Consider the following 57,671-nt stretch of genomic DNA (forward strand, 5'->3'; position numbering starts at 1 on the left):
GTCGATGCGGCTTAACGTGGTGGCCAGCAATATTGCCAACGCGGAAAGTGCCACCAGTTCTACCGGTCAGCCTTACAAGGGCCGTCATGTAGTGTTTACGGCCTTGCCGGTCAGCGCATCCCAACCGCAGGTGGCAGGTGTGCGGGTGACGTCGATTGTGGAAGACCAGACGCCACCGCGTCTGAAGTATGACCCCAGTAATCCTCTGGCGGACGAAAAGGGCTATGTGAACATGCCCAATGTCAATCCGGTCGAGGAAATGTCCGACATGATTTCCGCTTCGCGTTCGTATCAGACCAATGTGGAAATGATGAATACCGCCAAGACCTTGCTGCAGAAAACCCTGCAGCTGGGTCAGTGATGAAAGGCCCATGCCATGACCAGCTCGGTTAATTCCTCGTCCAATCCGTATGCAATGCTGAACGGCAGTTCCAGCACCTCTGGCAGTACCGGTACCAGTTCGACCAATGCTAATACCGATACCAGCGCCAAGGGCATTCAGGACCGTTTCCTGAAATTGCTGGTCACGCAGTTGCAGGCGCAGGACCCGATGAATCCGATGGATAACAGCCAGATCACCAGCCAGATGGCGCAGATCAGCCAGGTGTCCGGCATGCAAACCCTGAATACCGCCATGCAAAGCCTGGTGCAGTCGCAAGCGGCCAACCAGTCGCTGATGGCAGCCACCATGATTGGCAAGCAGGCGCTGGTGCCGGGTAGTGCGCTCGACCTTACCAGTGGCAGCTCGGTGCAGGGTGCGGTCAACCTGAGTGGCGCGGCAACCGACTACACTGTCAGCATCAAGGATGCCAATGGCACCGTGGTGGATACCCTCACGGTGAAGAGCCCCAGCACTGGCCTGAACTCTTTCAATTGGGATGGCAAGGATGCCAATGGCAATCAGCTGCCTAGCGGTAAATATACCTTCTCGGCCCAGGCGACCAGTGCTGGCAGCGCGGCAGTCACAGCTACGCCATATGCCAATCAGGCGGTGACTGCAGTGAGCTGGGCCAGTGGCTCGCCTCAGTTGATCATGAAGGATGGCACCAGTGTTGGCCTCGCCAACGTCGCCCAGCTGTCTTAAATCCATTCATTAGCGTAATCAGGTTTCGGGGAGTAGTACCATGGGTTTTCAACAAGGTCTGAGTGGTCTGAATTCGGCATCCTCGCAGCTGGATACCATTGGCAATAACGTGTCCAATGCCAGCACGGTGGGCTTTAAAAGCTCGCGTACCGAGTTCAGCGATCTGTTTTCCACCAGTTTTTACGGTGTGGCCAGTACCAGTGCCGGTATCGGTTCGCAGGTCAGTGCAGTAACCCAGTCCTTCAGCGCCGGCAACATTACCCCGACCGGACGTAGTTTGGACTTGGCCATCAACAACAATGGTTTTTTCATTGTGCGGCAGAACCCGACCTCGTCCACCGGCTCGCTGGCTTACACCCGTAACGGCCAGTTTCAGGTGGACAAGGATGGTTACATTGTCAATGGCAACGACCGCCTGCAAGGCTGGATGGCCAATAACGGCGTGGTAACCCAAGGTCCGGTAACCGACCTGAAACTGCAAACCAACCTGATTTCGCCAGCAGCCACCACCAAGGTCACCATGGGTGTCAACGTGGATTCCCGTCTGACCACGCCTACCGTGACTCCGCTGGACCCCACCAACACCAAGACATTCAACTGGTCCAATGCTGCACAGGTGTACGACAGCCTGGGTAATCAGCACAACCTGACCCTTTACTACGTCAAGGGCACGGCTACCACCAGTGGCACGCCATGGACGGTAACGGCCTATGTGGACGGCAACCCGGCCACTACGCCCAACACCTACACCATGAACTACGACACCTCGGGTAATCTGACCAATACCACGCCGTTCAGCGTTACCTTCAGCCCCACGCCGGTGAATGGCTCGTCCTCGCCAGTTACCCTGAGTATCGATTACACCGGTTCCACCCAGGTGGCACAGGCTTCCGGTACTCCGACCGAAACAGTTGATGGCTATGCTCCGGGTACCCTGAGCAGCATGAATATTGATACCCATGGCAATATCATGGCCAGCTTTTCCAACGGCCAGAATAAAGTGATTGGTCAGGTTGCGCTGGCTACCTTCACCAATTCGCAAGGCCTGCAAAATGAAGGTGGCAATCGCTGGCAACAAACCCTTGCCTCAGGCGTGCCAGCCTACAATGCGCCGGGCTCCGGCAATGCCGGCACCGTGCAGTCGCAGGCACTGGAAGACTCCAACGTTGACCTGACGGCAGAACTGGTCAACATGATCACGGCGCAGCGTTTTTACCAGGCCAATGCCCAGACCATCAAGACCGAAGACACCTTGATGCAGACCATCATCAACCTGTAATTGATCACAGTCACAACAGCCTGAAGAAGCGGGGACTCAATGGATAAGATGTTGTACCTGGCCATGAATGGTGCCAAACATGTTGATTTGCAGCAGGCAACCACGGCCAATAATCTGTCCAATGCCCATACCAATGCCTTCAAGGCCGATCTGGCATCATTCCGTGCCTTGCCGGTAGTGGGTCCCGGTGCACCCACCCGTACCTATGTGGTGGATAACACCATCGGTCACGACATGAGCCAGGGCAGCCTGATGCATACCGGCAGTCCCAGTGATTTCGCCCTGGGCTCGCCCGGTTTCTTTGCCGTACAGGCCGCCGATGGCAGTGAGGCCTATACCCGCGACGGCGGCTATGTACTGGACGCCAACGGCATGATGCGCACCCGCAGCGGCCTGCCCATCAGCGGTGATGGTGGCCCCATCACTGTTCCTACCGGCTATCAAGTGCAATTGGGACAGGATGGTTCGGTGGTAGGCGTGCCGCAAAACGGCAAGGACCGTACCCCGCAGCTGCTGGGGCAGATCAAGCTGGTCAACCCTGGTGCCAAAGAAGTGTACAAGGGCCCGGATGGGCTGTTCCGCATGAATAATGGCGACACCGCCACCGCCGACACCAATGTCAAACTGGTGCCGGAAACGCTGGAAGCCAGCAATGTCAATGCGGTGGAAAGCCTGGTGCAGATGATCTCCCACGGTCGCCAGTACGACATGAATATCAAGCTGATGCAGAACGCTGACCAGAACGATCAGAAAGCCACCCAGTTGCTGGCCATGGGCTGATCTGCATTACACCAAACCGAATACCAACAAGAATACTGAGGAAACACCGCCATGATGCGTGCGCTTTATGTTGCCAAAACCGGGATGGACTCCAGCCAGTTCAATCTGGATGTGATCTCCAACAACCTGGCCAACGTCAATACCGTCGGTTTCAAGCGCGGGCGTGCTGTGTTCGAAGACCTCTACTACCAGACCCTGCGTCAGCCTGGTGCCCAGCTGGCGGATGGCAGTACCACTCCTACCGGTTTGCAAGTGGGTACCGGTGCCACTGCCGTGGCCACCGCCAAGAACTTTACCCAGGGCAATATGACCCAAAGCAGCCAGCCGCTGGATTGGGCCATTACTGGCGATGGCTTCTTCCGCATCCTGCGCCCGGATGGCACCACGGCGTATACCCGTGATGGCGAATTCAAGCGCAACTCCAGCGGCGACATCGTCACCTCTGACGGTTATCAATTGAATCCCAATATCAATATCCCCAGCACGGCCACGCAGATCACCGTGTCCAATGCCGGGGTGGTGCAGTATTTCCTGCCGAACAATCCGTCTCCGCAAACGGCCGGCACCATTCAGCTCACCACCTTCATCAACCCGCAAGGTCTGGAGAGTGTGGGCAATAACCTGTATCTGCAAAGTGCCTCGTCCGGCGACCCGCAGGATGGCGATCCGGGTACCGACAGCCGCGGGGTGGTAATGCAGGGCTTTCTGGAAGGCTCCAACGTGAATGTGACTGAAGAACTGGTCAACATGATTACCGCGCAGCGCTCTTTCGAAATGAATTCCAAGGCCATTACCACGGCCGACCAGATGCTGCAGAAACTGACGCAGATGTAAGTTGAAGGAGGACACTGAGCGTCGTGCACGAAATGCACTATCAACAGTGTCCTGATGCAGGTGCTTGTGTAATCAAAGGGTAGGCATGGCGTAATGAAACAGGCGTCATGCAAGAGGAGGGCGATATGAATATGCTGAAGTGGATGATGCTGGGTCTGGTGGCCGTACTGGCCGGGTGTGCCGCCCAGGAGCCGCCGCTGGTGACCCTGCCCATGACTGCGCGCCCACAACCACAAGCTGCCACCTTGCCTGCCAATGGTTCCATCTTCCAGTCGGGCAGCTATCGCGCCATGTTCGAGGACAAGATGCCAGCACTGGTAGGCGATACGCTTACCATCAATATCCAGGAAAAATCGTCCACCTCGCAGTCGGAACAGACCACTGCCACCCGTTCTTCTGCCTTGTCGGATACCATTTCCAGCGGCATGCAGCTGCCCTTCATTCCGGGCAGCCTTACCAAGGGCCTGGGTGCATCGCTGAATGGCAGCGGTTCGGCCAGTAATACCGGTAAGGGTACCAATCAGGTCGCCACTACCTTTGTCAGCTCGATCACCGTGACAGTGATTGAAGTGCTGTCCAATGGCAATCTCATCATCAGCGGCGAAAAAGTGGTGCGCATCAATGGCGATACCGAATCCATCCGCCTGTCCGGGGTGGTCAACCCGCGGGATATCGCCGCCGATCGCTCGGTTTCTTCGCTCAAGGTGGCAGATGCCCGGATCGAGCAGGAAACCAAGGGAAATAACCGCCTGTATAATGAACCGGGTTGGCTGGCCAAGTTTTTCCTCAGCATCATTCCCATTTGATGGCCAGGACTGGATGACATCATGAAAAAATTCCTGCTTGCCCTGACTTGCCTGTTGCTGGGGGCGCAAGTGCTGGCGGCCGAGCGGCTGAAAGACATCACCAATATCGCTGGTGTGCGTTCCAACCAATTGCTGGGTTATGGCCTGGTAGTGGGCCTGGATGGCAGTGGTGACAAGGTGACTTCTTCACCATTTACCGGCCAATCGCTGTCCAATATGCTGACCCAGCTGGGCGTGCAAATTCCGCCGGGAACCAAGGTTGACCCTAAAAACGTGGCGGCAGTCAGCCTGACTGCCATCTTGCCGCCATTTGCCCGCAAAGGCCAGGCGCTGGATGTAACGGTGTCGTCCATCGGTGATGCCAAGAGCCTGCGTGGCGGCACCTTGCTGCTGTCCCCGCTCAAAGGTGCTGATGGCCAGATTTACGGCATGGCACAAGGTAATGTGCTGGTGGGTGGTGCGGGTGCCGCCGCCGGGGGCAGCAAGGCGCAGATCAATCAGCTGAGTGTGGGGCGGATTGCCGGCGGTGCCACGGTGGAACGCGAAGTACCTACTGCGCTGGGCAACGGCGAATTCATCAACCTCGAATTGCAAGAAGCCAATTTCACCATGGCCAATCGCGTGGTGCAGGCCATTAACAAGGCGTTTGGCAATGGTACTGCCCGTGCGGTGGATGGTGGTCTGGTGGAAGTGCGTGCGCCGTTTGATTCCAACCAGCGCGTGCAGTTTCTGTCGCGGATGGAAAATCTTGCCGTAGACCCGGCAGAAGTTTCCCCTCTGGTCATCATCAATGCCCGTACCGGCTCCATCGTGATGAACCAGGCGGTGCAGCTGGAACCCTGTGCCATTGCCCACGGCAACCTTACCGTCACCATCAGCAACAACCCGCAGGTCAGCCAGCCGCCAGCGCTGTCCGGCGGTCAGACCGTGGCCACCAATCAGGCCAATGTCAGCGTCACCAGTGATGGCGGCAAGGTGCTGAAAGTGGCCAAGAGCGCCAATCTCAACCAGGTGGTGTCGGCATTGAATGCCCTGGGAGCCACCCCGCAAGACCTCATTTCCATCCTGCAGGCGATGAAGGCGGCAGGCTCGCTGAAAGCGGATTTGCAGATCATCTGATCTCTGGTTTTCTTGCTGACAAAAGGCCCCGCGTGCGGGGCTTTTTGCATTGGCCCGCTTCTTGCTAATAACGCGACAAGGAGCGAGTAATGACGACGCAGTTTTCCCCTAGCTATACGGCAGCCGATGCCCAGAACCAGCAACTGGCGGTAGACCCGACCCAGATGTCCGGTCTGCGTGCGCGTATGGCCAAGGACCCGCAAGGTGCTGCCAAGGAGGCTGCGTCGCAGTTTGAAGCCCTGTTGATGGGGACCATGCTCAAGACCATGCGTCAGACCAAGTTCGATGACGAACAGGATTCCGACATGGACACCTACCGCGGCATGCTGGACCAGCAACTGGTGCAGTCGCTCAGCAAAGCCGGGGGGATGGGCATTGCCAACCTGGTTTATCAGCAGATTGCAAAGCAGCAAGGACTTGACCCGGGCGCGGATGCCACGCAGTTACGGCCTGCTTCATCCGGTCCGGTACTGGCCAGCCGCTTCAGCCAGTCCTCGGCGCTGAAGGCCTATCAGGCAGCACAGGCGGAAGCGGCCACTGCCAGCAGTAGTACGGCGACACCGACGGCAACGGTTACGGCAGGCGGTGACAGCAAGAGCTTTGTACAGGGCTTGTTGCCGCATGCGCGGCAAGCTGCAGCGCAACTGGGTGTGGCACCGGAGTTTGTGGTGGCCCATGCCGCGCTGGAAAGCGGCTGGGGCAAGCGTGCCATTCGCAATGCAGATGGCAGTAACTCGCACAACCTGTTTGGCATCAAGGCGAGCGGTGATTGGCAAGGCAAGTCCACCAGCATTACCACCACCGAGTATGTCAATGGTGTGCCGCAGAAACGGGTGGACAGCTTCCGCTCTTATGACTCCTACGCCGATGCGTTCAGCGACTATGCACGCATGCTCAAAGAGTCACCACGTTATCAGGCTGTACTCAACCAGGGTCGTAATGTCGCGGGCTTTGCACAAGGCTTGCAGAACGGTGGTTATGCCACCGATCCGCGCTATGCACGCAAACTGGTTGATGTGGCGGCGACGCTGGCACAGCAGTCGGCCAGATCCTGATTAAAGTTTAAGCAGTTGCAGTCGATATAACAGCAGAGAGGAAAAAATGGGCTCAAATATATTTTCCATTGGCGTCAGTGGCCTGAATGCGGCACAAACCGCCCTGTCTGTTGTCGGCCAGAATATTGCCAATGGTAATACTCCCGGATATAACCGCCAGGTGTTGAGTCAGGCTGCGCGCATGCCGCAGCAAGAAGGCTTCGGCTACCTGGGTCAGGGCGTGGATATCACCGGCATCAGCCGTATTTATGACAAATATCTTGATATGCAGGTGCTCACTGCCCAGTCCGGCAGTAATTACTATTCCAGCCAGCTGTCCCAGCTCAACCAGATCAACAACCTGTTGTCCGACCCTACAGTTGGTCTGAGCAATTCTTTCCAAAGCTTCTACAGCAGTTTACAAACCCTGTCGCAAGACCCGTCCTCGGTGCCCAGCCGGCAGACCGTGGTCAATATGTCCCAGGCACTGGTATCCAATTTCACCGCCATTGGCAATAACCTGACGCAGATGCAAGCCGGGGTGAATTCGCAAATTACCAGCACGGTAAGCAGCATCAATGCCTTGGCACAGAATATTGCCGATCTGAACAATCAGATTGCTGCCGCAGCAGCAAGCAATACCCAGCAACAGCCAAACGACCTGATGGATCAGCGCGACCAGGCCATGGAGCAGCTGAACAAGCTGGTCAGTGCCAAAGCCGTGCCACAGTCCGACGGTACTTACAGCGTGTTCATCGGTAATGGCCAGGCGCTGGTGATGGGCAATAACGTGACCAAGCTGGGTACGCAAAACGATCCCACCAATCCTGCAAACGTGCAGGTAACCTATCCCAACGCCAATGGCACCAATACCGTGGTGCCAAGTACCGCGCTGGCAGGTGGCCAACTGGCGGGTTATCTCGATTTCCGTGACGGTACTTTGCTGTCTACCCAGAAAAAGCTGGGCACGCTAGCCATTGATTTCACCACGGCCATGAATTATCAGAACCAGCTTGGGCGCGATTTGTCCGGCAATCAGGGTGGGCTGATCTTTGCCGACATGACCAGTTACGCCTCCCATCCGCAGGATGCCGTGGCCAATATGCAATTGTTGCTGGCCGACCCCTCCAAGCTGGCTGCCTCGTCTTCCTTGCAACTGGGCAGTGCCGGCATCACCCCTTCCGGTAGTGGGGTCACGCTGTCTGGCGTGTGGGCCAGCATGCCCGGTACTTATGGCTGGACCAGTACTTCGTCGCCGCCTTCGGTATCGACCCATCCGGTTACTGGCCTGACCGGCATGACCATCAATGCCACCACGGCAACCAGCATCACTGCCACCCTCACCGGTGGTCCGGACAATGGTCAGACTTTCAATGTCGTACCCGACCCCACGGTATCCAATGGCTACAAGCTGGTGGACAATGCGACCCCTGCCAATGATCTGGGTATCAAGTTCCAGCTGTCCGGCCAGATGAAGGCCGGCATGACCATCAATGTCGCACCGGTGCCCACTGGCACGGCGGTAAGCGGCAACGGTAACAATCTGGGCGAGATGATGGGCTTGCAGACGCGCAAGATCGTCGATGAAAACAAGGATGGTACCAATACCGGCTTGCAGTCCTTCCAGACTTTCTACTCGACGACGGTAAGTTATGTGGGCAATGCCACCAATACCGTGAAGCTGGCGTCATCGTCGCAAACCACATTGCTGCAGCAAGCCACGACTTCGCGCTCCAATGTCAGCGGCGTGAACATGGATCAGGAAGCCGCCGACCTGATCAAGTACCAACAGGCATACCAGGCATCTGGCAAGGTTCTCCAGATTGCACAGACACTATTCCAGCAAATCCTGCAAATGGGTGGCTGAGGCGAGGGTTGAATCATGAGAATCAGTACCGCTACTTCCTATATGACCGGCACCTACGACATGCAATCGCTGCAGTCGCAGTTGCAGTCCTTGCAGTCCCAGCTCGATACGCAAAAGCGCGTGGTTACGCCTGCTGATGATCCGGTTGCCGCTGCGCGCATCTTGCAGCTGAACCAGTCTGACGGGATGAATACCCAGTACATCACCAATACCAAGGCGGTGGAGTCCACTTTGTCGCTGGCAGAGTCGCAGCTGACCAATGCGTCAAACTTGCTGACCAGCCTGAAAGCTTCCGCCATCCAGGCAGGGAATACCGTGCTGTCGTCCGACCAGTTGCTGATGATTCAGAAACAGGTGCAAGAAGGTATTTCGGAAATGACGGGTTACGCCAACGCTACCGATGGCAAGGGCAACTACCTGTTCAGTGGCAACAAGGTGGATACCCCTCCTTTTGTGCTGGATGCGACTTATGCTGCGACTTATCAGGGGGATACCGGTCAGCGTAACGTCCCCATCAGTGCCTCGCGCAGCATGCAGATTTCCGACCCCGGCAGTAATGTATTTGGCAATGCGACCAGCACCACTGCGGTGTTTGATACCTTGAAGTCGCTGAATGATCTGCTGGCGCAAAATCCAAAACCGTCGACCTATACCACGGATATGGGAAATATCATTTCAGCACTCGATTCCGCGCAGAAAAACCTGTCCACCAGTATTGCCTCGATTGGTGCGCGACGTCAGGAAAATCAAAGCGTGCAGGACATGGGCACCCAACTGGGCTTGCAGTACAAGAGTGGCATCAGTGACTTGCAGGATCTGGACATGCCCAGTGCCATCACCAGCTTCACCCAGACCCAGACCTCGCTCAAATACAGTCAGCTGGTGTACAACAAGGTCACCAACCTGTCCTTGTTCAACTATATGTCTTGAGTCCGGCCCCGGGCAGCACAAAAGCAAAACGGCTACCACAAGGTAGCCGTTTTTCATGGGCAGGAGCGCTCTTACAGCGTGGCGGGTTCCACCACGATGCCAGCCCGCAGGCCGGGCTTGACGCCTGGGTTGGGGAACAGGATGCGTTCCGCTCCGCCACTGGCGACATAGCGCTGCGCACCATCCTCGGCAATGACAAAGCCATCGGGCAGGGCGGTGAAGTTTTCCACCTGCGCATCCAGATGCAAACGGAAGGCCTCGCTGTGTTTGATCAGGTCGTATTTGGCCCGGAACAGCGGATAGTCGTCCGCCTGATAGTCAGCCAGCGGCGGCGTGGTGTCACTCAGCAATTGGCGCAAAGCCTGGTCGATACCGGCAAAGCGTGTCAGATCGTTTTGGCCAAACGGACGTGCCTTACCCAGTTCCAGCGTGAAGGCATGTGCCTGATATACGTGGCTGGTGTAGTAGCTGAAGGTATTGGCCGGTTTGCTGTGCAGCAGCACGGCTTCGATACCGCAGTGTTTCAGCCAGGCCAACTGGGCCGTATCATGCGCGCGCTGCTGCAGGAAAGGGTAGATGGCAAATTTTTCGTATACCGATCCACGGATGGCGGTGTGCAGGTCGTAATGCAGGCGTGCTGCATGTGCCGGGGCCTGGTCAAAGAAACGCCCGGCCGCTTGTTCCAGCAAAGCGGCACAAGCGGCCTCCTGCGCGTTGGCATGCTGCTGGTGGGCAGCATTGAACAAGCGATTGAGATCGTAATCCAGATAGCGCTCGCCTTGCTGCATGGCTTTGGGGTTGCCAAAAGCCACCAGCAGCCGGTGGTGCAAGGGCAGGGTGCCGCTGGCAATATCGGCCAGCATGGCGTCGATCACTTCAATAGGTGCCGTTTCATTGCCGTGGATGCCGCAGGACAGCAGTATGAATGCAGGCTTGCTGTGCTGGTTGGCTGGGAACAGTTCCACGACATTGCCAGCATGCCAGCGGGCAAGGACGCCATCCGCCAGTTGCCAGTCTTGCTGGGTAGGGTCTTTTGCTTGCAGTACGTGTTGCAGAAAACGGGAGGGCTGGGTGGTCATCGGCAGTCCAGGCAAGAAACGATGTTTGATTGTAACCATTTCTGTCCGGTGTGCAGCCGGCATGCCGCGCTGATGAACGGGCATGCCGTTTCTGGGCAAACTTCAGTCTATCCAGCCGGGTTTACGCATTTCCAGGAAAGCCTTGACGCCTTCCTGGCCTTCCTCGCTGCGCCGTAAGGCCACCATGCGGTCTATGGTCAGGTCGATGACGGCGGGGGCAATGTCGCGGTGTTCGATGTCGCGAATCAATTGCTTGGCCGCCACCATGGCATGTGGGCCGTTCAGCAGCAACTGGCGGCACATGTGTTCCACTGCATCATCCAGTTCATCGTTTTCCACGGTCTGGTGAATCAGTCCCAGGCGACGTGCCTTGCCGGCATTGATGCGCTCTGCCGTGACAAAATAGCGGCGTGCGGCACGCGGACCGATGGCACGCATGATGTAGGGTGCGGCCAGTGCCGGAATGATGCCCAGCTTGACGTCGGAGAAGCAGAACAAGGCTTCGAACACGCTGATGGAAACGTCGCAGCAGGCAATCAATGCAGCGCCAATGCCGAAGGCCGAGCCTTGTACCCGTGCAATGGTGGGTTTGGGCAGGTGGTCCAGCGTTTCCAGCAAACGGGACAAGCGCTGGGCATCCCGTCTTTGTTGGCTTTCATCAAATTCGGTCAGGCGTCGCAGCCAGGCGCTGTCATGGCCCGCCGAAAAGCTGATGCCCTCGCCAGTCAGTACCACGACACGAACGCTGTCGTCTTCGGCCAGTGTTTCCAGGGTGGCGGTCAGCAAGTCCACCATCTTGTCATCCAGCGCATTGTGCAATTCGCCACGATTCAGGCTGATGGTGGCAATGCCTTGCGGGCTTACCTTGAGCAGTACGGCCTCTTCCATGGGGGTTCTCCTTTGTTGTTGTTTGACTGTTGGCCCCGTCAGGGCTGGCAGAAGCGGATGATGCTGCGGCTGAAGGCTTCTGCCGCTTCGATATGCAGGACATGCGCAGCGTGCGGAATTTGTTCCAGCGTGGCATGCGGAATGCGTTGCTGCAAGATTTCCGCCTGATACAGCGGAGTGAGACGGTCTTCCTCGCCTAACAGGATGTGGCAGGGGAGCTGAAGCTGTGGCAGCCAGTTGCGGGCATCATGTTCCTTCACGCCGTTGATCAGGCGGATGACTGCGTCCCAGTCCACCATGCCGGCCAGTGTTTTCATGTCTTCCAGCATGGCCGCGTTGGCCGTGAGAAAGCGACTGGAAAACAGCCAGGGTATGCTGGCGTTGTAACGCAAATCCAGTCCGCCTGCCTGATTGCATTCAATCCAGCTCTGGCTGATGCGGTTATTCGCCTCGTCCGACCAGGCCAGGGTAGAGGCCAGCAGCAACTTGCGCACCCGCTGCCCGTGTCTGTGGGCAAAGTGCTGGGCCACCATGCCGCCATAAGACAGCCCTACCAGAAAGACTTGGGATAGCTGCAAGGCATCCAGCAAGGCAGCTGCCAGGTCGGCTTGCTCCGTCAGCGTGTATTTCTCGGCAACTGGCTTATCCGTTTGTCCCTGGCCCAGAAAGTCGAAGCGGATGACGCGATACTGGCTTTCCAGTGCGGGCATCATCAGGCCCCAGGCCGGTGTGGACATGGTGATGCCATTGAACAGCAGCAAGTCCTGCTGGCCATGACCGCTGATTTCATAAAAAACCGAGTGGCTACCGAGTGCGAGATGGGGCATGGAAGACTCCTGCGGTTGATGGCTTGCGCGGATGGTCGTTTCTGTCATTCTAGGCCGCATTGCCGATGGAGAGCCAGCAAGCGGTCTCTTTGTTGAGATTTACCCGTGGCTGGGTAAAGAGATTGTCATTTGTACGGTTTAAAGTACCAGTTTGTACATTGGCCGGATAATCAAACCATCGCTATGGACTGTACGCCGCATAAGGACGTGACCGAGCTGGCTCAGCTGGCTTCGCGCTGTCACGAACTGGAAGAAATCATCAGCGAGCGACGCCTGCAGCCGGTATTCCAGCCGATTGTCGATCTCACTACCGGTGGCGTGCTGGGCTATGAAGGCTTGATTCGCGGGCCGTCGAACAGCCCGCTGCATTCGCCGGTCAGCCTGTTCGACCAGGCCGAGCGCTGCCAGCTGACGGTCATGCTGGATCGAACTTGCCGTCAGGTCACCATGGAACGATTTGTCGAACTGGGCTTGTCCGGTTTGCTGTTTCTGAATATCTGCCCGGCAACCTTGTTGGCACCCGAACATCGGCAGGGTGAAACGCTGGCTTTCCTGCAGAAAATCGGCCTGGCTGCCGAGCGCATCATTATTGAAGTGACCGAAACAACCCCCGCCGCCTGTTATACCAGTTTGCGCTGCGCTACCACGCATTACCGCGACAATGGCTTTCGTATAGCGCTGGATGATCTTGGCGAAGGCTTTTCCAATTTGCGGCTGTGGTCCGAGTTGCGGCCGGACTTTGTCAAACTTGACAAACACTTTGTGCAGCAGCTGCATCTGGACCCGCTCAAAGAGCAATTTGTCCGCTCGATGGTAGACATTGCCCGCCAGTCCGGTGCCATGCTGGTGGCCGAAGGGATTGAAACCCAGGCCGAGTTGCGTACCTTGCAAAGGCTGGGTGTGCGCTATGGGCAGGGCTATCTGCTGGCGCGACCCAGTGTGGTGCCTGCGCTCGATTTGCAGATTCACGTCAACGGCGTGGTGTGGGAGGGCGGTCGCAACCGAACGCCCTGGCAAATGCAGGCCACGGCGCGGGATGTGTTGCAGGAAGTACCCTGCCTGACGCCGGATGTGCCCAATGAGGCGGCTTATCGCCTGTTCGACCGCGACCCGTCCCGCTTTGCCATCCCGGTGGTGAAAGATGGCGTGCCGGTTGGCCTGCTGCGGCGTCATCATCTGCTGGAAAGTTTTGCCCGGCCATTCAATCGCGAACTCTATGGCAAGAAGCCTTGTACCACGATGATGGACAAGCAGCCCTTGATCGTGAATGCCGACTTGAGCGTGCATGATTTATCCACGCTGGTGGTGGCGTCCGAGCAGCGTTATCTGGTGGATGGCTTCATCATTACCGAAAACGGCCAGTACCTGGGTATGGGGACCGGCTTTGCCCTGATGCGCAAAATGACCGAGTTGCAGATTTCCGCTGCGCGTTATGCCAATCCGCTCACCGGCTTGCCAGGCAATGTCCCTTTGTCCGAAGCGATAGACCGCTTGCTGGAGGCGAAGCTACCGTTTGTGGTGGCCTATGCCGACCTGGATAATTTCAAACCCTTCAATGATTTGTACGGCTATGCCGCCGGGGACGAGATGATCTGCCTGCTGGCCAGGCTGCTGGTGGATTGTGTGGATGCGGATCGCGATTTTGTCGGTCATGTGGGTGGGGATGACTTCGCCTTGCTGCTGCAGTCGTCAGACTGGCGACCACGCCTGGAACAGATGTTGCAGCAATTCGACGCGGAAGTCCGGGGAATGTTTGATCCCGCGCATCTGGCCAGCGGTGGTTTTGACATGCCGGGCCGTAATGGTGAACCCATGCATTTTCCGCTGACTTCCCTGTCGGTGGGGGTGGTCAAGGTGGCACCGGGCCAGTTTCCCACGCATTACGAAGTGGGTGCTGCCACGGCTGACGCCAAGAAACAGGCCAAGAAGCAGGCCGGCACCAGCCTGTTTGTCGAACGGCGGCTGGCGCAAGGGGCTGGCGGCCTTGTTCGATGAATTAAACAGACATGCGCTGAGAGCCGGTTTTGTATCAAATGTGAAGTGCCTATTCATGTTTTTTCCCCCAAATGCAGCACTGTGAGGCCTGAAAGCCACATTGCTCGCTCACTTTTGATCAAGTTTTGTCTTGAGGCTTGTCAAATTTATTAAACGTAAGCTAGGCTTCTCTCCAGCAAAAGAGCAGCGTATAGACTGCTTTGGGCAGTAATGCTGGCATGACATGAGGGGGTGTTTCACTCCAATTTGATCAATGCACAGTGCTGACCAGATCGTTCGGGAGAGTAGGGGAGGAGCCAGCATGAACCATGTCGCAGCACGCATTGCCGTCCATGACGTCAACACAGGCTACGCCCGCTTCAGTAGGCCCCCCCATGAAGGTATCGTTTCCGGTTTGACCGTTTTTCCCGCTTTTTCTTTGCCAGACACTGCCCATTCACGGTGGGGACTGGTATTGTTTTGAAAGCGGATTTAGGTGCGAGTGAAAAGGTGGTAAACCTGCCTTTTCTGTAAGCTGACCGTTATTCAGGTCGCGGACACGCGAAATCAGCCGCCTGGGCTGGAATAGTAGGAGGGAGCAAAATCATGACGGATGCTGTAGCGGCCAACAAGCCGGTTCAATCAAATGCTGGTACACAGGCTGCCAAGCAGGTTCAGAAAGTGCAAGCCAATGACAAGCCTTATCTGAAAATCAGCGGGGTGGTCAAAAAATTCGGCGACCACGTTGCTGTCGACAATGTTGATCTGGAAATCAGACAACACGAAATTTTCGCGCTGCTGGGTAGTTCCGGCTGCGGCAAGTCCACCCTGCTGCGCATGCTGGCAGGCATGGACAACCCCACCTCGGGCAAAATCATTCTGGATGGCGAAGATGTCATCGGCCAGGCACCGTACGAGCGCCCGGTCAACATGATGTTCCAGAGCTATGCCCTGTTCCCCCACATGACCGTAGCTGAAAACATTGCCTTTGGCCTGAAACAGGACAAGCTGCCCAAGGCGGAAATCAGCGCCCGTGTGGACGAAATGCTGGACCTGGTGCAGATGCGCAAGTACGCCAACCGCAAACCGCATCAACTTTCCGGTGGTCAGCAGCAGCGTGTGGCACTGGCGCGTAGCCTGGCCAAGCGCCCTAAACTGCTGCTGCTGGACGAACCGCTGGGTGCACTGGACAAGAAGCTGCGTCAGCAAACCCAGCTGGAACTGGCCAGTACCATCGAAAAGGTGGGCGTGACCTGCATCATGGTGACGCACGACCAAGAAGAAGCCATGACCATGGCGGATCGCATCGGCATCATGTCGGAAGGCAAGCTGCTGCAAGTGGGCACCCCGACCGAAATCTACGATTACCCCAACTGTCGCTTCACCGCCGAATTCATTGGCGAAACCAATATGTTCGAAGGTGCGGTGACTGTTGATGAAGCCGACCGGGTGGAAATCACCTCGCAGGAACTGGGCGGTGTCGTGCGTATCGACCACGGTATTACCGGTCCCAAGGGCATGCATGTGTGGGCCAGTGTGCGTCCGGAAGATGTACGCCTGGACCGCAAGACCGTGGCAGCCGGCCCGAACATGGCCTCCGGTGTGGTGGAAAACATTGCCTACATGGGTAGCTACTCCGTGTTCCACATCAAGCTGGCCAGCGGCAAAATTGTCAAATCAGTGGTGCCGTCCTCGCGCTGGTACGATGCCGACGAAACCGCTCCCACCTGGGGCGACCCGGTATTTGTCAGCTGGCGTGCCGATGCACCGGTCATCCTGACCATGTAAAGCCAATTCAGAAGGTAAAAGCGGATACATCATCAGTGTGTCCGCTTTTTTTACGCCCGTAGTCATGGCTTTTGTTTCACGCAATTCAACTTCCTGTCTCCGAGGTTCTCATGCTCCGCTTCGCCCATCAGCCTGCCGTGCCGTCCTACTACCAGGCCAGTGCCAGCCACTGGGAGGCCTGCCCGCCACTGCAAGGCGCGGTCAGTGCCGATATCTGCGTGGTGGGCGGCGGACTGGCCGGTTTGTCCGCCGCGCTCAACCTGGCCGAGCGCGGTTTTACTGTCACCTTGCTGGAAGGCAGTGCCATCGGTTTTGGTGCTTCCGGGCGCAATGGCGGGCAGGTGATTGCCGGTTATGCCTGCGGCACCGACACCTTGCGCGCGCAACTGGGCAGCGAACTGGCGCGGGTGATGTGGGACATGTCGGTGGAGGCAGTCGACATCATCGATGATCGGGTGCTAAAACACGGCATTGATTGCGACTGGACGCGCGGGTTCTGCAATGCGGCCATCAAGCCCCGTCATATGCAGGAGCTGGCAGCCTGGCAGCAAGAGGCCGAAACCGAATACGGCTATGACGGCATGCAGCTATGGGACAAGGCCACCTTGGCGCAGCAACTGGGCAGTGAGCGCTATCAGGGTGGTTTGTTTGACCCGCGCTCCGGCCACTTGCATCCGCTCAACTACACCTTGGGTCTGGCGCGTGCCGCCGTTGCCGCCGGGGTGAAGATTTACGAACAGTCCCCGGTATTGCGGCTGGAGCAGGGCGCACAGCCAGTGGTGCATGCCGAACAGGGGCAAGTGCGTTGCCAGCATGTGGTGCTGGCCTGTAATGCCTATATTGGCCAACTGCTGCCACAGCTGGAGCGCAAGATCATGCCGGCCGGCACCTATGTGATTGCCACCGAGCCATTGGGGCGTGAACGCGCTGCCAGCCTGATCGCCAACAATATGGCGGTGTGCGACACCAATTTCGTGCTGGATTACTACCGCCTGTCGGCGGACAACCGTCTGCTGTTTGGTGGCAAGGTGAGTTACTCCGGACGCGAGCCGCATGATCTGGCCGGAGCCATGCGTAGCGATATGTTGCGGGTGTTTCCGCAGCTGGCGGATGTGAAGGTGGACTATGCCTGGGGCGGCTTTTGCGACATTACCGTCAATCGTGCGCCGGACCTTGGGCGTCTGGATGGCAATATCTACTATATGCAGGGCTTTTCCGGCCACGGGGTCAATGTCACCGGGATTGCCGGCAAGGTGATTGCCGAGGCGATTGCCGGCACCGCTGGCCGGCTGGATGTGTTTGCCCGCCTCAAGCACCGCGACTTTCCCGGTGGCAAGTTGTTGCGCACGCCAGCGCTGGTGCTGGGCATGGCCTATTATCGGATCAAGGATGCGCTGTAAAGAGGGCGCGTCGCCGGTGTGTGCATGCCAGACGGCTGCTATTTATTGTGTGCTAGGACAAAATGGAAGATATGCCGTCAAAAGCCTGATCGGGCAGCATATTTGCCGTTTTTTTGCCGCCATGCCGAGCTGTGCCGGACAGGACTTTGCCCCAAAAAATGCCGCTGTGGCCCCGTCATCAAATTTTTACTTGTCAAGCTGCGTGATGTTGTTAAAATCCGCGCTCGTTTTGCAATGCAAAACACCGACAATCAATTGTTTCGCTCCGACATCCCAGGCCCACATAAAAGCTTTGTAGCCCGAAAGCCGCGCACTAAGGAGCGGGGTTATCCATCGAATCATTGAGGGAAAATCTCATGGCTTGGACTGTGGCTGATAGCCGGAGCCTGTACGGCATCCGGCATTGGGGGGCGGGCTATTTCGACGTGGGCGACAACGGTTGCATTCAGGTGCAGCCGAATGTACGCCATGCCACACGTATCGATCTGCACGAATTGAGCCGTCAACTGGGGGCAAAAGGTCTGGATCTGCCGCTATTGGTGCGTTTTCCGGATATCCTGCAAGACCGCGTCACACGCCTGTGTCGCGCGTTTGACAATGCCATTGCCACGCAAAACTACGGCAATCGCTATACCGCCATTTACCCGATCAAGGTGAACCAGCAAGAAGCGGTGGTGAAAAGCATCATCGCCACTCGCGAGGTGTCCATCGGGCTGGAAGCGGGCTCCAAGCCGGAACTGATGGCCGTGCTGGCGCTGGCGCCCAAGGGCGGCACCATCATCTGCAATGGCTACAAGGACCGCGAATTCGTACGCCTGGCGCTGATTGGCCAGAAGCTGGGCCATCAGGTGTTCATCGTCATCGAAAAAGAATCCGAAGTTGACCTGGCGATTGAAGAAAGCCAGAAGCTGGGCGTGCGCCCGATGCTGGGCATGCGCGTGCGCCTGTCCTCGCTGGCCAGCAGCAAATGGGCGGATACCGGCGGTGACAAAGGCAAGTTCGGCCTGTCCGCCGCCCAGCTGATTTCCGCTGCCGACAAGCTGGCTGCCGCCGGCATGTCCGACTGCGTGCGGCTGATGCACTTCCACATGGGTTCGCAGATTGCCAATATCGGCGACTACCGTGCCGGCTTCCGCGAAGCCGTGCGTTACTTTGCCGAACTGCGTGCGCTGGGCCTGCCGATTGACCACGTCGATGTAGGCGGTGGTCTGGGTGTGGACTACGACGGTACCCATTCGCGCAATGCCAGCTCCATCAACTACGACATGGACGAATACGCCCAGGTCATCGTGTCGATGCTGGCCGAGTTCTGCGACGAAAACGGCATTCCGCATCCGCGCATCCTGTCCGAATCCGGCCGCGCCATGACTGCCCACCATGCGGTGCTGATCATGAACGTGACCGACGTGGAACGCCTGCCGGAACGCGTGCCGGAAGTGGACGACCTGTCGGTGCTGGCCAAGCCTGTACGCAAGCTGTTCGAGCTGATGGAGCTGACCGACGAAGAAATGGTGACGGAAATCTATTACCGTGCCAGCCACTATGCGTCCGATGTGTCCGACCTGTACTCTGCCGGCCGCATTTCGCTGAAGGAAAAGGCCATGGCCGAGGACGTGCACGCCACGCTGTGCCGTCGTCTGCATCGCCAGCTGCAAGCCAGCCAGCGTTCGCAGCGCCAGGTGTATGACGAACTGACCGACAAGCTGGCGGACAAGTATTTCTGCAACTTCTCGGTGTTCCAGAGCCTGCCGGATACCTGGGCCATCGACCAGATCCTGCCCATCATGCCGGTACACCGGCTGGACGAGCAGCCCACCCGCCGCGCGGTGCTGCAGGATTTGACCTGCGATTCGGACGGCAAGGTGAAGCAGTATGTCGACCAGCAAAGTATTGAATCCAGCATGTCGGTACACGATGTTGAACCCGGCAAGGAGTACCTGATCGCCGTGTTCATGGTGGGTGCCTACCAGGAAATCCTGGGTGACATGCACAATCTGTTTGGCGATACCGATTCGGTCAACGTCTACGTGCGTGACAACGGCCAGCTGGAATTTGCCGGTGTCGAGGAGCATGACACCATCGAAGACATGCTGCGCTATGTACACCTGTCGCCGGAGGAAATCCTCAACCGTTATGAGGAAAAAGCCCGTGCGGCCGACCTGTCCAGCGACGAGCGCAATGTGTTCTTTGCCGAGTTCTGCCGTGGTCTGAAGCAGTCGTCCTATCTGTCGGTGTAAGCCGCACAGGTTTGATGCAAAAGAAAAAGCCCTGAGAAATCAGGGCTTTTTTGCGTATTTTTCTCAGAAAATCAGCCTTCGGCTTCGACAAAATCCAGTTCCGGCGGCTCGCGGCGGAAGAAACCGGTGAGCTTGGCCAGATAGGCAATCCCGACTGCCAGCCAGATCAGGCCCAGCATGATGGCGCGGCCATCCAGGCTGACCAGCAGCCACAGGTCGGCCAGCATGCCGATCAGCGGGAACAGCAGGAACAGGAAAAAGTCACGCGGTGCGCGACGGCGCTGGCGCACGTAGTAGTGGGCAATCACCGACAGATTGACGAAGCTGAAGGCGAGGAAAGCACCAAAGTTGATGAATGACGTGGAGGTGGTGACATCCAGCTTCAGCGCCAGCAAGGCTACCACGCCGCAAATCACCAGATTGTTCACCGGCGTGCGAAAGCGCGCATGCAACTTGCCGAACACGGACTGCGGCAGCACCGTGTCGCGGCCCATGGCGTACAGCAGACGCGAGGCACTGGCCTGCGCCGACAGGCCGGAGGCAAACTGGCCGATGATCAGGCCGATCAGGAAGATGCTGGCAAACAGGTCGCCGCCGATATTCTTGGCAATCTCGAACGCGGCATCATCCACGCTCTTGAACTGGCTGGACGGGTGGGCCAGCTGCACAAAGTAGGACGCCACCACGAAAATCAGCCCGCCGATGATGGTAATCCACATGATGGCGCGCGGAATGGTATGGCGTGCATCGCGGGTTTCCTCGGTAAGCGTGCTGACCGCATCAAAGCCGAGGAAGGAATAACAGGCGACGGCGGCACCGGCCATGATCATCGGCAGCTTCATGTCGCCACGGAAGAAGGGCGCCAGATTCCACAAAGGCTTGCTGGCATCGCCTGCCACATAGTGGATGCACAGCGCAACAAAGGCCAGCAGCACCAGGAATTGCAGCAGCATCATCAGGTAGTTGACGGTGTTGGTCATCTTCAGCCCGACAATATTGATCAGCGTGGTGAACACGATGAAGGCAATCACCCACACCGCCATCGGAATACTGGGAAAGGCCGACGCCAGATAGGCCGCGCCGATCAGCCAGATGGCCATGGGCAGGAACAGATAGTCCAGCAGCACCGCCCAGCCCACCAGAAAGCCCAGTTTGGCGTGGATGGATTTGCGGGTGTAGGTGTAGGCCGAACCGGCCACCGGAAAGGCCGCTGCCATGCGGCCATAGCTGTAGGCGGTAAACAGCATGGCCACCAGCGCCACCAGATAGCAGGAGGGCACCATGCCATCGGTCATTTGCGCCAGGATGCCAAAGGTCCCCAGCACGATGATGGGCGTCATGTAGGCCAGGCCAAACAGCACCACGGAGCCCAGCGTCAGCGAGCGCTCCAGTTGTTTCGTTTCCATTGTTTCTCCTTTGTGGCTCATGTTTTTGTTTGTTGTCATGAGCCTGTCTCTTTTGTTTTGACTGCCAGTGATTGCTAGGGCGTGGCTAGTGCCGGATACGGAAGCTGCGCTGGCCGTTTTCGCCGTTGATGACTTCACCTGCCAGGGCAATGCGCCGGTCGTGCAGATAACGGTAGTCGCGGCGACTGGCCTCAAGTTGCTTCAGGTCCAGTGCCACACGCAGTTGCTGAGGGTCACGGCCACAGCTGGCTACCACTTCGCCAAAGGGGTTGATCACCGCGCTTTCACCAGCAAACTGCAGGCCGTCGCCACTGCCGCAGCGGTTGGTCATCACTGCAAACAGCTGGTTTTCCATGGCGCGCGCGGTAATCGCGGTACGGTGTACCGGGCCGTAGGGGTCCATATTGCCGTTGGTGACAATCAGCAGGTCGACCTCTTGCTGCGCCAGCGCGCGGGCGGTTTCCGGGAACTCGATATCGAAACAGATCAGGATGCCGACGCGCAGGCCTTCCCACTCGCAGCTCAGCAGTGCATCGCCGGGGGTGAAAATGCCGTGGTCCGAAGCCCACAAATGGGTTTTGCGGTAAGCCAGTGCCACGCCCTGTGGGGTAATCAGAGCCGTGGTGTTGTAAAAGCGGCCTGCATGCGCTTCGGCAAAACCGATGGCGATGCTGATGTTCTTGTCGTGTGCGGCCTGCTGGATAGTGCTGATGGCCGGGCCGGCTATGGGCTGGGCCAGGTTGGCGATATTGTCAGCGGTGGGAAAGCCGCTGAGATAGGTTTCCGGAAATGCCAGCAGGCGGGTATCCGGGCCGCAGCGGGCGATGGCGTCCAGGGCGCTGGCGGTGTTGGCCGGGATGTTGCCATCCACGCCAGGCAATTGGGCCAGTTCTACAATCATGCTGTCTCCTTGGTTGACTGTTGTCACACTACAGTGCAACAGCGACCTCACGCGGAGGGAAGTGCTGTTGGCAAGTGGCTAAGCGTGCTAGCTTGATAGGCTGTCAGCGCAGGGCTCAGTATCGGTCCCTGGTCAAAGTATGAAAATTACATCAAATGAGTAACCAGATTGGGGTAGTCGTGGCTGTGGAAATACAGGATATCGCCTGGCACCGCACGGTGGGGCGTTTGATCGATCAACTTGATAAACCGGTATTCTGGCCCGCCTTGCTGGGTGTGCTGGCCGATTATGTGGCCTTTGACAGCTGGGTGGTGCTGCTGTTTTATCCGGATCGACCGCCCTCCGTGCTGGCCGAACAGGCCATGTCGGATGGTGGTGTGGACACACTGTTTCAGGATTATCTGCAGGGCCTATACCAGCTGGACCCGTTTTATGTCGCCAGTCTGGAGCACCGTCATGCCGGGCTATTGCGGCTGGACGAGGTGGCGCCGGACCGCTTTCCCTTTACCGATTACTACCAGCGCTATTTCCGCCTGAACATTGTCGAGGATGAGGTGCAGTTCAACCTGCCCTGCGAGGATGGCAGCACACTCTGCCTGTCGCTGGGAGCGGGACGGCGTTTCAGTCCGCAGCAGATGGCCACGCTCAGCCTGCTACAGCCATGGGTTCTCGCCCTGATGCGCCATCGCCTGCATTTCGAGCAACTGGCAGCCAGCAAGCCTGTCGTGCTTGCTCCGCAGGCAGCCCCGCTTGGGCTGGAGGGGCAGGGCCTCACCCTGCGCGAGAACGAGGTGGCCCAACTGATGCTGGGTGGTCATTCCAGCAAGGCCATTGCCCAACGCATGCAGATATCGGTGGAAACCGTGCGCGTGCACAAGAAGCATCTGTACAGCAAGCTGGGCATCAATTCGCAATCCGAGCTGTTTTCGGTGTTCCTGCGCGCCAGCCGGGCGTGAAAAAGCCTGCGCGCGGCAGGCTTGGTGTGACAACGGGTTTGCTTACTGGATGATGCCGCCACCCAGGCAGATATCGCCGTCGTACAGCACGGCAGACTGGCCCGGCGTCACCGCCCACTGTTTTTCGCGGAAGGTGAGGGTGGCCTGGCCATCCACCACTGGCGACAGTGAACAGGCGGCATCGGCCATGCGGTAGCGGTTCTTGGCGGCGTATTCGCCAGCTGCCGGTGCACCGTTCAGCGTCCACGACAAATCACTCATTGCCAGCGTGGGCTTGAGCAGCAGCGGGTGATCATGCCCCTGCACCACGATCAGCTTGTTGCCCGGAATGTCCTTGCCGGCAACAAACCACGGTTCCCCACTGCCATCCTTGCTGCCGCCTATGGTCAGGCCCTTGCGCTGGCCCAGCGTGTAGTACATCAGGCCCATGTGCTCGCCCACTACCTTGCCCTCTGCCGTCACCATCTGGCCCGGCTGGGTGGGCAGATAACGTTGCAGGAACTCGCGGAAGGGGCGTTCACCGATAAAGCAGATGCCGGTGGAGTCCTTCTTGGCCGCAGTGGGCAGCCCGGCTTCTTCTGCCAGCTTGCGTACTTCGGTCTTGCGGATGTCGCCCAGCGGGAAGATGGCTTTTGCCAGCTGGTGTTGCTGCAAGCGGTACAGGAAGTAGCTCTGGTCCTTGGTGTGGTCCACTGCCTTCATCAGGTAGTGCAGGCCGTCCTGTTCCATCTTGCGGGCGTAATGGCCGGTGGCGATGCAGTCGGCACCCAGTTCCAGCGCGTAGTCCAGAAAGGCCTTGAACTTGATTTCGGCATTGCACAGCACATCCGGGTTAGGGGTGCGGCCAGCCGAGTATTCCTTGAGGAAGTACGAGAACACGCGGTCCTTGTATTCCTTGGCGAAATTGACGATTTCCATGTCGATGCCGACGATGTCGGCCACACTCATGGCATCCAGTGCATCCTGCTTGATGGAGCAGTATTCGTCGTCGTTGTCGTCTTCCCAGTTCTGCATGAATACGCCGATGACTTCATGGCCCTGTTGCTTGAGCAGCCAGGCGGTTACCGACGAATCCACACCGCCGGACATGCCGACGACAATACGTTTCTTACCCGTCACGGGGAAAATCCTTCTTTCCAGAGAGCCAGGGGCACCACTACCGGTGGTTCCCCGAATGAGTTGAACCAGCTGTCCACCACCCATTCCTGGCTGGTGTCCTGCTCGGTGATATGGCTGGCAAAGTGTTGGGTCACCAGCCAGCGGGTGCGTCGCACAATGGGGTCGACCCGGTGAAAATGCAGCCAGCCCTGTGTGGCCAGAAACTGCAGGAAGGCTGAGTCGTTATGGCTGTGATCGATGCAGTCCATGCGGCCATCGGCATCGTTGTCGAAGCGGTCGCCACCCTTGTCGTGCCACAGCGGGCTGTCTTGTGCCGACAGCCAGTACAGGGCCTGGACGGCACGCTGGATCTGGCTGCGTTCGGTACTGGCATCCTGCGGATGCTCGAACAGCCGGGCCAGCCAGTCGCGGGCTTCTTCGGAAATTTCCACTTCCAGCTGTTTGGCGCAGCCGTAATCATAACAGAGCTGCAGGGGGTCCGCATGCAGCGTCCCGGCGGCAAGCAGCATGCCAAGCCACAGGCAGCGGCGCAGCAGCAGGTGAAGGTGGCGCAAGGTTTCCTCCCTTGCCGCCAGCTTCAGGGTTGATGATGAATCAGATCCAGGGCAAAACGTTGTCCCAGCCGGTAGTCATCCAGGCATTGCATGACAACCGGGCTGCGGTGTTGCGACAGGCGGGCGGCGATCTCATCGTAAGTAAGCCAGTGCGCGCTGACAATGCCTGCATCCAGTTTTTCTGCCGGATGATGTTGCACCGCACGCGCGGCAAAGGCAAAACGCAGCCAGGTAATGTCGCTGTCCGGTTTGTCCACCATGTAGATGCCCACCAGGTGTTGTAATTCCACCTCCCAGCCGGTTTCCTCACGTGTTTCACGCAAGGCGGCGGCAAACAGGGTTTCACCGTGTTCCAGATGACCGGCTGGCTGATTGAAGCGCAGGCCTTGCTCGGTTTCTTCTTCCACCATCAGATAGCGACCATCCCGTTCCACGATGGTGGCCACTGTGGTATTCGGCTTCCATTGCATGTGAGTGCTCCTAATCTAATTGACAATCGTTATTATTTGAAAATACCATACAGAGAATTATTCTCATTCAAGGTTTGTGCCATGTATGTCTGCTTGTGCAATGCGGTAACCGACAGCCAGATCCGTCAGGCAGTAGAAGACGGTGCCACGCGCATGTGCGACTTGCGGGCAGAGCTGGGCGTGGCTTCCGAGTGCGGCAAGTGCGCCTGCTGCGCCAACCAGCTGCGCAAGGAAACCTTGCAGCAGATGAGTGCTTGTCATCCGGGGCGTGCTGCCGCCTGAGTACAATTTCACTTTTCCAGTCTGCTGCCAGCATGGGCAGCACAAAAAAAGGGGGCCTTGGCCCCCTTTAGTGTTTGTGCCGACTGCTTATTTGCCGGCACTGGACTGTTTCTTGGCTGCCGGCGCCGAGGCATCGGGCGCCGGGTCTTCCTGCTCTTCCCATGGCAGGGCAACCTTCTTGCTGTTGATGGTGAGATTGCCGCCCTTGTAATTCAGTTGGGTGGAAATCTGGCCCTTGTCCTCATTGATGAATTTTTCATCCTTCCACTGCGTCAGCTGGTTATCCAGCAGATTGCGCGCCAGGTCTTCCACTTCACCCATATTCGGCTGTACTTCCGCGCTCTGGTCCACCATGAACAGGGTGCGTGCTTGCGCCACCACCAGGTTTTCCAGGGTCTTGCGCGGCAGGCTTAGTCTGGCTTCCACTTCAAAACGCTTGAGGAAGGCGGTGGAGTTGTTCAGGTCGGCCTGCTGCAGTCCGTTCAGCCCCAGGCTGCCTTGCAGTGTGGTCTCACCGCTGGGCATCTTCAGGTAGAAGTCGTTGATCACCAGCTTGGGATTGTTGGTGAGCAGCGGAATGCCGGTGTGCTTGATGGTGTCGATATACTGCTTGCGCAACACTGCCGGGTCCACACCTTCGAACGGAATCTGGCTGATGGCCTGATCCAGTTTCAGCAGGGTGGGGCCGTGCAGGTGGTTGGCCGACACATCCAGCCGCATCGGGCCGTAGTGCTGATCGTTGTAGTTGAACTCGGCAAAATCCAGCTTGCCGCGGGTGTTGACGAATTCGTCCTGCTCGCTGCTGACAATCTGGTAGCGGAAGTTCTTCAGCGATACCGCTGACGGTTTGAATTCACCGGACGGATTGATGAATTCACCCACCCGCATGCGCGTCATCAGGTAAACCAGTTCGTTCAGCTTGATGCTGTAAGGAACGCTGTCCTTCCAGTTCAGCTGCACATTGCCCACGGTCAGTTCGCTGGTGCCCAGCTTGATGCCGGTGGCACCAGGGCGGATGTCGGAGACATAGCGTACGCCGTCAAAGGCCAGGCTGCCCTTGCTGGAGGCTTCCAGCAAAAAGCCCGGCGAATTGGCTTCGGTCTTGTATTCCTTGTAGCCAGAGGCATAGTCCAGCTTCAGGTCGAAGCCTTTCCATTTCATCTTCACGCCGGACAGTGCTTCTTCGTAGTCGAAGGAGGGCACATTGATGTTCAGCTCACCACCACCGCCAAAGCCCAGCCGGTTGACGATGGTGATCGGGTCCTTGTCGCCAAAGAAAGTCTTGAGCGTTTTGCGGGTGGCATCGCTCATGGCAAATTCCGTGGTGACCAGTGCCCGGGCCGGACGGAAATCCAGGCTGGACAGGCCGGGGAAAGGGCCATGCTTGATGTGGTTGGTGAACTTGATGGTGGAGTTCAACAAGGGCTTGAAGTTGTCCGGCAGCATGCTTTCATACGGCCCGGACAGGCGGCGGTTGAATTCCAGCTCGGTGGTTTCGGTGGAAGAGAACCAGCCGCGGTCGTAGCTGTGAGACTTCACCTTGAATACGGGCAGGCTGGCCAGCATCTTGTACTGTTCTTCCAGCGTGTCTTCGGCCTTCATGCCGGCCCAGAAGGCAGCCGCGCCATTGAACACCAACAGGCCACCCAGGGTGGCTCCCGCAATAATCAGACGTCGTTTTGGCAACACAAGCGTTTTTCTGAAGGGTGTGTGGAATAAGGCCCTATGGTACACCATGCACGCCGCAAGTCGAATCTTAGAAAACACCCTGACACTGTTATGTCTATTGGTTAAAATGGAGGATTGCCCATTTACAAGGTTGTTTGCCCGCATGTTTTGGCTTAACGGTTTGCTGGATCTCCCATGGTGGGGGTATATCGTCGTTGCGCTGGTGCTGACGCACATCACCATTGCCTCAGTCACCATTTTTCTGCACCGCCATCAGGCGCATCGTGCGCTGGACCTGCATCCGCTGCCCAGCCATTTCTTTCGTTTCTGGCTGTGGCTGACCACCGGCATGGTGACCAAGCAGTGGGCTGCCATCCACCGCAAGCATCACGCCAAGTGCGAAACCCCGGAAGACCCGCACAGCCCGCAGATACTGGGTATCAAGAAAGTGCTGTGGGAAGGCGTGGAGTTGTACCGCGCCGCCTGCAAGGATCAGTCCATCATGGACAAGTTCGGCCACGGCACACCCGATGACTGGATTGAGCACAAGCTGTACACGCCACACTTTGGCAAGGGCATCTTCCTGATGCTGGCCATCGACCTGTTGCTGTTCGGCCCGGCCGGTCTGTCGATCTGGGCAGTGCAGATGGTGTGGATCCCGTTCTGGGCGGCCGGGGTCATCAATGGTCTGGGCCACTGGTGGGGTTATCGCAATTTCGAGAACGAAGATGCGTCCACCAATATTTTCCCCTGGGGCATCATCGTGGGTGGTGAAGAGCTGCACAATAATCACCACACCTTCGGCACCTCGGCCAAGCTGTCGTACAAATGGTACGAGTTTGATATCGGCTGGATGTATATCCGCCTGCTGGAAATCTGCCATCTGGCCAAGGTACGCCGGGTAGCGCCGCGTCTGGCACAGGATGCCAGCCGCCCGCAGCTGGACCTGGAGCATCTGCAGGCCATCATTTCCAACCGCTACGTCATTGCCGCACGTTATGCGCGCGAGCTCAAAGAGGTGTATCGCAAGGAACTGGAGCAGGTCAGCCTGCCCGATATGGACGATCTGTCACGCAAGATGAAAATCTGGCTGAAACAGGACGCCAAGGACACGCCAGCCAGCGACAAGGCGCAACTGGAACTGTTGTTGCAGCACAGCCCTACGCTGACAACGGTGTATACCATGCGTCAGGAGCTGTGCCGCTTGTGGGAGCGCTCCTCGCTGACGCGTGAGCAGCTGTTGCACGAGCTACAGGACTGGTGCCAGCGGGCCGAGCAGTCCGGCATTGCCGCGCTGGAGCGCTTTGCCCTGAATTTGCGTACGACCGCCGTGGCCTGAGGTGTTTGGCCTGACACAAGAAAAACCCGCCGTTCTGGCGGGTTTTTTTACGGCCAAACTAGGTGGCTATTCGGTAATGCTCTGGTTCCAGTAGGCCTGCTTGATGTAAGGCATGGCGGTGAGTTGGGCGGCAATTCCTTCCAGTACCGCTGAGTCGGCCGAAGTCGACAGCAAGGTGGCGGTGATTTCCACATCGTCATCACCAAATGGCTCGACATTCACATCGCCCAGCGGGTACTGCGCCCGTTCCAGCAGCGCGTCTATCATGGAGAAAGCCAGCTTTTGCTGTTCTTCGTCGCTGATCACGCATAGCTGGTAGGTGACTTCGCTGTGCTCATCATCTAGCGGAGTGCGGTTGATGGAATTCACCACCGGGCGCAGCAGGGTGTTGGCGGCCAGCACGAAGATGGCATCCAGTAAGGCCGCATCCAGCAGGCCTGCTCCGGCGCAGGCACCGGCAGCGGCCGACCCCCACAAGGTGGCGGCGGTATTCAGCCCGCGTACATTCAGGCCTTCCTTCATGATGGTGCCGGCACCCAGAAAGCCGACACCGGATACCACATAGGCCACCACATGGGTGGCGCCTTCATTGCCGCCCAGCCGCATGGCCAGATCAACAAAAGCAGCTGCGCCCACGGCAACCAGGGCATTGGTGCGCAGGCCGGCAGTACGCTGACGAACCTGGCGCTCGTAACCGATGGCCGAGCCCAGCAAAAAGGCAGTGACCAATGCGATGAAGGAATGGGTAAAGACAGAAAAATCGAAGTGCATGCAGCCTCCTGTTGTTATGGTCTGGTGCAGGCGTATGTGTAACAGCTGGTGATTGCAATCTGATGCAAGCACCAGCTGTCATGCAAGGAGAGGGCAGGACCATGGCGTCCTGCCCGGGTATTACAGCATGGAGGCGACCACCTTGTAGATCACCATGCCCATGGCCACCACCAGATAGCCACGCAGCACGGCCATCCACAGCTTGTTACGCTGTGACAGCACCAGCGGGGGCAACTGGTCCAGCGCCGGCATGCGCCAGGTATGCATGTGATGCAAATCCACCTTGCGTGCCTTGTGATGCGGAACCTGGCCCTTTTCCATTTCTTCGCGGGCATGCAGCACATTCACCACGATGGCGATGATCAGGCCGATCACGCTACCACCAATCAGGATATTGCTGATGGTTTCGCCCGACATGTCGGGGAAGATCACGGCTGCTGTCAGGATGATGGACAGCAGCACCAGTACCGCCACGATGATGGCCGACAGTACATTGAAGACGCGACCATTCACCCACGGCCCCAGTACATCCTTGTCATTGCACAGCAACAGCAGGAAGACGGTTGCGCTGGGCAACAGCACGCCAGCCAGGGTTTGCACGGCATTGGTCAGCATACCCAGCGGTACGCCCGGAATCAGTACCAGTGCGGCAGCCAGCACGATCAGACCGCAATACATGGCATAGAAGCCCTTGGCGTCACCTGGCTTGCGGTGCAGCGAGTGTTTCAGGCTCAGTACATCGCCCAGTGCATAAGCGGTGGACAGCGATACCGCCATGGCGCCGATGATGCTGGCGTCAATCAGGGCGATGGCAAACAGCGTACCGGGCAGGCGGCCATAGTATTTGGCCAGGCCATTGGCGACTGCGCCGGCATCCTGGAAATTGCCGAACTCCGGATGACCCATGAACACCTGGGCGGTGAAGGCAATCATTGCCACCGCACCAATTACCACCAGTGCGATGCCCAGCCACAGATCGGCGCGCTCATAGGAGATGAAACGCGGGGTGATGCGCTTGTCGATCAGATAGCTTTGTTGGAAGAACAGCTGCCACGGTGCCACGGTGGTGCCGACAATGCCGATGATCAGCAACATCACGTCGGCCAGCTTGCCGCCTGCCGGCATTTGCGGGACCAGAAAATCATGTGCCACCTGGGTCATGGGCGGGTGCACCATCACTAAAATGGGTACCAATAGCAGGCTGCCGGCTACCAGAATCAGCGAAAAGCGCTCGAAGCGGCGGAAGTCGCCGGTGCTGGCAGATAGCATGATGAATACCGCTGCCAGGCCCACGCCGATGATTTTGGGTACGCCCAGAAAATCCATCCCCAGGCTGATGCCGATGAATTCGGTGACGATGGTCAGCGCATTGAGCAAGAACAGGTCGATGGCGCTGAATGCACCCCAGAACTTGCCAAAGCGTTCCAGAATCAGCCGGGCATGGCCCACGCCGGTGACAGCCCCCAGGCGCAGCACCATTTCCTGATTCACGTACAGGACCGGAATCAGCAGCGCCAGCGTCCACAGCAGTGAGGTGCCGTAGTTTTGTCCGGCCTGGGCATAAGTGCTGAAGGCGCCAGCGTCGTTGTCGCCCACCATCACGATGAGGCCGGGGCCGAGAATGGCCAGCAGGGTCTTGAATTTGGCCATCCAGCCATGGCGGGCATCGGTGTCGTTGTGACGGATGGTGCCCAGCGCGCCGCGGATGTCTCCGATGTGGGCGCTATCCAGTACGGCGGTGCGGTTATCTTGTTTGGACATGTGTTACTCCCTGAAACTGTTACTGCATAAGCATTCTGGTGCGGTCCGACGGCTCGGATCTGCCTTTCAGGGGGTATGGATGTCTGGTCTCATGGCAGGCATGAAACGCGAGATATCCAGGTATCCTGCTGGCTTGTCGTGGCGAGGTCGGTACGGCAATACGGCGTGGCACAAGGGCCGGGTCGGGGAGGTCACACAGAGGTGAGGCGGGAGGAGAAGGGGATGTCAGTGGCGATAGGGCATCCTCATCGTACTGCTCGCCGTCATGCTGCTCTGTGCGACCGCGCTACTGGGGTAGGGGTCCATGTTGGTCCTTTTCCTGGTTTTGGTATCTGGCGATGCCGGTCAATCACTGCTTGCCGGACGTTGGCGGGCAGGCAGTCTCAGGCCTGCTTGCGGCCGTGCAGGGCGATGCGCAGATGGCGGTACAGCCAGCTCCACACGCTTTCATCGCGGCAGGCAAATTCATAGTGGTCCGGCTGTTGCCGGGTCTGGTTCTGTTCTGTGGACAGCAGCATTGCGTAGTGCATGATCAGGCTCCTGAAGTGGCTTCGGGCGCTGCCTGATGGTGTCGGATGCAGACGGATCAGGCATTACCCTTGAAAAATCTCATGGGCAAAGAAGGACATCGATCACTGTCTGATGGCATGGCGGCTCCTTTCTCGTCTGTGGCCTGGTCGGGCGCAGAGGCTGCGGAGTCAGCAACGCAATGCGGCATCTGGCTGCAAGCGCAAGCAAGGCGACAAGCCATGGCTTAGCGAGAGCACAATGCTGCATGGGCAACTGGTAGGGCGGGTGCACGGGGGTGAAACAAAGGGGGTGAAGCAGATGCGCACCATCTTGATCTGACAAGACGGCGGCGGGGGAATACGGCGCAGGTCTTGGCGGATCAGCTCAAAACAGTTTGTTGATGACTGGGGCAGTCCAAGGCAGTAGACCTGAATTAAAAAGATGCGCGGATTCTAGTCCTCGCTGTTTGCGGGTGTCAATCGCGATTGACGGCTTTTTGTGCCATTGCAGCAAAAAAGTTCCGCGATTGTGCCACAAACTGCCTCACAGGCCTGCTGTTGCCGTTTTTAGGCTGGCATTGGCGCAACTGGCACGGTGCGGGGCATGGGGATAAGCGCATGTACCCAATGCGCTTTAGCGGTAGAATCGGCGCTTTCCCACCTTGCAGCAAAGGAAGCAGCATGAGCATCTATCGTCACAAGCAGGGCGCCCGTCTGGCTGAAGCCGCCGTGTGCAACGGCATGATTTTCCTCGCCGGTCAGGTGCCGGAAAACACCGACGCCGACGCCCAGGCGCAAACCGCCAATGTGCTGGCTCAGATCGACACCCTGCTGGCGGAGCTGGGTTCGGACAAGAGCAAGATTCTGGATGTCACCATTTTCCTGGCCAGCCTGGCCGACTACGATGCCATGAACGCTGCGTGGGATGCCTGGGTGCCGGCTGGCAATGTACCGGCGCGTGCCACCGTGGAAGCCAAACTGGCCAACCCGGCATGGAAAGTGGAAATCAAGCTGGTGGCTGCCAGCTAACATCGGTCAGCAATGATCCGTACACACATGAAAAAACCCGCTGCGGCGGGTTTTTTCATGTGTGAGCGTTGTGCTCAGAAACTGCCTGTGTAGCGCAAGGTGTCGGCCACCGGCTTGCCAGCGATGAAATCGCTGCAGGCCTGCAGCACGCTATCAGTCAGGTCGGCGCGCTGCGCGCTGACCGGCAGCACCGGCAAGCTGCGCATCCAGGTCAGCTGGCGCTTGCACAACTGGCGGGTGGCGGCCACGCCGCGTTCAATGAATTCCGCTTCGCTGCACAGCCCGTCCAGATAGTCCCAGGCCTGGCGATAACCCACGCAGCGCATGGACGGCAGGTCGGGCGTGAGTGCCGGGTAGTCCTGGCGCAGGCGGCGCACTTCACCCAGAAAGTCCTGCTGCAGCATCAGGTCGAAGCGCTGGGCAATACGCTGGTGCAGCCAGCTGCGCTCTTCCGGCACCAGCGCCAGCGGCAGGCAGTGAAAGTCAGCCGCCGCTTCTTTGCCACGAGCAATCAGGCTGGACATGGTCTGGCCGCTGAGCAGGCAGATTTCCAGCGCACGGTGAATGCGCTGTGCGTCATTGGGGTTGAGACGGGCGGCGGTGTCCGGGTCCAGCACGGCCAGCCGGGCGTGCATGGCCGGCCAGCCAATGCGGCCGGCTTCGGCGTCCAGTTCGGCGCGCAGTGCCGGGTCGGCTTGCGGCAGGTCGGACAGCCCTTCCAGCAGCGCCTTGTAGTACAGCATGGTGCCGCCCACCAGCAGCGGCATATTGCCACGGGCGCGGATTTCCGTGATCAGGCGGTTGGCATCGGCATGAAACTGCGCGGCGGAATACGTTTCCAGCGGGCTGATGATATCGATCAGGTGGTGCGGGCAAGCGGCCATTTCGTCCGGCGTCGGTTTGGCGCTGCCGATATCCATGCCGCGATACACCAGGGCCGAGTCCACACTGATGATTTCCACCGGGAAATGGCGGGCCAGCGCCAGCGCGAGGCCGGTCTTGCCGGAAGCGGTGGGGCCCATCAACAGAATGGCGTCGGGTGTGTGTGACATGGTGTGGTCTTTGCACTGGCTGGGTCTGGGGCGCGATTGTCGCACAGCTGCATCCGCCCCGGAACCGCTTTTACCGGTGTTGTGCCAGCAGGCTGGCAGCGTAGCTGTCCAGCTGTTGCAGGATGGCTTGCTGGGCCGGTGTCAGTTCGCGTTCCCGTACGGTGGCCATTTCCTGCTGGAACTGTGCCAGGCTGCGTCCGCCCACGCCGTCTTGCAACTTGTGCCGGCACCAGTCGTGCCAGCGTTGGCTTTCTTCATCTGACAGGCTGGCCGGGAAATTGCGTGCGCGGTAGCGGAACAGCAACTCACCCAACTGGGCATCTTCAAAAAAGGCCATTTCACCGGTCAACTGGGCGGCGGATTTCTGCCGCAGCTTGTTCAGCACCTTGCGGTCGTTATTGCTGACAAAACCGCCGTACAGATTTTCGTCCACATCACGCGGCTCGCCCGCTTCGCGGCGATACACCTGCCGCCAGCTGTGGGTGAGGTCGGGCAGGGTGGCGGCGCTGGCGGCATGTTGTCGGATCTGATCCATGTTTATGCCCCAGTGGGCAGCGCGATCCTCGCTCAGCACCTTGGGATTAGCCACGACAAACGGTGATTTGTTGATGTGGATGGTTTTGAGCGGCAGGCGGGTGACGCCTTCCGGCAGATCTTCCGTGCGCGTGTAGATGCGCTGGCGGATGTCGTCCGCACTCAGGCCGCGCAGCATGGCCGGGTCGAAGGCCAGGTCCCACACGATGACTTCATTGCCGTTGGTGGGGTGCTGGGCCAGCGGCCAGACCATGGCCATATTGCCCCGCTCGGCACCATACATGCCGGAGATGTGCAACAGCGGTTGCGGCTTGTGCAGGTTCAGTTGGGCCTTCACCGCGTCTTTTTTGCGCAGGCTGAGGTAATAGTCGAACAGCTTGGGTTGCTTTTGCTTGATCAGCCGGGCCAGCGCAATGGTGGCGCGTACATCGGACAGCGCATCGTGGGCGGCTTCGTGCAGCAGGCCATTGGCAGCAGACAGGTGTTCCAGCTTGAAACTGGGGCGGCCGTCCTCGTGTTGCGGCCATTCAATGCCTTCCGGCCGCAACGCATAAGTGGCGCGCACCAGGTCCAGAATGTCCCAGCGGCCGCATTGGTTCTGCCATTCGCGGGCATAGGGGTCGATCAAGTTGCGCCAGAACAGAAAGCGGCTGACTTCATCATCAAAGCGCAGCGTGTTATAGCCCACGCCGATGGTGCCGGGGGCGGCCAGCTCGCGTTCGATCACGGCGGCGAATTCATGCTCGGCCACGCCTTGTTGCAGGCAGTGTTGCGGGGTGATGCCGGTGAGCAGGCAGGCTTCCGGCGCGGGCAGGTAGTCGGGGGCGGGCTGGCAGTACAGCATCAGCGGCTCGCCGATTTCGTTCAGCTCGGCATCGGTGCGTATCCCGGCAAATTGTGAGGGGCGGTCCTGGCGCGGTACTGCGCCGAAGGTTTCGTAGTCGTGCCAGAAAAAAGTATGCATGGCAGTATCGTCATGGTTGAACGAGGCGGAGGCTGGCAGTCTGGGGCAAGGCTGCCGGGCGGCGCAAGGGCTGGCGGCTCAGCCCTGATGGAAGCAGCGGCCACACACGGCGCGATAGCGCGCCTCGCCGCCTATCTCCACTTGCGGGCCTTGTACCACACGGCTGCCATCGGCATTGATGCGGATATGCATGGTGGCTTTTTTGCCGCAGGCGCAGATGGTCTTGATTTCTTCAATCTCTTCGGCGCGGGTCAGCAGCCAGGTGGAACCAGCAAAAGGATGGCCCTGAAAGTCCACCCGCAGGCCAAAGCAGATCACCGGGATATTGCGGGTGTGGGCCAGGCGGTGCAGCTCGCAGACTTGTTCCGGCGTCAGGAATTGCGCTTCGTCCAGCAGGATGCAGCTGATGCCAGCCCAATCCAGTGTCAGGAAATCGGTATCGCCAGCAAAGGTGTGGGCCTGACGCTGGATGCCCAGCCGGGAGGAAATCATGCCCACGCCGAAGCGGTCGTCAATGGCGGCGGTATACAGCGCCACCTGCTTGCCCATGGTTTCGTAATTGTTGGCAATTTGCAGCAGCTGGGTGCTTTTGCCGCTGTTCATGGCGGCGTAGCGGAAAAACAGTTTGGCCATACGGATTTTTTTCTGCCAGATAAGGTTCAGCGCCCGCGCATGAACAGATTGTCCAGGTCTTTCATGCTCAGCCGCGACCAGGTGGGGCGGCCATGATTGCACTGGTTGGAGCGTTCGGTGCTTTCCATGTCGCGCAGCAGCGCGTTCATCTCGGTCAGTGTCAACTGGCGGTTGGCACGTACCGCGCCGTGGCAGGCCATGGTGGCCAATAATTCATTACGCCGCTCGGTCAGCACCTGGCTGAGGCCGAATTCGCGCACGTCTTTCAGCACGGCGCGGGCCAGATCGACCGGATTGCCATCCTGCAGCCATACCGGCACACCACGCACAGCAATCTGGGTGGGGGACAGCGGGGCCAGTTCCACGCCTAGTTGTTTCATCTGCTCGCCATGCTCGTGCACGGTGGCCACTTCCATGCGGTCGGCGGCAAACGATACCGGCAGCAGCAAGGGCTGCATCGGGATGGTGTCGGCCTCCAGCGCGGTTTTCAGCCGTTCGTACACAATGCGCTCGTGAGCGGCATGCATGTCCACCACAATCAACCCGTCCTCGCACTGGCTCAGGATATACACGCCATGCAGCTGGGCCAGCGCAAAACCCAGCGGCGGAATGCCATCGCTGGCTTGCGGCAGGGCTTGCAACTGGCTGGGCGACAGCATGGCGGGCAGGGGGCTGGCTGGTAATGGTGCTTCCTCGGCCAGGCGGCGGCTTTCTTCTTCGCGCAGACCACCGAACATCTTGTCGTAAGTGCCAATGGCTTCGCGCGCCACATGCAGCGGCATGCTCTGCTGCTGGTAGCTGAAAGGCCGCGCCGGGGTGTGGCTGCTGCCGGATGCCGGCACCGGGCTACGCGGCGGAAACAGTGTGGCTTGCGGTTCGGTGCTATTGGCGCTGGTGTTGATATCACCCTGCGCCGGTACCGGGCTGCTGCTACCGGCGGTGGTTGCCGCCAGCGCCTTGTTGATGCTGTGAAACAGGAACTGGTGGATGGCCTGGCTTTCGCGAAAGCGCACCTCGATCTTGGTGGGGTGGACATTGACGTCCACTCCGGCCGGGTCCATCGACAGGAACAGCGCATACACCGGGTGACGGTCGTGATGCAGCACATCGCGGTAAGCCTGACGCAGCGCATGCTGGGCGGTTTTGTCGCGGACGAAACGACCATTCACATAAAAATACTGCGCGTCGCGGCTGGCCTTGGAATAGGTGGGAGAGCCGACAAAGCCGCTTAGCGTCATGCTGCCCGCCGCGGTTTCCACCGTGATGGCTTCGGCAATGAAGTCCTTGCCCAGCAGTGCACCCACTCGCGCCTGCATATCCTGGGCAGGCAAGCGCCAGATCACCTTGCCATTGTGACGCAGCATGAATTCCACCTGTGGATGCGCCAGCGCAATGCGCTCGAACGTGGCTTCGCAATGGGCGTATTCGGTGTTTTCACTCTTGAGGAATTTGCGCCGTGCCGGGGTGTTGAAGTACAGGTCCACCACTTCCACGCTGGTGCCGGGCGCATGTGCGGCGGGCTCTACCGGATGCAGTGCGCCGTCGATGGCGATGATCTGGTGCGCGTGCTCGGCAGCGTGCGGGCGACTGGTGAGGGTGAGGCGCGAGACGGAGGCGACACTGGCCAGTCCTTCACCGCGAAAGCCCAGCGTGCCCACCTGTTCCAGATCATCCAGCGAGGCGATCTTGCTGGTGGCGTGACGGTCCAGCGCCAGTGGCAGATCATCCGCCGCAATACCGCCGCCGTTGTCGGTCACGCGGATCAGCTTGATGCCGCCTTGGGCCAGGTCGACGGTAATCTTGCTGGCACCGGCATCCAGGCTGTTTTCCAGCATTTCCTTCAGGGCAGAGGCGGGGCGTTCCACCACCTCGCCTGCAGCGATCTGGTTGACCAGGTGATCAGGGAGCTTGTGAATGCGTTTCATAGGACAGGGATGATAATGCCGGACTGGCAGGAAGGGTAGGGCAATGATCCCGCCGGAGGTGGCGGGACCGGGCAATGCTTACTGGCGCTGTGCCGCGCGTTTGTGCCGCCAGAACTCGATGATGGCAGGCAGGAAGGACACAAAAATGATGCCGAAGATCAGCAGTTCCAGATTCTTGCGCACGAAGGGCAGGTTGCCAAAGAAATAGCCGGCGTAGCAGAAGCCGGCCACCCACAGCACCGCACCGGCCACGTTGTACACGGTGAACTGGCGATAGCCCATGCTGCCGATACCGGCCACAAACGGGGCGAAGGTGCGGATGATGGGCACGAAGCGGGTGAAGATGATGGTTTTACCGCCGTGACGGTCGTAAAAGGCGTGCGTCTTGGCCAGGTATTCCGGCTTGATCAGGCGCGGAAAGCGTTGCAGCAGCCGTGCGCCCAGCAGTTTGCCGATGGTGTAGTTAACGGTATTGCCGAGGATGCCGGCCACGGTCAGCAGCAGCACCAGCATGTGCACGTCCATCTTGCCCATGGCAGCCAGCGCACCCGCGACGAACAGCAACGAGTCGCCCGGCAGGAAGGGCGTTACCACCAGGCCGGTTTCACAAAAGATGATGAGGAACAGGATGGCGTAGATCCATACGCCGTACTGGGCCACCAGCTGGGCCAGATGGACGTCGATGTGCAGGATGAAGTCGAGCAGAAAAGTGATGGCTTCCATGGGGACACCGGTTTGGTCTGTGGAGGATGAAAAACTGGCCGGACAAGCCGGCCAGTCATGACAGCAGATGCGGGGTCAGACTCAGACCACCGCTTCTTCTTTCGGTTTGGTCGGCTTGATCATGTGCTCACGGCTAACGCCCAGCCACAGTGCGATCGGGCTGGCCACCAGTACCGAAGAGTAAATGCCGAACACGATGCCGATGGTCAGGGCCATGGCAAAGCCGTGCAGTGCCGGGCCGCCGAATACCAGCATGGACACCACCATCATCTCGGTGGAGAAGTGGGTGATGATGGTACGGCTCATGGTGGCGGTAATGGCATTGTCGATGATGCTGGCCGTGGTCTTGCCACGCAGGCCGGGCTTGCGGAAGTTTTCACGGATACGGTCGAACACCACCACCGATTCGTTCACTGAGTAACCCAGCACCGCCAGTACGCCGGCCAGTACGGTCAGCGAGAATTCCCAGCGGAAGAAGGCAAAGCAGCCCAGGATGATCACCACGTCGTGCATGTTGGCGATGATGGCCGACACGGCAAAGCGCCATTCAAAGCGCAGCGCCAGGTAAGCCATGATGCCCAGACACACCAGAATGGCGGCGGTCAGACCGTGGGAAACCAGCTCCTCACCCACGCTGGGGCCGACAAAGTCCACCTTGCGCAGCTGTACGGTGCCGTCCTTGGCTTTCAGCAGGCTCATCACCTTTTCCGACAGCTGGGCAGAGGTGGTGCCCGGTTTGTTCGGCAGGCGAATCATCACATCGCTGCTGCTACCCAGGCTTTGCACGGTGGCTTCGCCCAGTTTCAGGCCATCCACGGTATCACGGATCAGGTTCAGGTCGGCCGACTGCTGGTACTGCACTTCCAATACGGTACCGCCAGTGAATTCAACGCTGTAGTTGAGACCACGGGTAGCCAGAAAGAACACGGCCAGAATAAAGGTGACCAGCGAAATTGCCGTGGTCAGCTTGCCGTAGCTCATGAACGGGATGTCCCGTTTGATGCGGAAAAGCTCCATTGTCTGTCCCGTCCTTATTTCTCAGGTTTCCACACCTGGCCAATGGCCAGCGAGGTCAGTTTGCGACGGCGGCCATACCACAGGTTCACCAGGCCGCGCGATACCAGTACGGCGGAGAACATGGAAGTCATAATGCCGATGCAGTGCACCACGGCAAAGCCGCGTACCGGGCCGGTGCCGAAAATCAGCAGGGCCAGACCGGCAATCAGGGTGGTGACGTTGGAGTCCAGAATCGTCGCCCAGGCATGGCCGTAACCGGCCTGGATGGCCGAGTGCGGCGGCACGCCATTGCGCAGTTCTTCACGGATACGCTCGTTGATCAGCACGTTGGCATCAATCGCCATACCCAGAGCCAGCGCGATGGCGGCAATGCCGGGCAGGGTGAGCGTGGCCTGCAGGATGGACAGGATGGCCAGCAGCAGGAACACGTTGACGGCCAGCGACAGGGCGGAGAATACACCGAACACACCGTAGTAAATCACCATGAACACCGCGATGGCGGCAAAGCCCCACAGCGTGGAGTGGAAGCCCTTCTCGATGTTTTCCTTACCCAGGCTCGGGCCGACGGTACGCTCTTCGATGATGTTCATCGGCGCGGCCAGCGAACCGGCGCGCAGCAACAGCGCGGTGTCATTGGCTTCAGCCGGGTTCATGCTGCCGGAGATCTGTACGCGGCCACCACCGATTTCCGAGCGGATGACCGGAGCAGTCACCACTTCGGCCCGACCTTTTTCCACCAGAATCATCGCCATGCGCTTGCCGATGTTTTCGGCCGTCACCTGACGGAAAATGGAAGCGCCGGTGGAATCCAGATTGATGTGTACCGCCGGGGCACCGTTTTCATCAAAGCCTGCTTGCGCATCGTTGATGTTGTCGCCGGTCAGTTCCACGTCCTTCTTCACCAGAATCTTGCTGTCGCCGCGCGAGGTGGCTTCGTCCAGCAGGTCGTAACCAGCCGGAATATTGCCGGCCAGTGCATCGCTGACCTTGCCCTGGTCGTCTTCCACCATGCGCACTTCCAGCGTGGCGGTGCGGCCAATGATGTCCTTGGCGCGGGCGGTATCCTGAATACCCGGCAGTTCCACCACGATGCGGTTGGGGCCGGCCTGCTGGATGATGGGTTCAGACGTACCCAGCTCGTTTACCCGGTTGTGCAAGGTGGAGATGTTTTGCTTGACCGCATCGCCCTGGATCTTGGTGACTTCTTCCGGCTTCAGCGTGGCAGTCAGTTTGTAATTGGCATCGTCGCTGTTGAGCACCAGGGTGGGCAGGGTGCGGCTGACCACAGCCTGCGCGGCCTTCAGGGTGTCGGCGTCACGCAGCTGCACTTCCAGCACATTGCCATTGCGCTTGATGGTGCCATAGCGCACTTGCTTGTTCTTCAGCTCGCGGCGGATGTCGCCGGCGTAGCGTTCCATGGTCTTGTCGATGGCAGCCTGCATGTCAACCTGCAGCAGGAAATGCACGCCACCGCGCAAGTCCAGGCCCAGGAACATGGGGTAGGCCTTCAGGTCGGCCAGCCACTGCGGCGAGGCCGGCAGCAAGTTGAGCGCAATGATGTAGCTGTCACCCAGCGCACGCTGGATGGCGTCCCGCGCCTTGATCTGGGTGTCGGCATCCTTGAAGCGGATCTTCAGGCTGCTGCCGTCCAGATAAAGACCGTCCGGGCTGATGTTCTGGGCTTTCAGAGCCTCTTCCACGCGGCCCATCAGGGCGGTGTCCACCGGAATGGACTGGCGGGTGCTGGAGACCTGTACCGCAGGAGTCTCGCCGTAGAAGTTGGGCAGCGTGTAGATCGTGGCAATGATCAGGGCTACCGCAATGACGAGGTATTTCCAGAGAGGATAGCGGTTCATGAGTGATATCGGAGGTAGGAAACGAAACTGGCCGTCACCCGTTATTACCGGGCTGACGGCCGTCCTGGGGAATTACAGGGACTTCAGCGTGCCCTTTTCCACCTTGCCGGTAACGGCCGGGCGCTGCACATTGATTTCCACGCCATTGGCGATTTCCAGGGTCAGGAACTGTTCGCCGGCTTTAACCACGCGGCCCAGAACACCACCTTGGGTAATGACTTCGTCACCCTTCTGGATTTCCGACAACATCTTTTGATGCTCTTTCATTTTCTTCTGCTGCGGGCGAACCATCAGGAACCAGAACAGTACGAAAATGACGATCATGGGCAGGAAAGACATGATGTCGAAACCGGCTGGTGCGGCACCGGCGGCGAAAGCTTTATCGATGAAGGGCATTGTTTGCTCCCTTGTTATTTAGGTGTTGTTGATACAAACCGGCCATTGTAGCCACGCTATGTGGGTTTTTCCAACCGTCGGGCATGTCTGACCTGTGCCTGACCGGCGCGGTTCCCCTTGTCAGGCGACGCCGCGCGCGCGTTTGGCAGCAAATTCCAGGCGGAAATCCGCAAAGCGGTCTTCCTCGATGGCCTTGCGCATTTCGCGCATCAGTTCCTGGTAGTAGTAGAGATTGTGGATGGTGTTCAGGCGGGCACCCAGGATTTCACCCACGCGGTGCAGGTGGTGCAGGTAAGCGCGGCTGAAGTTGCGACAGGCGTAGCAGCCACATTCTTCGTCCAGCGGTTTCTTGTCATCCTTGTAACGCGCGTTCTTGATTTTCACATCGCCGTACTGGGTGAAAATCCAGCCATTGCGGGCATTGCGGGTCGGCATCACGCAGTCGAACATGTCGATGCCGTTGGCCACGCCGTGTACCAGGTCCTCCGGTGTGCCAACGCCCATCAGGTAGTGCGGCTTGTCAGCCGGCAGCATGCCGTTCAGCTCGTTCAGCATGCGGTACATCTCCGGTTTGGGCTCACCCACCGACAGCCCGCCGATGGCGTAACCGTCAAAGCCCACCTGCAGCAGGCCTTCCAGCGACTCCTGGCGCAAGTCGGTATACAGATTGCCTTGCACAATGCCGAACAGGGCATTGGGGTTTTTCAGGTCGTCAAAGGCGCGGCGTGAACGTTCTGCCCAGCGCAGGCTCATCTGCAGCGATTTCTGTGCGGTATTGCGATCCACCTGGCCCGGCGTACATTCGTCCAGCTGCATCACGATGTCCGAATTGAGCACGGTCTGGATCTTCATCGAGATCTCCGGGCTCAAGAACAGCTTGTTGCCATTGATCGGGCTCTGGAAAGTGCAGCCTTCTTCGGTCAGCTTGCGCATGTCGGCCAGGCTGAATACCTGGAAGCCGCCCGAGTCAGTCAGAATGGGTTTGTCCCAGCCGATGAATTCGTGCAGGCCGCCAAACTGCTCGATCACCTCCAGACCAGGGCGCAACCACAGGTGGAAGGTGTTGCCCAGAATGATCTGCGCGCCGATGTCGTTCAACTCCACCGGGCTCATGGCCTTGACCGAGCCATAGGTGCCCACTGGCTGGAAAACCGGGGTTTCCACCGTGCCGTGGTTGAGTTCCAGTGTGCCGCGCCGTGCGCCGCCGGATGTTTTGTGTACGGTAAACTTCAGCATGGGGTGTATTTGTTATGCAAAATCAGCGCGCTAGTATACAGCAAGCGGAGGGGGCTGTTGCTTAGGCAGGGAAAATCGCCGCAGAAGATATTTATGGGCGTGGCGGGTGAGGCAGGTCGAGTGCTTCAGGCCGGGCGGCCTTTGCACAGCCTGACTTGCGGATTCATGCGGTCAGGGGCTTGCATTTTCGCGGTCAGGCCTTTAGTATTGCCAACTCGACGACAGGCACGTAGCTCAGCTGGTTAGAGCACCACCTTGACATGGTGGGGGTCGTTGGTTCGAGTCCAATCGTGCCTACCAATACACAGCATGGAGTTATCCCAGGTGAAAAACTGGCGAACTACCACAACCCGACATTCTCACGCTAGCTGAGCCTTGCGGGTTGTACCATGCAAAAAAAGAGCGGCTCAGGCCGCTCTTTTTTTTTACCCTTCGTAACAATATTACGCCCTGTTTGGAGTTGACATGCCTGACATTCGCCTGCCTGACGGCTCGGTTCGATCCTTCGACAAGCCGGTAACGGTTCATGAAGTGGCTGCGTCCATCGGTACCGGTCTGGCGCGTGCTGCGCTGGCAGGTCGCGTCGATGGCGTGCTGGTGGATACCTCGTACAGTATTGATCGTGATGCCGATCTGGCCATCGTGACCGACAAGGATGCCGATGGTCTTGGCATCATCCGCCACTCCACCGCCCACTTGCTGGCTTATGCGGTGAAGGAGCTGTTCCCGGAGGCGCAGGTGACCATCGGGCCGGAAATCGAAAACGGTTTCTACTACGACTTCGCCTACAAGCGCCCGTTTACCCCGGAGGACCTGACGGCCATCGAAAAGAAGATGACCGAACTGGCCAAGAAGGATATCCCGGTTGAGCGCTACGAACTGCCACGTGATGAGGCTATTGCTTACTTCAAGAGCATTGGCGAAGCCTACAAGGCCGAGATCATCGAATCCATCCCGCAAGGCGAGGTGCTGAGCCTGTATCGCGAGGGTGAATTCACCGACTTGTGTCGTGGCCCACACGTGCCGTCCACCGGCAAGCTGAAGGTGTTCAAGCTGATGAAGGTGGCCGGTGCCTACTGGCGCGGCGACAGCAAGAACGAAATGCTGCAGCGTATTTACGGTACGGCCTGGGCCAAGAAGGAAGATCTGGAAGCCTACCTCTATATGTTGGAAGAGGCGGAAAAGCGCGACCACCGCAAGCTGGGTGTGCAGCTGGACCTGTTCCACCTGCAGGACGAGGCGCCAGGTATGGTGTTCTGGCATCCCAAGGGCTGGCAGCTGTGGCAGAACGTCGAGCAATACATGCGCGGCAAACTGGTGCAAGAGGGCTATCAGGAAGTCCGCACGCCGATGATGATGGATGTGGAATTGTGGAAGAAGTCGGGTCACTGGCAGAACTACAAGGAAAACATGTTCATCACCGAATCGGAAAAGCGCGACTACGCCGTCAAGCCGATGAACTGCCCCGGTCATATCCAGATTTTCAACAGCGGGCTGCGTTCCTATCGTGACCTGCCGCTGCGCTATGCCGAGTTTGGCTCCTGTCACCGTAACGAACCGGGCGGCGCGCTGCACGGCATCATGCGTGTGCGTGGCTTTGTGCAGGATGATGGCCACATCTTCTGCACTGAAGACCAGATCAACCAGGAAGCCAAGGCGTTTCACCAGCTGGTGATGGAAGTGTACGAGCGCTTCGGTTTTGACAAGGTGTCGATCAAGCTGGCGCTGCGTCCGGAAAAGCGCCTGGGTGCCGAAGAAACCTGGGACAAGGCCGAGCAGGGCATGCGCGAAGCGCTGCAAGCATGCGGCGTGGCCTGGGAAGAGTTGCCGGGCGAGGGTGCCTTCTACGGTCCGAAGATCGAATATCACGTCAAGGATGCGTTGGGTCGCTCCTGGCAGTGCGGTACCTTGCAGCTGGACTTCATGCTGCCGGAAAGTCTGGGCGCTGAATATGTGGCCGACGACAACAGCCGCAAGCGTCCGGTGATGTTACATCGTGCGGCGCTCGGTTCGCTGGAGCGCTTCCTGGGTATTCTGATCGAAAACCACGCAGGTGCCTTCCCGTTGTGGCTCTCTCCGGTGCAGATGGTGGTGATGAATATCACCGAAGCACAGGCGGATTATGCTGCACAAATCGCCGAAGCATTGAAGAAACAAGGCTTCCGCGTCGATCTTGACTTGAGAAACGAGAAGATCGGCTATAAAATCCGCGAGCACAGTCTGCAAAAGCTGCCGTACCAGATCATCGTGGGCGACAAGGAAAAAGCAGGCGAACTGGTTGCCGTGCGCGCCCGAGGTGAAGACCTGGGTCAGCTCACGCTGGATGCATTCATTGCCCGCCTCAAGGCTGAGATGCCCGAGGCCTGATCCGGCAACGGCAGGCATTTGATAGATTAATAGGAGATTTGGCTATAGCTCAGGAACGCGAAGCACGGATCAACGGCGAGATTACCGCTCGCGAGATTCGTCTGGTAGGCATGGAAGGTGAGCAGATTGGTGTTGTCAGTCTGCGTGAAGCAATGGCACTGGCCGAGGAAAATGATGTGGATCTGGTGGAAATTTCCCCGACTGCTCAGCCTCCGGTCTGCAAGCTGATGGACTACGGCAAGTTCAAGTACGAACAGTCGAAGAAACGTCACGAAGCCAAGCTCAAGCAAAAGCAGGTCCAGATCAAGGAAATCAAGTTCCGCCCGGGCACTGACGATGGCGATTACAACGTCAAGCTGCGTAACCTGATCCGTTTCCTTAATGATGGCGACAAGGCCAAGATCACCCTGCGTTTCCGTGGTCGTGAAATGGCTCACCAGGACATCGGCCTGGCATTGCTCAAGCGTGTTGAAGCCGATTTGGCTGAAATTGCGACAGTTGAGCAATTCCCCAAGCTGGAAGGTCGTCAAATGGTGATGATGATTGCCCCGAAAAAGAAATAATCGGGTATAATCGTTTTCTCAATGCGGCAGGGTCTACCCTGCCGTGTTGATTTTGTAGGGCGGCAATGCCCTGCGCAAAAGCGTGACGCAGTGGTTTCAAGCACCTTCGGGTCACCCTGTGTCTAATCTAACTCAGAAATTCTGCAGGAGTTTTCCATGCCGAAAATGAAGACCAAGTCGAGCGCGAAAAAGCGTCTCAACGTGCTGGGCAATGGCGGTGTAAAGCGCTCTTATGCGTTCAAGCGTCACATCCTGACCAAGAAAACCACCAAGAACAAGCGCCAGTTGCGCGGTACCACCATGGTACACGCCACCAACATGGCTTCTGTTCGCGCCATGATGCCCTACGCATAAGGAGACTGAATAATGCCACGCGTTAAACGCGGTGTAACCGCACGTGCTCGTCACAAGAAAATCCTTGCCCTGGCGAAAGGCTATCGCGGCCGTCGCAAGAACGTCTATCGCATCGCCAAACAGGCGGTGATGAAGGCCGGTCAATACGCATACCGCGACCGTCGTCAGAAAAAGCGTCAGTTCCGTCAGCTGTGGATTGCCCGTATCAACGCCGCTGCGCGTGAAAACGGTCTGCCGTACAGCAAGTTCATGAACGGCCTGAAGAAAGCCGCCATCGAAATCGACCGTAAGGTCCTGGCCGACCTGGCCGTGTTCGACAAGGCTGCCTTTGCTCAGATCGTTGAAAAGGCGAAAGCTAGCCTCGCTTGATAGCAAGACTGTAAAAGGGGAGGCTGATGCCTCCCTTTTTTTTCATTTGCTTGTAGTAACGATGTTGCAAGAGCGTTGACCAGACTGCCATGAGTGTGGTCAGCCTTTTTGTTCCGGTCTGCCGGTTGGTGCAGGGTGCCGCTGATGTCATGCAACGGTTGCCACATCGCCGGCCGACAGGCCGGAAAGACGCATACGGTGTGAGACCCAATGACTAACGTTGACGCGATTCTCCAAGCTGGTCTGGCTGCCGTCGAGGCAGTGTCCGACCTCATCGAACTGGAGCAGGTCAAAGCGCGCTATCTCGGCAAGAGCGGCGAGCTGACCGAACTCCTCAAACAATTGGGCAAGCTTCCTCCCGAGGAGCGCAAGGCTGCCGGTGCCACCATCAATGTGGCCAAGCAGGCTTTTGAAACCGCCCACAATGCCCGCCGTGACCTGATCAATGCACAGAAGCTGGAAGCCCAGCTGGCGGCCGAGTCGCTCGATGTCACCCTGCCGGGCCGTGGCTTGTCTACCGGTGGCCTGCACCCGGTGGCGTTGACGCTGGAACGTATTGCCACCCTGTTCCGTTCCATGGGTTTCCAGGTGGCGGACGGTCCGGAAATCGAAACCGATTTCCACAACTTCCAGGCACTGAACATTCCGGAAAACCACCCGGCCCGCGCCATGGCCGACACCTTCTATGTAGAAGGTGGTGATGTGCTGCGTACCCATACCAGCCCGATTCAGGTGCGTTACATGCTGAACAACGAGCCGCCGATCAAGATCGTGGCTCCTGGTCGGGTATACCGCGTGGACTCCGATGCCACTCACTCCCCGATGTTCCACCAGATGGAAGGCCTGTGGGTGGAAGAGGGCGTGTCCTTTGCCGACCTCAAAGCCGTGGTGACAGATTTCCTGCGCCGCTTCTTCGAACGTGATGATCTGCAAGTGCGCTTCCGCCCGTCTTTCTTCCCCTTCACTGAGCCGTCCGCCGAAATCGACGTGCTGGGCGAGCGTGGCTGGTTGGAAGTGGGGGGCTGCGGCATGGTGCACCCCAATGTGCTGCGCAATGTGAATATCGATCCGGAAAAGTACAGCGGCTTTGCCTTCGGCATTGGTCTGGACCGTTTCGCCATGCTGCGTTACGGCGTGAATGACCTGCGACTGTTCTTTGAGAACGATCTCAACTTCCTCAAACAGTTCAATTAAGCGCAGGTAGGGATAAAGAATGCAATTCTCCGAACATTGGCTGAGAAACTGGGTTAATCCTTCCCTTTCCAGCGAGGAACTGTCCTACCTGCTGACCATGGCGGGTCTGGAAGTGGAAGAAACCACCGCCGCTGCGCCGGCGTTTACCGGCGTGGTGATTGGCGAGGTCAAGGAATGCGTCAAGCACGAAAACGCTGACCGCCTGCGCGTGACCAAGGTGGACGTCGGTACTGGCGAACTAGTGCAAATTGTCTGTGGCGCACCGAACGTGGCTGTCGGTGTGCGTGTGCCGTGCGCACTGCCAGGCGCGGTATTGCCGGGCGACTTCAAGATCAAGCCCACCAAGATGCGTGGCGTGGAGTCCGGCGGCATGCTGTGTTCCGGCAAGGAACTGGGCGTACCCGAAGATGTGGATGGCCTGATGCTGCTGCCGGCTGATGCGCCTGTAGGCCAGAACATCCGCGACTATCTGGGTCTGGACGATCAGCTGTTCACGCTGAAAATCACGCCTAACCGTGCTGACTGCCTGTCGATCAAGGGTATCGCCCGCGAAGTAGCCGCGCTGACCGGTGCTGCACTACAAGCACAAACCATTACTGCCATCGCACCGCAAATCGATGACGTGGTACCGGTGGCTATTGCTGCCCCGCAAGCCTGCGGTCGCTATATCGGCCGCGTGATCCGTAATGTCAATGCCGCTGCGCCGACCCCGGACTGGATGAAGCGCCGTCTGGAGCGTTCCGGTCTGCGTTCCATTTCCGCCATCGTTGATGTCACCAATTATGTGTTGCTGGAACAAGGCCAGCCGATGCACGCCTTTGATCTGGCCAAGCTTGACGGCGGTATCACCGTGCGTATGGCCAAGGCGGGCGAGCAGCTGCTGTGCCTGAACGAAAAAACCGTCACCCTGGCCGAAGACAATCTGGTGATTGCCGATAACGCCAAGGTACTGGCCATTGCCGGTATCATGGGTGGTGAGAAAAGCGGTGTCACCACCGCCAGCACTGACATCATGCTGGAAAGTGCCTTCTTTGCTCCGGCAGCCATTGCAGGCAAGGCCCGCGCCTGGGGTTTCGGTTCCGACTCTTCTTTCCGCTTCGAGCGCGGTGTGGATTTCGAACTGCAACGTGACGCAATGGAACGTGCCACCGAACTGGTACTGTCCATCTGCGGTGGTGAGGCTGGCCCGCTCAACGAGCAAGTTGCCGAACTGCCGGTCCGCAAGGGCGTGAAAGTGCGCACCGCACGCGTGGCACGGCTGCTGGGTATTACCCTGTCGACCGAGCAGATTGCTACCATCCTCACCCGTCTGGGTCTGGTGTTCGATACGCTGGAAGATGGCTTTCTGGTGCATGCACCGTCTTTCCGCTACGACATCGAGATCGAAGAAGACCTGATCGAGGAAGTGGCCCGTGTACACGGTTACGATGCCATCCCTTACGAAGCCCCGGCTGCCCGCCTGCGCATGCTGGCGCTGCCGGAAGAGCGTCGCCCGCGTGAAGACATCCGCCATTTCCTGGCTGGCCGTGACTACCAGGAAGTAGTCAGCTACGCCTTTGTCGAAGAGGTCTGGGAGCGTGACTTTGCCGGCAATGCCGACCCGGTACGCCTGATCAATCCGATTGCCTCGCAGATGAGCGTGATGCGCTCGTCCCTGATCGGTGGCCTGGTCAATGTGCTGCAAGGCAACCTAAATCGTAAACAGCCGCGAGTGCGGGTGTTTGAAGTGGCCCGCGTGTTCGGCAAGAATGCTGCCGGCAAGGCCGACGAAACCACCCAGCCGGAAAAAGTGGCAGGCCTTGCCTGGGGCCCGCGCGTTGCCGAGCAATGGGGTGCCAAGGCCGAGCGCATCGACTTTTACGATGTAAAAGCCGATGTGGAAGCCCTGCTGCTGCCAGCCCAAGCCAGCTTCACCAAGGCCGCACACCCGGCCTTCCACCCCGGCCGTTGTGCCGAGATCAGCCTGAACGGCAAGGTGATTGGCGTGATGGGCGAGCTGCATCCCAAGTGGGCACAGCAATACGGCCTGCCTACACCGCCGGTGCTGTTTGAACTGGATCTGGCTGCTGTCGAACAGCGCACTGCCACCAAGGCGCAGCTGGTGAGCAAGTTGCAGCCGGTACGCCGCGATCTGGCGCTGGTGGTTGACGAGCAGGTAACGGTTGCTGCTATGCTGGATACTTTCCGTCAACATGCATCCGCGTTGGTGAAGGAAGTGGCCCTGTTCGATGTCTATCGCGGCAAGGGTGTGGAAGAAGGTAAGAAGAGCCTGGCCTTCCGTGTGGTGTTGCAGGACGACGCCCGCACCCTGACTGATGAAGATGTCGAGCCGGCCATTCAGAAGCTGCTGGATGCTGTTGCAAACGCGCATGCAGCCCAGTTGCGTCTGTAAGCCATTATTGCCGGAAGGCGTGGCATAATGTCCGCCTTCCATCTGTATATTCAAGAAGTTAAGGGGTAGTCATGACTTTGACCAAGGCTGAGTTGGCCGACCTGTTGTTTGACCAGGTAGGTCTGAACAAGCGTGAAGCCAAGGACATGGTTGAAACGTTTTTTGAGGAAATCCGTATCGCACTGGAAGCAGGCGATTCGGTAAAGCTGTCCGGATTTGGTAATTTCCAGCTGCGCGACAAGCCGCAGCGTCCGGGCCGCAATCCCAAGACTGGGGAAGAGATTCCCATCACGGCACGCCGCGTGGTGACCTTCCACGCCAGTCAGAAACTCAAAGGAATGGTTGAGCAATACCATGCTAACAAGCAAGGCTGATTTGCCGGCAATCCCGTCCAAGCGCTACTTCACCATCAGCGAAGTGAGCGAGCTGACCGGGGTGAAGCCGCATGTGCTGCGTTACTGGGAGCAAGAATTCTCCCAGTTGCGCCTGGTCAAGCGTCGTGGCAATCGTCGTTATTACCAGCATCACGAGGTATTGCTGGTGCGTCGTATTCGCGGCTTGCTGTACGATGATGGTTTCACCATTCAAGGTGCGCGTCAGCGCTTGGGTGCGGGTGGTGAAATGGAGCGCCCGATTACTGCTCAGGAAGTACGCGCTGAATTGGAAGCCATTCTGAATTGGTTGGATTCAGGTATTGGCAAACAGTAAATAAACAGCTACAATGTGTTTCTCTTGAGTCGGGGTGTAGCGCAGCCTGGTAGCGCACCTGCATGGGGTGCAGGGGGTCGGAAGTTCGAATCTTCTCACCCCGACCACAAGACTAAATCAGTACACATATCATTAAAGCCACCAATATAAGGTGGCTTTTTTGTTGCCTGCGCAAAATGCGCTGCGTGATATTGGTATTTACAGGCAATATACAAATATGAAAGCCACCCGATTAAAGGTGGCTTTTTTCATGCGCATTCAGCCAATATGCTGCAACATGGTGATAATTTTGCCACAGCCATGGCCATCAAGCCCTGACAGAATACTGGCTAAACAACGAGGCTGATCTGTGCAGCCAGCCCGATCAGAGCGCGCTCTTGATCTTTTGCCACATGGTTTTTTCTTTGTTTACCTTGCAGTACTCGTCAATTTGCGGGCGGATTTTTTCTACGTCGGCAATGACTTCAGTCGCTGTAACCTTGCCATTCTTATGCTTGCTGATTTCATAACCAAGAATGATGGGCCTGTCGGTTTCCTTTATCACGAGATAGTCGTTGCAAGTAATTGCGTATTTGGCATTTGACTTGCTGCCAGATGCATTCTGTTTGCCAGTACCACTGCTGGCAACAGCAAATGCGGAACTGCCAAGTAATGCGATCAGGGCCATGATTTTCAGTTTTGCAGGCATGCTTTGACTCCTTGGTGATGATCATCCCCGAAACAAAAGAAAAGTGTTTGGGGTGAGGCCATCCTCCAGTTATGTAATTTTTCGGTCAAGGCAAGCTGTCGTGGATATTTCGTTTCTGCTTGATGAGTTTTCTTTGATTCGCTGAGATTAATCAGTGATGATGGTGGCAATGCGTCTATGTATTTGAATTTATTGCCATTGCTATCGAGATTGTCAACAGGATGAAGCTGTCTGGTGTTTAGGGTTGGGCCCGCAAGAATGGTGTGGAGGGACTGAACCCGGCACTTTCGGGTTAAGCGCAAGAAGTCTGGTACAAGCGCTGGTGCGCGTGGAGCAAACTGTGTCTTGTGAGTTATCCACTCAATACAGGCCCGGCCTTGATGACGGCCTGAGTCCGGCTATTGACCTCAAGCTTGCGCAAGATGGCCGATACATGCGCCTTGACGGTGCTTTCTGCAATATTCAACTCAATCGCCACAATTTTGTTGGGTTTGCCGGCAATAATGGCTTCCAGCACACAGCGTTCTTGTTTGGTCAGGCTGGCAATGCGGTTGCGCATGGCTTGTTGTTCGACAGACAAGGGCAATGGGGTCGGGCTGTTGGTGTCGTGTCCGGCCAATTGTTCTGGCTGGTAGATTTCCCCGTCTTCGGCAATGCGGCGTACTGCATCCGCCATTTGTTGCCGTGGTGTGGATTTGGGGATGAAGCCACACACGCCCAGCTGCAATGCCGCTGCGACCACTTCGCTGCGTTCATCCGCTGACACAATCACCAGTGGCACCACCGGCGCGCTTTGGCGCAACAAGGCAACGCCTTGCAGGCCGAACATGCCCGGCATGTTAAGGTCCAGCAGCGCCAGCTCAAGCGTGTCGTCGTGAATGGCAGCCTGGACTTCTGCCAGTGAAGTGCACTCGATCAGCCGCACCGAACGGCCAAACGCATCCAGCACAACATCTTTCAACGCTTCGCGAAACAGCGGATGATCATCAGCGATCAGAATACTCATTTCCATCATGGCCCCAACGCGTGAGTCAAGCTGACTGATTCGGCCAGCGAACAAGACTATAGCCTGAAATGCACAATGCTGGCAGCATGGCTTTTGGTGGTAAAGGTGGATTGAGTGCTTGTGTGCAGTCTTCTGGCTGTTATCTTGCTATCGATTCGAGTTTGGCAATGGGGAGAGGCTGCGCGCTAGAATGCATGGCCTGTGTGGCTATTCAAACCGGTGTCTGCCAGGCTGCCTGACAGTGTTGATGATGCCTGACCATGTAACAAAAGTAGAAGCCAGCACAGATTGGCTGACACAGAACAGGGCTGTTCAGCCAACTGCGCAGCCTGGTGGAGACAAGATGAAGCAGCCTTTGGTGCTGCTGGGTAGCACTCAGCAGCAAGACCCGGCGCAGGCCGCGGCAGAATTGTTCGCGCAGCTGTATCAGCCATCACTGGCTTTGGTATTGCTGTTTATTTCGCCAGCCTATGACCTTTCCTTGCTGGCCCAGGCGCTACAAGGCCATTTTGGTGATGCCTTGGTGGTGGGTTGTACCACGGCTGGCGAGATCGGCTGCCATGGGTATCAGCAGGGCAGTATCAGTGGGGTCAGTTTTGCCGAGCCCGATTTCTTTGCCGTTGCGGCCAGGCTGGACCAGCTGCATGACTTCGAGCTGGCGGATGCTTTTGAAGCGGTAATGACGGCCCGGCATGAGCTGGCACGCAAGAGTGGCTCCGCAATCGACCGCAACAGCTTTGCCCTGATGCTGATTGATGGGCTGGCTGCCTGTGAGGAACGCGTCGCCAGCCGGCTTTCCTCTGCCCTGGGGCATATCCCGCTGCTGGGTGGATCGGCCGGTGACAATATGCGCTTCGAAAACACGGCGGTTTTGCTGGATGGCCGTTTTCATACCCAGTCTGCTGTCTTTGTCATGGTGGCCAGCCGCCATCCTTTTGAGATGTTCAAGTCCGAGCATGCGGCACGTAGTGGTGAACGCATGGTGATTACCGAAGCAGATGCCGATAGCCGTCTGGTTACCGAGATCAATGCCGAGCCGGCGGCGGCGGAGTACTGTCGTACCTTGGGCCTGGACCCGGAGCAACTGGATGCCAATACCTTTGCCGCCCACCCGCTGGTCCTGCAAGTGGGTGGCGTGCCGTATGTGCGCTCCATCCAGCGGGTGAATCCTGATTTGTCATTGTCTTTTTTCTGTAGTGTGGATGAGGGCGTGGTGTTATCGGGCACACAGGCGCAGGACCTGGTGGCCAGCCTGGATAAAACCTTTGCCCGCGTTCGCCAGCAGCTGGGGCCATTGCAGGTCGTGCTGGGGTGTGACTGCGTATTGCGCCGCATCATGATCAGCAATACCGCTGCACAAAGTCGTCTCTCCAGCTTGCTGGTGCAGAATCGGGTAGTGGGCTTCAATACCTATGGCGAACAATTCAACGCCATGCATGTCAACCAGACCTTTACCGGCATTGCCATCGGCTATGCCGGACATCAGGGCGTGCTGCATCAGGGGTAAGCATGGAACCGGCTGTCGATCTCTCCCGGGCAGATTCCGCCACGCTGCTGCAACATATCGCACAGCTGGAAAAGGACAATGCCAAACTGCGCAAGATCAATAACGCATTGATTTACCGCGTGGAAAGCGGCATGGCTGACAATGGTAATTCCTTTACCATTTTCCAGGTGTCTGCCGAGCTGGAAAAGCGCATTCAAGAGCGTACCCACGCGCTGGAGCGTGCCATCAACGACTTGAAGACCAGCAATATCGCTCTCGAAGAAGCCCGGCTGGCCGCCGAGCAGGCCAATAACCGGCTGGGTGTGGCGGTGGACACTATTGCCGACGGTTTTGCGCAATGGGACCAATACGACCGCCTGGTCCGTTTCAATCAGCGGATTGTCGAATTGTTGCCGGTCCTGCGTGGCCATGTGCGTACCGGCATGCACTTTGCAGAATATCTGGATCATCTGGCTGAGTCCGGTGCCGTGCTGGACGCCATGGGGCAGGCCGGGAGGTGGCGTGCTTTGCGTTACCGTCAGCATCAGGACAGCAATGGCAGCTATCTGGAGCCATTGAGCGACGGGCGTTGCCTGCGTATCAGTGAACGGGCGACGGCCGATGGTGGCCGGGTGGCCATTTATACCGACATCAGCGAAATCAAGCGTCAGGAGCAACTACTGCGCCAGCAAGACCAGGCTGCGCACCGCCAGTTGCTGGCCGCCACCGTCAACAGTCTGCGTCAGGGCATTGCCGTATTCGACCAGCATTCACAGCTGCTGGCCTGGAATCATCGCTTTTGCGAATTGGCGGGCTTGCATCCGGCCACCCTGTCTATTGGGCAGGCCTTGCCGGAAGATGCCGAAATTCCGCTGCTCTGCCCGATCAGTGGCAGTTATGAGGTGGAAACCTGCCACGGGCTGGTGCTGGAGATTGAATCCTGCCCGATGCCCAATGCCGGTTTTGTGATTACCTGCAGTGATGTCACCGCACGCAAGCATGATGAACGTGCGCTACGCGAAAGTGAGTCCAAGCTCAGACTGATTACCGACGCCTTGCCGGCACTGATTTCCTATGTCGACAAAGACCAGGTTTACCGCTTTACCAACAAGGGCTATGAAGACTGGTTTGGCAAACCGGTCAACGAGATCAACGGCCATACCCTGCGCGAAGTGCTGGGGCCTGACTTGTACGACCCGCGCCGCCATTTTGTCGAGCAGGCGCTGGCTGGTGTTTCTTCTGTCTTTGAACTCAAGATGCCCGCGCCCAAACGCTCGGTCGAATATGCGCAGGCGGCGTTCATTCCTCATATTGGCGAGGACGGTGCGGTGCATGGCTTTTATGCGCTGATCCAGGACATCACGCAAACCCGGCGTGCCGAGCAGGTGCTGCAACAGGCCAAGGAAGAGCTGGAACAGAGCGTGACGGCACGTACCGTGGAATTGCGTGATGCCAATACCCAGCTGCGCGCGGCCATTGTGGCGGCAGAAGAGGCCAATCTCAGCAAAACCCGCTTCTTTGCCGCCGCCAGTCATGACCTGTTACAGCCGCTGAATGCGGCGCGCCTGTTTGTGGCCAGCCTGGCCGAGCGCGAGGGCAGTGCCGACAGCATGCGGCTGGCGCAACATGCCGCCAGCTCGCTGGAAGCGGTGGACGACCTGATCAACACCTTGTTGGAACTCTCGCGCATTGATGCCGGTGCCTTGCAAATCACCCCCAATCACTTTCATCTGGACCAGTTGCTACGCCAGTTGAGCATCGAGTTCAGCCCCTTGGTGGCCGAGCGCGGCCTGAAACTGCGCTGCCATCCCTTGCCGGTGGTGGTGCATAGCGACTGGGTGCTGCTGGGGCGCATTCTGCGCAACTTCCTGAGCAATGCTTTGCGCTACAGCGAACAAGGCAGTTTGCTGCTGGGGGCTCGGCGGGTGAACGACGGCGTGCTGGTGGGGGTGTGGGATCAGGGGCAGGGCATTCCGGCGGGCAAATTGTCACTGGTGTTCGAGGAATTCCAGCGTCTGGCTGAACACAGCGGTATGTGTAGCAAGGGCCTGGGCTTGGGGCTGGCCATCGTCAAGCGCCTGGCCACTCGTCTGCAGCATCGCTTGGTGGTGCAGTCGCACTATGGGCGTGGCTCCTTCTTCGGCATTGTCTTGCCATATGGTCAGGCCGAGGCTGCCAGCCTGTTTCCGCGTCAGCAAGAGCGGGTTGCCTCGCCGGGGCCGTCCGAGCTGCAAGGCCTGTCTGTGCTGCTGATTGATAATGAACCGGCCATCCTGGCCGGCATGAGCACCTTGCTGTCCGGCTGGGGATGCCTGCCACTGGTGGCGGCAAACACGGCGCAGGCCGTGTCCTTGCTGCGCCAGCTCAGCCGCCCGCCTGACGTGATTCTGGCGGACTATCATCTGGACAACGAGGAGCGCGGGCCGCAAGCCATAGTGGCTTTGTACGAAGCATTGGGACAGCGCATTCCTGCGGCGATTATCACCGCGGACAGAACGCCCGAGGTTGCTGCGCAAATTGCCGCAGAAAGCTGGGCCATGCTCACCAAACCCGTCCGTCCGGCCCGATTGCGTGCGCTGATCGGTCATCTGGGGAGGTTGGCACAGTCCGGTGCTGACTGACCTGACTGCCGGGGCGGAGCCCAGGTTTCTAAGACCAAAGTCGAATAGAGCAGGGCGGGATAATTTCGCAGAATGACTTGGCTGCCGGTAGACACGCCGGCACTCCGATTCTAATAGCCAGGAGGCAACGTCATGTATCAGCAAGCACTCGCCGCAATCAGCAAGAAAGTTCCGCTGAAGTCCCGCTACGAAAACTTCATCGGTGGCCGCTGGGTGGCCCCGGTACAAGGCCAGTACTTCACCAACATCAGCCCGATCGACGGCAAGCCGCTGTGTGACATTGCCCGCTCTAGCGCTGCCGATATCGAACTGGCGCTGGACGCCGCCCATGCCGCGGCCGACCGCTGGGGACGCACTGCACCGGCTGTGCGTGCCAATGTATTGCTGAAAATTGCCGATCGCCTGGAAGAATACCTGCCTTTCCTTGCGCTGGTGGAAACCCTGGACAACGGCAAACCCATCCGTGAAACCAATGCCGCCGACTTGCCGCTGGCTGTCGACCACTTCCGCTATTTCGCCTCCTGCCTGCGTGCGCAGGAAGGTTCGCTGTCCGAACTGGACGACGACACCGTGGCCTACCATTTCCACGAGCCGCTGGGTGTCGTGGGGCAGATCATTCCGTGGAACTTCCCGCTGCTGATGGCCGCCTGGAAGCTGGCCCCGGCACTGGCTGCCGGTAACTGTGTAGTGCTCAAGCCGGCCGAACAAACCCCGATGGCCATTCTGGTGCTCATGGAAGTGATTGCCGACCTGCTGCCGGACGGCGTGCTCAATGTGGTGAACGGCTTTGGTGTGGAAGCCGGCAAACCACTGGCCACCAACCCGCGTATTGCCAAAGTGGCCTTTACCGGCGAAACCGGCACCGGTCGGCTGATCATGCAGTACGCTGCTGAAAA

The 57,671-nt window shown here is 58.2% G+C and carries 52 protein-coding genes and 2 tRNA genes (2 of these 54 only partly in view); 31 read left to right on the top strand and 23 right to left on the bottom strand.

What is annotated here, in order from left to right; all coding sequences use genetic code 11:
* The 10 genes from flgC to flgL form a co-directional block, all read left to right on the top strand.
* Window positions 1-361, top strand: the 3' portion of a protein-coding gene (gene flgC, locus HWX34_RS14470; protein ID WP_045845208.1) for a flagellar basal body rod protein FlgC. 50 nt of this gene lie to the left of the window's left edge; only the last 361 of its 411 coding nucleotides appear in the window; its start codon lies off the left edge, out of view; it ends in the stop codon at window positions 359-361.
* Window positions 362-376: 15 nt separating this feature from the next.
* Window positions 377-1,084, top strand: a complete 708-nt coding sequence (locus HWX34_RS14475) for a flagellar hook assembly protein FlgD (RefSeq protein ID WP_178972905.1) — start codon at window positions 377-379, stop codon at window positions 1,082-1,084.
* Between the two features lie 40 nt (window positions 1,085-1,124).
* Window positions 1,125-2,363: a flagellar hook protein FlgE gene (gene flgE / locus HWX34_RS14480; protein ID WP_178972906.1), complete on the top strand. Its 1,239-nt coding sequence runs from the start codon at window positions 1,125-1,127 to the stop codon at window positions 2,361-2,363.
* Between the two features lie 39 nt (window positions 2,364-2,402).
* Window positions 2,403-3,143, top strand: coding sequence for a flagellar basal body rod protein FlgF (locus HWX34_RS14485; protein WP_178972907.1), 741 nt, complete (start codon window positions 2,403-2,405; stop codon window positions 3,141-3,143).
* A gap of 51 nt (window positions 3,144-3,194) precedes the next feature.
* Window positions 3,195-3,977 (top strand): flagellar basal-body rod protein FlgG, encoded by a 783-nt coding sequence (gene flgG / locus HWX34_RS14490; protein ID WP_131359273.1) that lies wholly within the window; start codon window positions 3,195-3,197, stop codon window positions 3,975-3,977.
* Window positions 3,978-4,102: 125 nt separating this feature from the next.
* Window positions 4,103-4,783, top strand: a complete 681-nt coding sequence (locus HWX34_RS14495) for a flagellar basal body L-ring protein FlgH (protein ID WP_255496920.1) — start codon at window positions 4,103-4,105, stop codon at window positions 4,781-4,783.
* A gap of 21 nt (window positions 4,784-4,804) precedes the next feature.
* Window positions 4,805-5,902, top strand: a complete 1,098-nt coding sequence (locus tag HWX34_RS14500) for a flagellar basal body P-ring protein FlgI (protein WP_178972908.1) — start codon at window positions 4,805-4,807, stop codon at window positions 5,900-5,902.
* Window positions 5,903-5,991: 89 nt separating this feature from the next.
* Window positions 5,992-6,957, top strand: a complete 966-nt coding sequence (gene flgJ, locus HWX34_RS14505; RefSeq protein ID WP_178972909.1) for a flagellar assembly peptidoglycan hydrolase FlgJ — start codon at window positions 5,992-5,994, stop codon at window positions 6,955-6,957.
* Between the two features lie 46 nt (window positions 6,958-7,003).
* On the top strand, window positions 7,004-8,803 hold the full coding sequence (gene flgK / locus HWX34_RS14510; RefSeq protein WP_178972910.1) for a flagellar hook-associated protein FlgK: 1,800 nt from the start codon (window positions 7,004-7,006) through the stop codon (window positions 8,801-8,803).
* Window positions 8,804-8,818: 15 nt separating this feature from the next.
* Entirely contained in the window at window positions 8,819-9,733 is a 915-nt protein-coding gene (flgL, locus tag HWX34_RS14515) for a flagellar hook-associated protein FlgL (protein WP_178972911.1), read from the top strand.
* A gap of 71 nt (window positions 9,734-9,804) precedes the next feature.
* Here the strand turns inward: flgL and astE are convergent, their stop codons facing one another.
* The 3 genes from astE to HWX34_RS14530 form a co-directional block, all read right to left on the bottom strand.
* Window positions 9,805-10,812 carry a succinylglutamate desuccinylase gene (gene astE, locus HWX34_RS14520; RefSeq protein ID WP_178972912.1) on the bottom strand — a complete coding sequence of 336 codons (1,008 nt, stop codon included), beginning with the start codon at window positions 10,810-10,812 and terminating at the stop codon, window positions 9,805-9,807.
* 102 nt (window positions 10,813-10,914) lie between these two features.
* Entirely contained in the window at window positions 10,915-11,700 is a 786-nt protein-coding gene (locus HWX34_RS14525; RefSeq protein ID WP_178972913.1) for an enoyl-CoA hydratase-related protein, read from the bottom strand.
* 38 nt (window positions 11,701-11,738) lie between these two features.
* A complete protein-coding gene (locus tag HWX34_RS14530; RefSeq protein ID WP_178972914.1) occupies window positions 11,739-12,527 on the bottom strand; it encodes an alpha/beta fold hydrolase in 789 nt (262 codons plus the stop codon).
* A 207-nt stretch (window positions 12,528-12,734) separates the two neighbouring features.
* Between HWX34_RS14530 and HWX34_RS14535 the strand changes: the two genes are divergently transcribed.
* The 4 genes from HWX34_RS14535 to speA all read left to right on the top strand — a co-directional run bounded on the left by HWX34_RS14535 (window position 12,735) and on the right by speA (window position 19,926).
* A complete protein-coding gene (locus HWX34_RS14535; protein ID WP_370459753.1) occupies window positions 12,735-14,522 on the top strand; it encodes a GGDEF domain-containing protein in 1,788 nt (595 codons plus the stop codon).
* Window positions 14,523-15,107: 585 nt separating this feature from the next.
* Window positions 15,108-16,289: an ABC transporter ATP-binding protein gene (locus HWX34_RS14540; RefSeq protein ID WP_178972916.1), complete on the top strand. Its 1,182-nt coding sequence runs from the start codon at window positions 15,108-15,110 to the stop codon at window positions 16,287-16,289.
* A gap of 110 nt (window positions 16,290-16,399) precedes the next feature.
* Window positions 16,400-17,689: an FAD-binding oxidoreductase gene (locus tag HWX34_RS14545; protein ID WP_178972917.1), complete on the top strand. Its 1,290-nt coding sequence runs from the start codon at window positions 16,400-16,402 to the stop codon at window positions 17,687-17,689.
* 356 nt (window positions 17,690-18,045) lie between these two features.
* Window positions 18,046-19,926, top strand: coding sequence for an arginine decarboxylase (gene speA / locus HWX34_RS14550; protein WP_178972918.1), 1,881 nt, complete (start codon window positions 18,046-18,048; stop codon window positions 19,924-19,926).
* Between the two features lie 71 nt (window positions 19,927-19,997).
* On the opposite strand, the gene HWX34_RS14555 is transcribed toward speA, so the two are convergent.
* Complete coding sequence (locus HWX34_RS14555; RefSeq protein ID WP_178972919.1) at window positions 19,998-21,332, bottom strand: APC family permease; 1,335 nt, start codon at window positions 21,330-21,332, stop codon at window positions 19,998-20,000.
* Between the two features lie 85 nt (window positions 21,333-21,417).
* Window positions 21,418-22,233 (bottom strand): carbon-nitrogen hydrolase family protein, encoded by an 816-nt coding sequence (locus HWX34_RS14560; protein WP_178972920.1) that lies wholly within the window; start codon window positions 22,231-22,233, stop codon window positions 21,418-21,420.
* Window positions 22,234-22,388: 155 nt separating this feature from the next.
* Between HWX34_RS14560 and HWX34_RS14565 the strand changes: the two genes are divergently transcribed.
* Window positions 22,389-23,189, top strand: coding sequence for a LuxR C-terminal-related transcriptional regulator (locus tag HWX34_RS14565; protein WP_218645196.1), 801 nt, complete (start codon window positions 22,389-22,391; stop codon window positions 23,187-23,189).
* Between the two features lie 42 nt (window positions 23,190-23,231).
* Here the strand turns inward: HWX34_RS14565 and mnmA are convergent, their stop codons facing one another.
* From mnmA to HWX34_RS14580, 3 genes are read right to left on the bottom strand one after another with little or no spacing between them, the layout of a single operon-like run.
* Window positions 23,232-24,308 (bottom strand): tRNA 2-thiouridine(34) synthase MnmA, encoded by a 1,077-nt coding sequence (gene mnmA / locus HWX34_RS14570; protein WP_178972921.1) that lies wholly within the window; start codon window positions 24,306-24,308, stop codon window positions 23,232-23,234.
* Complete coding sequence (locus HWX34_RS14575) at window positions 24,305-24,862, bottom strand: hypothetical protein (protein WP_178972922.1); 558 nt, start codon at window positions 24,860-24,862, stop codon at window positions 24,305-24,307. The genes mnmA and HWX34_RS14575 overlap by 4 nt, the downstream gene beginning before the upstream one ends.
* 23 nt (window positions 24,863-24,885) lie before the next feature.
* A complete protein-coding gene (locus HWX34_RS14580) occupies window positions 24,886-25,332 on the bottom strand; it encodes an NUDIX hydrolase (RefSeq protein WP_178972923.1) in 447 nt (148 codons plus the stop codon).
* Window positions 25,333-25,413: 81 nt separating this feature from the next.
* Here HWX34_RS14580 and HWX34_RS14585 point away from each other — a divergent pair, with 81 nt between their 5' ends.
* On the top strand, window positions 25,414-25,614 hold the full coding sequence (locus HWX34_RS14585) for a (2Fe-2S)-binding protein (protein ID WP_178972924.1): 201 nt from the start codon (window positions 25,414-25,416) through the stop codon (window positions 25,612-25,614).
* Between the two features lie 87 nt (window positions 25,615-25,701).
* Here HWX34_RS14585 and HWX34_RS14590 read toward each other — a convergent pair whose 3' ends face one another.
* Window positions 25,702-27,303 (bottom strand): YdgA family protein, encoded by a 1,602-nt coding sequence (locus tag HWX34_RS14590; protein ID WP_370459754.1) that lies wholly within the window; start codon window positions 27,301-27,303, stop codon window positions 25,702-25,704.
* A gap of 142 nt (window positions 27,304-27,445) precedes the next feature.
* Here HWX34_RS14590 and HWX34_RS14595 point away from each other — a divergent pair, with 142 nt between their 5' ends.
* Window positions 27,446-28,621 (top strand): fatty acid desaturase, encoded by a 1,176-nt coding sequence (locus tag HWX34_RS14595; RefSeq protein WP_178972926.1) that lies wholly within the window; start codon window positions 27,446-27,448, stop codon window positions 28,619-28,621.
* Between the two features lie 66 nt (window positions 28,622-28,687).
* On the opposite strand, the gene HWX34_RS14600 is transcribed toward HWX34_RS14595, so the two are convergent.
* The 3 genes from HWX34_RS14600 to HWX34_RS14610 all read right to left on the bottom strand — a co-directional run bounded on the left by HWX34_RS14600 (window position 28,688) and on the right by HWX34_RS14610 (window position 31,683).
* A complete protein-coding gene (locus HWX34_RS14600; RefSeq protein WP_178972927.1) occupies window positions 28,688-29,392 on the bottom strand; it encodes an MgtC/SapB family protein in 705 nt (234 codons plus the stop codon).
* Window positions 29,393-29,512: 120 nt separating this feature from the next.
* Complete coding sequence (locus HWX34_RS14605) at window positions 29,513-31,153, bottom strand: NRAMP family divalent metal transporter (protein WP_178972928.1); 1,641 nt, start codon at window positions 31,151-31,153, stop codon at window positions 29,513-29,515.
* Between the two features lie 383 nt (window positions 31,154-31,536).
* Window positions 31,537-31,683, bottom strand: a complete 147-nt coding sequence (locus HWX34_RS14610; RefSeq protein WP_178972929.1) for a hypothetical protein — start codon at window positions 31,681-31,683, stop codon at window positions 31,537-31,539.
* Between the two features lie 660 nt (window positions 31,684-32,343).
* On the opposite strand from HWX34_RS14610, the gene HWX34_RS14615 reads away from it, so the two are divergent.
* On the top strand, window positions 32,344-32,691 hold the full coding sequence (locus HWX34_RS14615; protein ID WP_062788479.1) for a RidA family protein: 348 nt from the start codon (window positions 32,344-32,346) through the stop codon (window positions 32,689-32,691).
* A gap of 74 nt (window positions 32,692-32,765) precedes the next feature.
* Here the strand turns inward: HWX34_RS14615 and miaA are convergent, their stop codons facing one another.
* The 9 genes from miaA to tgt form a co-directional block, all read right to left on the bottom strand.
* Entirely contained in the window at window positions 32,766-33,743 is a 978-nt protein-coding gene (gene miaA / locus HWX34_RS14620; protein WP_178972930.1) for a tRNA (adenosine(37)-N6)-dimethylallyltransferase MiaA, read from the bottom strand.
* Window positions 33,744-33,813: 70 nt separating this feature from the next.
* Complete coding sequence (sbcB, locus tag HWX34_RS14625; protein ID WP_178972931.1) at window positions 33,814-35,241, bottom strand: exodeoxyribonuclease I; 1,428 nt, start codon at window positions 35,239-35,241, stop codon at window positions 33,814-33,816.
* Window positions 35,242-35,319: 78 nt separating this feature from the next.
* Window positions 35,320-35,874, bottom strand: coding sequence for a thymidine kinase (locus HWX34_RS14630; RefSeq protein WP_178972932.1), 555 nt, complete (start codon window positions 35,872-35,874; stop codon window positions 35,320-35,322).
* Between the two features lie 26 nt (window positions 35,875-35,900).
* Window positions 35,901-37,799, bottom strand: a complete 1,899-nt coding sequence (gene mutL / locus HWX34_RS14635; RefSeq protein WP_178972933.1) for a DNA mismatch repair endonuclease MutL — start codon at window positions 37,797-37,799, stop codon at window positions 35,901-35,903.
* A gap of 78 nt (window positions 37,800-37,877) precedes the next feature.
* Window positions 37,878-38,522, bottom strand: a complete 645-nt coding sequence (locus HWX34_RS14640) for a DedA family protein (protein ID WP_045845179.1) — start codon at window positions 38,520-38,522, stop codon at window positions 37,878-37,880.
* An 81-nt stretch (window positions 38,523-38,603) separates the two neighbouring features.
* A complete protein-coding gene (gene secF / locus HWX34_RS14645) occupies window positions 38,604-39,539 on the bottom strand; it encodes a protein translocase subunit SecF (RefSeq protein WP_178972934.1) in 936 nt (311 codons plus the stop codon).
* 14 nt (window positions 39,540-39,553) lie between these two features.
* Window positions 39,554-41,395, bottom strand: a complete 1,842-nt coding sequence (gene secD / locus HWX34_RS14650; RefSeq protein WP_178972935.1) for a protein translocase subunit SecD — start codon at window positions 41,393-41,395, stop codon at window positions 39,554-39,556.
* Window positions 41,396-41,467: 72 nt separating this feature from the next.
* Window positions 41,468-41,791, bottom strand: coding sequence for a preprotein translocase subunit YajC (yajC, locus tag HWX34_RS14655; protein WP_045845176.1), 324 nt, complete (start codon window positions 41,789-41,791; stop codon window positions 41,468-41,470).
* Between the two features lie 120 nt (window positions 41,792-41,911).
* On the bottom strand, window positions 41,912-43,027 hold the full coding sequence (tgt, locus tag HWX34_RS14660) for a tRNA guanosine(34) transglycosylase Tgt (RefSeq protein ID WP_178972936.1): 1,116 nt from the start codon (window positions 43,025-43,027) through the stop codon (window positions 41,912-41,914).
* 223 nt (window positions 43,028-43,250) lie between these two features.
* On the opposite strand from tgt, the gene HWX34_RS14665 reads away from it, so the two are divergent.
* The 10 genes from HWX34_RS14665 (at window position 43,251) to HWX34_RS14710 (ending at window position 51,081) form a co-directional block, all read left to right on the top strand.
* Window positions 43,251-43,327: transfer RNA gene (locus tag HWX34_RS14665), tRNA-Val, on the top strand.
* Window positions 43,328-43,492: 165 nt separating this feature from the next.
* Window positions 43,493-45,394 carry a threonine--tRNA ligase gene (gene thrS / locus HWX34_RS14670; protein ID WP_178972937.1) on the top strand — a complete coding sequence of 634 codons (1,902 nt, stop codon included), beginning with the start codon at window positions 43,493-43,495 and terminating at the stop codon, window positions 45,392-45,394.
* A 38-nt stretch (window positions 45,395-45,432) separates the two neighbouring features.
* The gene (infC, locus tag HWX34_RS14675) at window positions 45,433-45,957 is read left to right on the top strand and encodes a translation initiation factor IF-3 (RefSeq protein ID WP_082086295.1); all 525 of its coding nucleotides are present in this window, start codon (window positions 45,433-45,435) and stop codon (window positions 45,955-45,957) included.
* A gap of 156 nt (window positions 45,958-46,113) precedes the next feature.
* Window positions 46,114-46,311 (top strand): 50S ribosomal protein L35, encoded by a 198-nt coding sequence (rpmI, locus tag HWX34_RS14680; RefSeq protein ID WP_045845173.1) that lies wholly within the window; start codon window positions 46,114-46,116, stop codon window positions 46,309-46,311.
* A 12-nt stretch (window positions 46,312-46,323) separates the two neighbouring features.
* The gene (gene rplT / locus HWX34_RS14685; RefSeq protein ID WP_045845172.1) at window positions 46,324-46,680 is read left to right on the top strand and encodes a 50S ribosomal protein L20; all 357 of its coding nucleotides are present in this window, start codon (window positions 46,324-46,326) and stop codon (window positions 46,678-46,680) included.
* A 210-nt stretch (window positions 46,681-46,890) separates the two neighbouring features.
* Window positions 46,891-47,874 (top strand): phenylalanine--tRNA ligase subunit alpha, encoded by a 984-nt coding sequence (gene pheS, locus HWX34_RS14690; protein ID WP_045845171.1) that lies wholly within the window; start codon window positions 46,891-46,893, stop codon window positions 47,872-47,874.
* Window positions 47,875-47,893: 19 nt separating this feature from the next.
* The gene (gene pheT, locus HWX34_RS14695; protein ID WP_178972938.1) at window positions 47,894-50,266 is read left to right on the top strand and encodes a phenylalanine--tRNA ligase subunit beta; all 2,373 of its coding nucleotides are present in this window, start codon (window positions 47,894-47,896) and stop codon (window positions 50,264-50,266) included.
* A 71-nt stretch (window positions 50,267-50,337) separates the two neighbouring features.
* Window positions 50,338-50,640, top strand: a complete 303-nt coding sequence (locus HWX34_RS14700; protein ID WP_045845169.1) for an integration host factor subunit alpha — start codon at window positions 50,338-50,340, stop codon at window positions 50,638-50,640.
* Window positions 50,621-50,974: a MerR family transcriptional regulator gene (locus HWX34_RS14705; RefSeq protein WP_178972939.1), complete on the top strand. Its 354-nt coding sequence runs from the start codon at window positions 50,621-50,623 to the stop codon at window positions 50,972-50,974. The genes HWX34_RS14700 and HWX34_RS14705 overlap by 20 nt, the downstream gene beginning before the upstream one ends.
* A 30-nt stretch (window positions 50,975-51,004) precedes the next feature.
* Window positions 51,005-51,081: transfer RNA gene (locus HWX34_RS14710), tRNA-Pro, on the top strand.
* A gap of 257 nt (window positions 51,082-51,338) precedes the next feature.
* On the opposite strand, the gene HWX34_RS14715 is transcribed toward HWX34_RS14710, so the two are convergent.
* Window positions 51,339-51,662, bottom strand: a complete 324-nt coding sequence (locus HWX34_RS14715; RefSeq protein WP_178972940.1) for an HdeA/HdeB family chaperone — start codon at window positions 51,660-51,662, stop codon at window positions 51,339-51,341.
* A 352-nt stretch (window positions 51,663-52,014) separates the two neighbouring features.
* Window positions 52,015-52,668 carry a response regulator transcription factor gene (locus HWX34_RS14720; RefSeq protein WP_255496949.1) on the bottom strand — a complete coding sequence of 218 codons (654 nt, stop codon included), beginning with the start codon at window positions 52,666-52,668 and terminating at the stop codon, window positions 52,015-52,017.
* A gap of 343 nt (window positions 52,669-53,011) precedes the next feature.
* Here HWX34_RS14720 and nosP point away from each other — a divergent pair, with 343 nt between their 5' ends.
* The 3 genes from nosP to adh form a co-directional block, all read left to right on the top strand.
* A complete protein-coding gene (gene nosP / locus HWX34_RS14725) occupies window positions 53,012-54,175 on the top strand; it encodes a nitric oxide-sensing protein NosP (protein WP_178972941.1) in 1,164 nt (387 codons plus the stop codon).
* A 2-nt stretch (window positions 54,176-54,177) separates the two neighbouring features.
* Complete coding sequence (locus tag HWX34_RS14730; RefSeq protein ID WP_178972942.1) at window positions 54,178-56,775, top strand: PAS domain-containing hybrid sensor histidine kinase/response regulator; 2,598 nt, start codon at window positions 54,178-54,180, stop codon at window positions 56,773-56,775.
* 132 nt (window positions 56,776-56,907) lie between these two features.
* Window positions 56,908-57,671, top strand: partial view of an aldehyde dehydrogenase gene (adh, locus tag HWX34_RS14735; RefSeq protein ID WP_178972943.1) — the 5' portion only. It continues 757 nt past the right edge of the window; only the first 764 of its 1,521 coding nucleotides appear in the window; the start codon lies at window positions 56,908-56,910; the stop codon falls past the right edge of the window.

The sequence above is a fragment of the Aquitalea sp. LB_tupeE genome, assembly GCF_013391415.1.
Lineage (GTDB): Bacteria > Pseudomonadota > Gammaproteobacteria > Burkholderiales > Chromobacteriaceae > Aquitalea.

Excerpts from the sequence above, each read along its gene's own strand:
- HWX34_RS14475 (WP_178972905.1), top strand. The coding sequence starts at position 377 with ATGACCAGCTCGGTTAATTCCTCGTCCAATCCGTATGCAATGCTGAAC.
- flgE (WP_178972906.1), top strand. The coding sequence starts at position 1,125 with ATGGGTTTTCAACAAGGTCTGAGTGGTCTGAATTCGGCATCCTCGCAG.
- HWX34_RS14485 (WP_178972907.1), top strand. The coding sequence starts at position 2,403 with ATGGATAAGATGTTGTACCTGGCCATGAATGGTGCCAAACATGTTGAT.
- flgG (WP_131359273.1), top strand. The coding sequence starts at position 3,195 with ATGATGCGTGCGCTTTATGTTGCCAAAACCGGGATGGACTCCAGCCAG.
- HWX34_RS14495 (WP_255496920.1), top strand. The coding sequence starts at position 4,103 with ATGAATATGCTGAAGTGGATGATGCTGGGTCTGGTGGCCGTACTGGCC.
- HWX34_RS14500 (WP_178972908.1), top strand. The coding sequence starts at position 4,805 with ATGAAAAAATTCCTGCTTGCCCTGACTTGCCTGTTGCTGGGGGCGCAA.
- flgJ (WP_178972909.1), top strand. The coding sequence starts at position 5,992 with ATGACGACGCAGTTTTCCCCTAGCTATACGGCAGCCGATGCCCAGAAC.
- flgK (WP_178972910.1), top strand. The coding sequence starts at position 7,004 with ATGGGCTCAAATATATTTTCCATTGGCGTCAGTGGCCTGAATGCGGCA.
- flgL (WP_178972911.1), top strand. The coding sequence starts at position 8,819 with ATGAGAATCAGTACCGCTACTTCCTATATGACCGGCACCTACGACATG.
- astE (WP_178972912.1), bottom strand. The coding sequence starts at position 10,812 with ATGACCACCCAGCCCTCCCGTTTTCTGCAACACGTACTGCAAGCAAAA.
- HWX34_RS14525 (WP_178972913.1), bottom strand. The coding sequence starts at position 11,700 with ATGGAAGAGGCCGTACTGCTCAAGGTAAGCCCGCAAGGCATTGCCACC.
- HWX34_RS14530 (WP_178972914.1), bottom strand. The coding sequence starts at position 12,527 with ATGCCCCATCTCGCACTCGGTAGCCACTCGGTTTTTTATGAAATCAGC.
- HWX34_RS14540 (WP_178972916.1), top strand. The coding sequence starts at position 15,108 with ATGACGGATGCTGTAGCGGCCAACAAGCCGGTTCAATCAAATGCTGGT.
- HWX34_RS14545 (WP_178972917.1), top strand. The coding sequence starts at position 16,400 with ATGCTCCGCTTCGCCCATCAGCCTGCCGTGCCGTCCTACTACCAGGCC.
- speA (WP_178972918.1), top strand. The coding sequence starts at position 18,046 with ATGGCTTGGACTGTGGCTGATAGCCGGAGCCTGTACGGCATCCGGCAT.
- HWX34_RS14555 (WP_178972919.1), bottom strand. The coding sequence starts at position 21,332 with ATGGAAACGAAACAACTGGAGCGCTCGCTGACGCTGGGCTCCGTGGTG.
- HWX34_RS14560 (WP_178972920.1), bottom strand. The coding sequence starts at position 22,233 with ATGATTGTAGAACTGGCCCAATTGCCTGGCGTGGATGGCAACATCCCG.
- HWX34_RS14565 (WP_218645196.1), top strand. The coding sequence starts at position 22,389 with ATGAGTAACCAGATTGGGGTAGTCGTGGCTGTGGAAATACAGGATATC.
- HWX34_RS14580 (WP_178972923.1), bottom strand. The coding sequence starts at position 25,332 with ATGCAATGGAAGCCGAATACCACAGTGGCCACCATCGTGGAACGGGAT.
- HWX34_RS14585 (WP_178972924.1), top strand. The coding sequence starts at position 25,414 with ATGTATGTCTGCTTGTGCAATGCGGTAACCGACAGCCAGATCCGTCAG.
- HWX34_RS14595 (WP_178972926.1), top strand. The coding sequence starts at position 27,446 with ATGTTTTGGCTTAACGGTTTGCTGGATCTCCCATGGTGGGGGTATATC.
- HWX34_RS14600 (WP_178972927.1), bottom strand. The coding sequence starts at position 29,392 with ATGCACTTCGATTTTTCTGTCTTTACCCATTCCTTCATCGCATTGGTC.
- HWX34_RS14605 (WP_178972928.1), bottom strand. The coding sequence starts at position 31,153 with ATGTCCAAACAAGATAACCGCACCGCCGTACTGGATAGCGCCCACATC.
- HWX34_RS14610 (WP_178972929.1), bottom strand. The coding sequence starts at position 31,683 with ATGCACTACGCAATGCTGCTGTCCACAGAACAGAACCAGACCCGGCAA.
- HWX34_RS14615 (WP_062788479.1), top strand. The coding sequence starts at position 32,344 with ATGAGCATCTATCGTCACAAGCAGGGCGCCCGTCTGGCTGAAGCCGCC.
- miaA (WP_178972930.1), bottom strand. The coding sequence starts at position 33,743 with ATGTCACACACACCCGACGCCATTCTGTTGATGGGCCCCACCGCTTCC.
- sbcB (WP_178972931.1), bottom strand. The coding sequence starts at position 35,241 with ATGCATACTTTTTTCTGGCACGACTACGAAACCTTCGGCGCAGTACCG.
- HWX34_RS14630 (WP_178972932.1), bottom strand. The coding sequence starts at position 35,874 with ATGGCCAAACTGTTTTTCCGCTACGCCGCCATGAACAGCGGCAAAAGC.
- mutL (WP_178972933.1), bottom strand. The coding sequence starts at position 37,799 with ATGAAACGCATTCACAAGCTCCCTGATCACCTGGTCAACCAGATCGCT.
- HWX34_RS14640 (WP_045845179.1), bottom strand. The coding sequence starts at position 38,522 with ATGGAAGCCATCACTTTTCTGCTCGACTTCATCCTGCACATCGACGTC.
- secF (WP_178972934.1), bottom strand. The coding sequence starts at position 39,539 with ATGGAGCTTTTCCGCATCAAACGGGACATCCCGTTCATGAGCTACGGC.
- secD (WP_178972935.1), bottom strand. The coding sequence starts at position 41,395 with ATGAACCGCTATCCTCTCTGGAAATACCTCGTCATTGCGGTAGCCCTG.
- yajC (WP_045845176.1), bottom strand. The coding sequence starts at position 41,791 with ATGCCCTTCATCGATAAAGCTTTCGCCGCCGGTGCCGCACCAGCCGGT.
- tgt (WP_178972936.1), bottom strand. The coding sequence starts at position 43,027 with ATGCTGAAGTTTACCGTACACAAAACATCCGGCGGCGCACGGCGCGGC.
- thrS (WP_178972937.1), top strand. The coding sequence starts at position 43,493 with ATGCCTGACATTCGCCTGCCTGACGGCTCGGTTCGATCCTTCGACAAG.
- rpmI (WP_045845173.1), top strand. The coding sequence starts at position 46,114 with ATGCCGAAAATGAAGACCAAGTCGAGCGCGAAAAAGCGTCTCAACGTG.
- rplT (WP_045845172.1), top strand. The coding sequence starts at position 46,324 with ATGCCACGCGTTAAACGCGGTGTAACCGCACGTGCTCGTCACAAGAAA.
- pheS (WP_045845171.1), top strand. The coding sequence starts at position 46,891 with ATGACTAACGTTGACGCGATTCTCCAAGCTGGTCTGGCTGCCGTCGAG.
- pheT (WP_178972938.1), top strand. The coding sequence starts at position 47,894 with ATGCAATTCTCCGAACATTGGCTGAGAAACTGGGTTAATCCTTCCCTT.
- HWX34_RS14700 (WP_045845169.1), top strand. The coding sequence starts at position 50,338 with ATGACTTTGACCAAGGCTGAGTTGGCCGACCTGTTGTTTGACCAGGTA.
- HWX34_RS14705 (WP_178972939.1), top strand. The coding sequence starts at position 50,621 with ATGCTAACAAGCAAGGCTGATTTGCCGGCAATCCCGTCCAAGCGCTAC.
- HWX34_RS14715 (WP_178972940.1), bottom strand. The coding sequence starts at position 51,662 with ATGCCTGCAAAACTGAAAATCATGGCCCTGATCGCATTACTTGGCAGT.
- HWX34_RS14720 (WP_255496949.1), bottom strand. The coding sequence starts at position 52,668 with ATGAGTATTCTGATCGCTGATGATCATCCGCTGTTTCGCGAAGCGTTG.
- nosP (WP_178972941.1), top strand. The coding sequence starts at position 53,012 with ATGAAGCAGCCTTTGGTGCTGCTGGGTAGCACTCAGCAGCAAGACCCG.
- HWX34_RS14730 (WP_178972942.1), top strand. The coding sequence starts at position 54,178 with ATGGAACCGGCTGTCGATCTCTCCCGGGCAGATTCCGCCACGCTGCTG.